Origin of the sequence: Lactobacillus sp. wkB8, from assembly GCF_000761135.1 — a bacterium.
In the GTDB taxonomy this organism is placed as follows: Bacteria; Bacillota; Bacilli; order Lactobacillales; family Lactobacillaceae; genus Lactobacillus; species Lactobacillus helsingborgensis.
On the sequence record NZ_CP009531.1, the window covers coordinates 346,028 to 403,698 of the forward strand.

The 57,671-nt window shown below is 38.2% G+C and carries 44 protein-coding genes, 3 tRNA genes, 3 rRNA genes and 1 CRISPR repeat array (2 of these 51 running past the window's edge); of the genes, 42 read left to right on the top strand and 8 right to left on the bottom strand.

Translation table 11 applies throughout. The features are described from left to right. From LACWKB8_RS01660 to LACWKB8_RS01670, 3 genes are all read right to left on the bottom strand, one after another. On the bottom strand, positions 1–361 hold the 5' end (the start) of the coding sequence (locus tag LACWKB8_RS01660; RefSeq protein WP_038521238.1) for an ABC transporter permease. Its footprint begins 557 nt before the window's first position; the window shows 361 of its 918 coding nt (coding positions 1–361); the start codon lies at positions 359–361; the stop codon falls past the left edge of the window. A gap of 27 nt (positions 362–388) precedes the next feature. Continuing rightward, on the bottom strand, positions 389–1,357 hold the full coding sequence (locus tag LACWKB8_RS01665) for an ABC transporter substrate-binding protein (RefSeq protein ID WP_370448306.1): 969 nt from the start codon (positions 1,355–1,357) through the stop codon (positions 389–391). A 426-nt stretch (positions 1,358–1,783) separates the two neighbouring features. Further along, on the bottom strand, positions 1,784–2,710 hold the full coding sequence (locus LACWKB8_RS01670) for an ABC transporter substrate binding protein (protein WP_370567552.1): 927 nt from the start codon (positions 2,708–2,710) through the stop codon (positions 1,784–1,786). 602 nt (positions 2,711–3,312) lie between these two features. Between LACWKB8_RS01670 and LACWKB8_RS01675 the strand changes: the two genes are divergently transcribed. From LACWKB8_RS01675 to rpoN, 7 genes are all read left to right on the top strand, one after another. Next, on the top strand, positions 3,313–5,874 hold the full coding sequence (locus LACWKB8_RS01675; RefSeq protein ID WP_038521247.1) for a sigma 54-interacting transcriptional regulator: 2,562 nt from the start codon (positions 3,313–3,315) through the stop codon (positions 5,872–5,874). A gap of 138 nt (positions 5,875–6,012) precedes the next feature. Next, a complete protein-coding gene (locus tag LACWKB8_RS01680; RefSeq protein WP_038521250.1) occupies positions 6,013–6,426 on the top strand; it encodes a PTS sugar transporter subunit IIA in 414 nt (137 codons plus the stop codon). An 11-nt stretch (positions 6,427–6,437) separates the two neighbouring features. Beyond that, positions 6,438–6,929: a PTS sugar transporter subunit IIB gene (locus LACWKB8_RS01685; RefSeq protein WP_038521252.1), complete on the top strand. Its 492-nt coding sequence runs from the start codon at positions 6,438–6,440 to the stop codon at positions 6,927–6,929. Positions 6,930–6,955: 26 nt separating this feature from the next. Next, positions 6,956–7,795, top strand: a complete 840-nt coding sequence (locus tag LACWKB8_RS01690; protein ID WP_038521255.1) for a PTS sugar transporter subunit IIC — start codon at positions 6,956–6,958, stop codon at positions 7,793–7,795. Continuing rightward, positions 7,792–8,619 (top strand): PTS system mannose/fructose/sorbose family transporter subunit IID, encoded by an 828-nt coding sequence (locus LACWKB8_RS01695; protein WP_038521258.1) that lies wholly within the window; start codon positions 7,792–7,794, stop codon positions 8,617–8,619. Before LACWKB8_RS01690 ends, LACWKB8_RS01695 begins: the two co-directional genes overlap by 4 nt. Continuing rightward, positions 8,620–9,324: an MgtC/SapB family protein gene (locus LACWKB8_RS01700; protein ID WP_038521261.1), complete on the top strand. Its 705-nt coding sequence runs from the start codon at positions 8,620–8,622 to the stop codon at positions 9,322–9,324. It begins immediately after the preceding gene. A gap of 21 nt (positions 9,325–9,345) precedes the next feature. After that, a complete protein-coding gene (rpoN, locus tag LACWKB8_RS01705) occupies positions 9,346–10,611 on the top strand; it encodes an RNA polymerase factor sigma-54 (RefSeq protein ID WP_038521264.1) in 1,266 nt (421 codons plus the stop codon). 52 nt (positions 10,612–10,663) lie between these two features. On the opposite strand, the gene LACWKB8_RS01710 is transcribed toward rpoN, so the two are convergent. Beyond that, entirely contained in the window at positions 10,664–11,605 is a 942-nt protein-coding gene (locus tag LACWKB8_RS01710) for an aldo/keto reductase family oxidoreductase (RefSeq protein ID WP_038521267.1), read from the bottom strand. 261 nt (positions 11,606–11,866) lie between these two features. Here LACWKB8_RS01710 and cas9 point away from each other — a divergent pair, with 261 nt between their 5' ends. The 5 genes from cas9 to LACWKB8_RS01735 all read left to right on the top strand — a co-directional run bounded on the left by cas9 (position 11,867) and on the right by LACWKB8_RS01735 (position 20,132). Next, positions 11,867–16,069 (top strand): type II CRISPR RNA-guided endonuclease Cas9, encoded by a 4,203-nt coding sequence (gene cas9 / locus LACWKB8_RS01715; RefSeq protein ID WP_038521270.1) that lies wholly within the window; start codon positions 11,867–11,869, stop codon positions 16,067–16,069. Between the two features lie 252 nt (positions 16,070–16,321). Further along, positions 16,322–17,233 carry a type II CRISPR-associated endonuclease Cas1 gene (cas1, locus tag LACWKB8_RS01720; protein ID WP_038521273.1) on the top strand — a complete coding sequence of 304 codons (912 nt, stop codon included), beginning with the start codon at positions 16,322–16,324 and terminating at the stop codon, positions 17,231–17,233. Then, on the top strand, positions 17,211–17,516 hold the full coding sequence (cas2, locus tag LACWKB8_RS01725; RefSeq protein ID WP_038521275.1) for a CRISPR-associated endonuclease Cas2: 306 nt from the start codon (positions 17,211–17,213) through the stop codon (positions 17,514–17,516). Before cas1 ends, cas2 begins: the two co-directional genes overlap by 23 nt. Continuing rightward, the gene (gene csn2, locus LACWKB8_RS01730) at positions 17,513–18,181 is read left to right on the top strand and encodes a type II-A CRISPR-associated protein Csn2 (protein WP_038521278.1); all 669 of its coding nucleotides are present in this window, start codon (positions 17,513–17,515) and stop codon (positions 18,179–18,181) included. Before cas2 ends, csn2 begins: the two co-directional genes overlap by 4 nt. A 32-nt stretch (positions 18,182–18,213) precedes the next feature. Next, a CRISPR array of direct repeats spans positions 18,214–18,843; the repeat unit is 36 nt; unit sequence GTTTTAGATGGTTGTTAAATTGATGATGATTAGAAC. A 47-nt stretch (positions 18,844–18,890) separates the two neighbouring features. Next, positions 18,891–20,132 carry an MFS transporter gene (locus LACWKB8_RS01735; RefSeq protein ID WP_166484936.1) on the top strand — a complete coding sequence of 414 codons (1,242 nt, stop codon included), beginning with the start codon at positions 18,891–18,893 and terminating at the stop codon, positions 20,130–20,132. 318 nt (positions 20,133–20,450) lie between these two features. On the opposite strand, the gene LACWKB8_RS01740 is transcribed toward LACWKB8_RS01735, so the two are convergent. Next, on the bottom strand, positions 20,451–21,698 hold the full coding sequence (locus LACWKB8_RS01740) for a glycosyltransferase family 2 protein (RefSeq protein WP_038521280.1): 1,248 nt from the start codon (positions 21,696–21,698) through the stop codon (positions 20,451–20,453). A 444-nt stretch (positions 21,699–22,142) separates the two neighbouring features. Beyond that, complete coding sequence (locus tag LACWKB8_RS01745; protein WP_038521283.1) at positions 22,143–23,057, bottom strand: proline-specific peptidase family protein; 915 nt, start codon at positions 23,055–23,057, stop codon at positions 22,143–22,145. Between the two features lie 161 nt (positions 23,058–23,218). Here LACWKB8_RS01745 and LACWKB8_RS01750 point away from each other — a divergent pair, with 161 nt between their 5' ends. The 18 genes from LACWKB8_RS01750 (at position 23,219) to LACWKB8_RS01835 (ending at position 44,153) form a co-directional block, all read left to right on the top strand. Then, positions 23,219–23,965: a PAS domain-containing protein gene (locus LACWKB8_RS01750; RefSeq protein WP_038521286.1), complete on the top strand. Its 747-nt coding sequence runs from the start codon at positions 23,219–23,221 to the stop codon at positions 23,963–23,965. Between the two features lie 218 nt (positions 23,966–24,183). Further along, a complete protein-coding gene (locus tag LACWKB8_RS01755) occupies positions 24,184–24,633 on the top strand; it encodes a DUF3290 domain-containing protein (protein WP_038521289.1) in 450 nt (149 codons plus the stop codon). A gap of 12 nt (positions 24,634–24,645) precedes the next feature. Continuing rightward, entirely contained in the window at positions 24,646–25,281 is a 636-nt protein-coding gene (locus LACWKB8_RS01760) for a DUF421 domain-containing protein (protein ID WP_038521292.1), read from the top strand. Positions 25,282–25,294: 13 nt separating this feature from the next. Beyond that, a complete protein-coding gene (locus tag LACWKB8_RS01765) occupies positions 25,295–26,116 on the top strand; it encodes a hypothetical protein (protein WP_038521294.1) in 822 nt (273 codons plus the stop codon). Positions 26,117–26,126: 10 nt separating this feature from the next. Further along, positions 26,127–27,080 (top strand): exonuclease domain-containing protein, encoded by a 954-nt coding sequence (locus LACWKB8_RS01770; protein WP_038521297.1) that lies wholly within the window; start codon positions 26,127–26,129, stop codon positions 27,078–27,080. Between the two features lie 140 nt (positions 27,081–27,220). Beyond that, positions 27,221–28,096 carry a DNA/RNA non-specific endonuclease gene (locus LACWKB8_RS01775; RefSeq protein ID WP_038521299.1) on the top strand — a complete coding sequence of 292 codons (876 nt, stop codon included), beginning with the start codon at positions 27,221–27,223 and terminating at the stop codon, positions 28,094–28,096. Positions 28,097–28,417: 321 nt separating this feature from the next. Beyond that, on the top strand, positions 28,418–29,503 hold the full coding sequence (locus LACWKB8_RS01780; RefSeq protein ID WP_038521302.1) for an ABC transporter ATP-binding protein: 1,086 nt from the start codon (positions 28,418–28,420) through the stop codon (positions 29,501–29,503). Beyond that, positions 29,503–30,369, top strand: a complete 867-nt coding sequence (locus tag LACWKB8_RS01785; protein WP_038521305.1) for a carbohydrate ABC transporter permease — start codon at positions 29,503–29,505, stop codon at positions 30,367–30,369. The genes LACWKB8_RS01780 and LACWKB8_RS01785 overlap by 1 nt, the downstream gene beginning before the upstream one ends. Further along, a complete protein-coding gene (locus LACWKB8_RS01790; RefSeq protein ID WP_038521308.1) occupies positions 30,370–31,194 on the top strand; it encodes a carbohydrate ABC transporter permease in 825 nt (274 codons plus the stop codon). Next, entirely contained in the window at positions 31,178–32,473 is a 1,296-nt protein-coding gene (locus tag LACWKB8_RS01795; protein WP_038521311.1) for an MBL fold metallo-hydrolase, read from the top strand. The genes LACWKB8_RS01790 and LACWKB8_RS01795 overlap by 17 nt, the downstream gene beginning before the upstream one ends. 47 nt (positions 32,474–32,520) lie before the next feature. Further along, positions 32,521–33,825: an extracellular solute-binding protein gene (locus LACWKB8_RS01800; protein ID WP_038521314.1), complete on the top strand. Its 1,305-nt coding sequence runs from the start codon at positions 32,521–32,523 to the stop codon at positions 33,823–33,825. A gap of 276 nt (positions 33,826–34,101) precedes the next feature. Continuing rightward, positions 34,102–35,406, top strand: coding sequence for an extracellular solute-binding protein (locus LACWKB8_RS01805; protein WP_038521317.1), 1,305 nt, complete (start codon positions 34,102–34,104; stop codon positions 35,404–35,406). Between the two features lie 135 nt (positions 35,407–35,541). Further along, the gene (locus tag LACWKB8_RS01810; RefSeq protein ID WP_038521320.1) at positions 35,542–36,459 is read left to right on the top strand and encodes a magnesium transporter CorA family protein; all 918 of its coding nucleotides are present in this window, start codon (positions 35,542–35,544) and stop codon (positions 36,457–36,459) included. A 14-nt stretch (positions 36,460–36,473) separates the two neighbouring features. Then, positions 36,474–37,397 (top strand): serine hydrolase, encoded by a 924-nt coding sequence (locus LACWKB8_RS01815; protein ID WP_038521322.1) that lies wholly within the window; start codon positions 36,474–36,476, stop codon positions 37,395–37,397. 161 nt (positions 37,398–37,558) lie between these two features. Beyond that, positions 37,559–38,146, top strand: coding sequence for a TetR/AcrR family transcriptional regulator (locus LACWKB8_RS01820; RefSeq protein WP_038521325.1), 588 nt, complete (start codon positions 37,559–37,561; stop codon positions 38,144–38,146). Further along, positions 38,139–41,171 (top strand): MMPL family transporter, encoded by a 3,033-nt coding sequence (locus LACWKB8_RS01825; protein ID WP_038521328.1) that lies wholly within the window; start codon positions 38,139–38,141, stop codon positions 41,169–41,171. Before LACWKB8_RS01820 ends, LACWKB8_RS01825 begins: the two co-directional genes overlap by 8 nt. A gap of 316 nt (positions 41,172–41,487) precedes the next feature. Next, complete coding sequence (locus LACWKB8_RS01830; RefSeq protein ID WP_038521331.1) at positions 41,488–43,047, top strand: ATP-binding cassette domain-containing protein; 1,560 nt, start codon at positions 41,488–41,490, stop codon at positions 43,045–43,047. Positions 43,048–43,142: 95 nt separating this feature from the next. After that, positions 43,143–44,153 (top strand): zinc ribbon domain-containing protein, encoded by a 1,011-nt coding sequence (locus LACWKB8_RS01835; protein WP_038521334.1) that lies wholly within the window; start codon positions 43,143–43,145, stop codon positions 44,151–44,153. A gap of 72 nt (positions 44,154–44,225) precedes the next feature. Here the strand turns inward: LACWKB8_RS01835 and LACWKB8_RS01840 are convergent, their stop codons facing one another. Next, positions 44,226–45,602 carry an NAD-dependent succinate-semialdehyde dehydrogenase gene (locus LACWKB8_RS01840; protein ID WP_038521337.1) on the bottom strand — a complete coding sequence of 459 codons (1,377 nt, stop codon included), beginning with the start codon at positions 45,600–45,602 and terminating at the stop codon, positions 44,226–44,228. Between the two features lie 116 nt (positions 45,603–45,718). After that, the gene (locus tag LACWKB8_RS01845) at positions 45,719–46,501 is read right to left on the bottom strand and encodes an alpha/beta hydrolase (protein ID WP_038521340.1); all 783 of its coding nucleotides are present in this window, start codon (positions 46,499–46,501) and stop codon (positions 45,719–45,721) included. A 199-nt stretch (positions 46,502–46,700) separates the two neighbouring features. Between LACWKB8_RS01845 and LACWKB8_RS01850 the strand changes: the two genes are divergently transcribed. From LACWKB8_RS01850 to LACWKB8_RS01905, 12 genes are all read left to right on the top strand, one after another. Then, complete coding sequence (locus LACWKB8_RS01850; protein ID WP_038521343.1) at positions 46,701–47,306, top strand: TVP38/TMEM64 family protein; 606 nt, start codon at positions 46,701–46,703, stop codon at positions 47,304–47,306. Further along, positions 47,306–47,836 carry a GNAT family N-acetyltransferase gene (locus tag LACWKB8_RS01855; RefSeq protein WP_038521346.1) on the top strand — a complete coding sequence of 177 codons (531 nt, stop codon included), beginning with the start codon at positions 47,306–47,308 and terminating at the stop codon, positions 47,834–47,836. The genes LACWKB8_RS01850 and LACWKB8_RS01855 overlap by 1 nt, the downstream gene beginning before the upstream one ends. A 378-nt stretch (positions 47,837–48,214) precedes the next feature. Then, positions 48,215–49,522 carry a serine--tRNA ligase gene (gene serS, locus LACWKB8_RS01860; RefSeq protein WP_038521349.1) on the top strand — a complete coding sequence of 436 codons (1,308 nt, stop codon included), beginning with the start codon at positions 48,215–48,217 and terminating at the stop codon, positions 49,520–49,522. 574 nt (positions 49,523–50,096) lie between these two features. Continuing rightward, positions 50,097–51,662 (top strand): 16S ribosomal RNA (locus LACWKB8_RS01865). A 141-nt stretch (positions 51,663–51,803) separates the two neighbouring features. Next, positions 51,804–51,877, top strand: a tRNA-Ile gene (locus LACWKB8_RS01870). A 42-nt stretch (positions 51,878–51,919) separates the two neighbouring features. Beyond that, a tRNA-Ala gene (locus LACWKB8_RS01875) sits at positions 51,920–51,992 on the top strand. A gap of 126 nt (positions 51,993–52,118) precedes the next feature. Then, positions 52,119–55,027 (top strand): 23S ribosomal RNA (locus LACWKB8_RS01880). A gap of 72 nt (positions 55,028–55,099) precedes the next feature. After that, a 5S ribosomal RNA gene (gene rrf / locus LACWKB8_RS01885) occupies positions 55,100–55,216 on the top strand. Together the 16S, 23S and 5S rRNA genes with 3 tRNA genes alongside form the textbook arrangement of a ribosomal RNA operon. Positions 55,217–55,226: 10 nt before the next feature. Then, positions 55,227–55,299: transfer RNA gene (locus tag LACWKB8_RS01890), tRNA-Asn, on the top strand. A 168-nt stretch (positions 55,300–55,467) separates the two neighbouring features. After that, positions 55,468–56,472 carry a mannose/fructose/sorbose PTS transporter subunit IIA gene (locus LACWKB8_RS01895; protein WP_038521351.1) on the top strand — a complete coding sequence of 335 codons (1,005 nt, stop codon included), beginning with the start codon at positions 55,468–55,470 and terminating at the stop codon, positions 56,470–56,472. 17 nt (positions 56,473–56,489) lie between these two features. Beyond that, complete coding sequence (locus LACWKB8_RS01900; RefSeq protein WP_038521354.1) at positions 56,490–57,299, top strand: PTS mannose/fructose/sorbose transporter subunit IIC; 810 nt, start codon at positions 56,490–56,492, stop codon at positions 57,297–57,299. Positions 57,300–57,326: 27 nt separating this feature from the next. Further along, on the top strand, positions 57,327–57,671 hold the 5' portion of the coding sequence (locus LACWKB8_RS01905; protein ID WP_038521355.1) for a PTS system mannose/fructose/sorbose family transporter subunit IID. Its footprint extends 570 nt past the window's final position; only the first 345 of its 915 coding nucleotides appear in the window; the start codon lies at positions 57,327–57,329; its stop codon lies off the right edge, out of view.

Here is a 57,671-nt window from a genome sequence, read left to right on the forward strand (position 1 = left end):
CTTTGCCAAGTAGTGAAACATTAGCAGCATTCTGCATTACTCTGGAAGTAATTGAATATAATCCAGTCATAGTGATGATTCCTGCTAATAAAGAAGGTATACGCAATTTTGTGTTCAAAATGCCCGTAACTAAACCGGCAATTAAGCCGCCAATAAATGCAGCGCCAGTTGCTAATATTGGATTAATTCCCTTAATTATGCACATGGTGGCAATGGCTCCTCCTAAGGGAAAACTGCCTTCTGCTGTCATATCGGCTAGGTCTAAAATACGAAACGTTAAGTAGACCCCGATAGCCATCAACGACCAGAGTAGTCCCTGTGAAGTAGACGATAGTAATAACTCCCAAAATGTATTCAACATATTCTTTATTCACGCTGCCTTTCCTAATTATTTAGGTGCTTTAATCGAATTAGGGTTAATGCCAAGAGCTTTAGCCATCTTTTTATTAACAACTAATTTTAGATCTGTAGCTTTTTCAACCGGCATATCTTTAGGTTTTGCCTTACCAGATAAAATTTTGGCAGCCATTTTTCCAGTTTGTTTACCCAGTGCTTCATAATCAATTCCGATAGAAGCCAGACCACCAGTTTTTACTTGATCAGTTGAACCGGCAACTAAAGGAATTTTCTTTTCTTTGACTACTTTACCAATAATTGAAGAAGCTGATGCAAAAGTATTATCTGTAGGAACATAAATGCCTTGGACTTTACCAGCTAATGTTTCTGTTACTTGTTGAACATCGTTAGTGGTATTAGCAGTCTTAACTACCACTTTAACTCCAGCTTTTTTAAGTGACTTAATGGCTAAATCTGCTTGAATTTTTGAATTAGCTTCACCAGCATTGTACATAATCCCGATTGTTTTGGCTTTAGGCACAATTGATAAAAGCAACCTGATTTGTTTATCAATTGAAACCATGTCGGTTGTACCCGTAACATTACGCCCCGGCTTAGCATCTGAATTAACCAGTTTAGCTGCCTTTAGGTCGGTTACAGCAGTAACCACGATGGGGATATCCTGCGTAGCGTTGGCCACACTTTGTGCAGCTGGTGTCGCAATACCCAATATTAAATCTGATTTTTCATTAACCAGTTTTTCACTCATACTCTTTAAATTGTCTTGACTGTTTTGGGCATTTTGGTAATCAATTTTCAAATTTTTACCTTCAACGTAGCCTTCTTCTTTTAAACCTTCCTTAAAACCTTTATTGGCTTCATCTAAAGAGGGGTGCTGCACTACTTGCAAAATTCCCACGTGTTTAACAGTGGAAGTGCTGCCGGTTTTTTTACTGCTGCAACCTCCTAGCAGCAATAACCCGGCTAAAGTTATTCCCATGACTAATTTTTTGATTCGCATTTTCTTTTCCTCCATTTAAACTAGCAGTAACATAAAAACGCCCACTCATTTCTAAGTGGACGTACAAGTTATTATTTTGATTAATAATCAATTGTGATTAACCACTTAGAAAGCTATGTGGCTAACCGCAACTAAAGGACTCTAGCCATCATAGATAAATTCAAAACTTGAATCTGGTTTGAATTCATCTTGATGAACCCAAACCCTATCTAAAATAGCTAAAGTAATAACGATTATTCAGTTGTGAGACGTGTTTAATATAATATTTCATTAAGATCAACCTCCAACCTTAATGAGAAGATTATAAAAAATAAAGAAGAAAAAGTCAAGAAATAATAAATTATTATTTTAAAAATTGTGTTTAATTATATTTTTCCTTAAATTAAAAGACCGCTTCTGTGCGGTCTTTTAAGTATCTTACAAAAATTATTTAGGGGCTTTAATTGACTTGGGATCAATTCCCAGTGCCTTGGCCATGCTCTTGTTTACCACTAATTTCATATCATGTGCTTTTTCGACCGGCATATTCGCTGGTTTAGCCTTGCCAGATAAAATTTTGGCAGCCATTTTGCCAGTTTGTTCTCCTAGTAATTCGTAATCAATTCCGATTGAGGCCAAACCACCAGTTCTAACTTGGTCAACTGAACTTGCTACTAGAGGAACTTTCTTTTCTTTAACTACTTTGCCAACTACTGAAGCTGCTGAATCAAAGGTGTTATCAGTAGGAACGAAAATGCCGTCAACTTTTGAAGCCAGAGTTTCTGTTACTTGTTGGACATCGTTAGTCGTATTTGCCGTTTTAATTAAAACTTTCACTCCTGCCTTCTTCAGTGCAGCTGTTGCTAAGTCAGCCTGAATTTTGGAGTTTGATTCACCAGCGTTGTACATGATACCGATAGTTTTAGCCTTCGGAACAATTGACAGGAGCAATTTAATCTGGCGTTTAATTGATACCATATCTGTTGTTCCCGTAATATTCCTGCCCGGTTTCTCATCTGAATTAACGAGTTTGGCTGCTTTTAAGTCTGTAACTGCGGTGACAACAGTGGGAATTTTTTGAGTAGCATTAGCCACACTCTGAGCAGCTGGTGTGGCAATACCTAAAATCAAATCGGACTTTTCGTTGACTAGTTTTTCACTCATACTCTTTAAATTATCTTGATTATTTTGCGCATTCTGGTAATCAATCTTGAGATTTTTGCCTTCAACGAAACCTTCTTCTTTTAATCCTTTTTTAAAACCTTTGTATGCCTTGTCTAAAGAAGGGTGCTGCACTACTTGCAACACACCGACATGTTTAACTTCGGTGGCAGATTTGTCCGCTTTTTTACTGCTGCAACCGCCTAACGTCATTAATCCTACAATTGTAATTCCTGCAACTAATTTTCTCAAATGCATCTTGTGCCTCCATAAAAAATACCCACTTACTTCTAAGCGGGTACACAGGAATTAAATTGCCAAAATGATTGGGTGTGGTTAGCCACTTAGAAAGCTATGTGGCTAACCATACTAAAAGAGCCTAGCCATCATAGATAAATTCAAACTTGAGTTTCGTTTGAATTCACCTAGATGAACCCAAACACTTATCTATAGTAGCTAAGGTAATAACGATTATTTAGCTGTTTACTAAAAGTAATCATTAAAACTTACCTCCAACTTCGATAATCGCATTATAAAAAAATAAAAATTTAAAGTCAAGGTCTAATTTAGCTTTTATCTAGTTTGAAAATAAAATCTTGCTAGATATTGGAGCAAAAAAGTTCTAGTGATATAAGTAGTAAAATTTTGCCGCCGATTTACGAAACCTGCTATAGAAGCATTTTTTAACACTTTTCAAGTAGCAGGTTCAGCAATAGCTAAAACAATTCTACTTTATGAACTTCTGCCAAAATTGATTAGTAAGCGCTCTTTTTAATCGTTATAATACAGATAATGAAAACATGGGGGAAATAAAAATGAAGGCAGCTAAAGAAAGAGTACTAAAGCAAATAGATGAGTTACCGGATAATGTGACAATTGCGACCAGCGAGCTAGCTGAGAAACTAAATTTGTCCAGATCAGTAGTTAGTCACTATTTAAATCAATTGCTTGAAGACAAGAAAGTACAAAAAATTACTCAAAGACCAGTTAGGTGGGCTAAAATTTCTGCTGCCAATTTTTCTGAGCAAGCAGCTTTTAAGAACGTGATAGGAAATAGTGGCTCGCTTAAAAAGGCAATCGCACAAATTAGTGCGGCAGCAGCTTATCCACCTGCTGGGTTGAACGTCTTAATTACCGGTAGGTCAGGCGTAGGAAAAAGCTTTTTGGCCAGTAAATTATACACGTATTCTAAGGAAATAGGTGTGATTGGCAAAAAGGCTCCGTATATCGTTTTAAATTGTGCCAATTATGCCAATAATCCTGAACTTGTGTCCAGTATGCTCTTTGGCTATGTTCAAGGAGCTTTTACCGGGGCAGACACGGATAAAGAGGGATTATTAAAAGAGGCGGATGGCGGCTATTTGTTTTTAGATGAAGTACACAGGCTGAGTAGTGAAAATCAAGAAAAACTCTTTAGCTTTATTGATTCTGGCGAATTTTACAAAATGGGTGATAATGCTCACGCTTGTAAAGCAAGTGTCAGGTTGATTATGGCAACAACCGAAAAGCCGGAAGCTGTTTTGTTGCCCACATTTTTGAGACGTATTCCTGTTCGCATAAAATTACCGGATTATATTGAGCGTCCAATTGATGAACGGCTGCAACTAATTAATTCGCTGTTTTTGCATGAAGCGCATAAGATAAATAAAAAAATTGTAATTGACCAAAAGGTAGTTTCAGCACTTTTACAGCTAAAGCATACTGGTAATATCGGCTATTTGAAAAATATTGTGAAAGTTTCTTGTGCCACCGCCTATCATGACAGCAGTAGTTCGAAAACAATCGCTCTAAAACTAAGAGACTTGGATTTGGCTTCTTTGCCACATTTTAAAGATTATGGTGCCTTGACAGTTGATCCCAATGAAAAAGCCCAGTATGTACCACGTATCAGTTTGACAGCGAAACTATTAGAAATAACTTCTTCTTTACAAAAACTCAGCACGGATTTTACCAATGCCAATTTAAATGCCTGTCGCTTACAGATTCAGGCGCTTAATAAGTTTATTACGCAAGGGATGCTGGCATCAGGATTGCATGTGCAACACAATTATCTTTTTAAAAAAATCATCACCAACCAGTACGGCTTGAACAAAACGGACTATTTGGAACCAGTCATGTATGTTCTGTATGAGCGTCATTTTAAACCCAACTGCGACAAAGAAAAACTCACAGAAGTTATAACTGCTCATTTACCAAGATCGCTGCATGTTGCCAGTAAATTTTATGAAAAATTATCCGTTCTTGATGAGGAAAGTCAAACCAGTTTAGCGTTAATTTTGGCACTACTTTTAAGTGATCACGTGGATGAAAATATTCAGCTGCGCGGATTAATGGTGGCACATGGAGAAAGCACGGCAACCAGCATTCAGGCTGTGGTAAATTCCCTATGTGGCAATTATGTTTTTGATGCGATTGATATGCCTATTGATGCTGACATTGCGACAATTATTAATGAAGCTAATAAGTTGATCAGCAGTTTTAATACCACTAATGGTTTCATATTAATGGTTGATATGGGATCACTGAGCCAGCTTTATGGTCAAATCAGTGCGCAATTAGATGGTGATTTATTAGTCGTCAATAATTTGACGACTTTAACTGCTTTAGATTTAGCACTCAAAATGAAGCAGAATTTACCTTTTAAACAAATTGCAGAAAAGGCCGATAAAGACTATGACATTGGGGTGAAATATTACGAAGGTTTTTCTCAGTCAATGAACATCTTAGTCTCGTGCATTTCGGGCTTGGGTATAGCTGAGAAAATTAGTGATATCATTCGGGACTATTTACCTGCCAGCATAAAGGTGATCCCCTTAGGCTATAATTCACTAAAAGAAAAAATTGCCGGCAAAAAATGGTCCTACTTTGACCGAACTTTATTCGTGTTGACTACTATTGATTTAACGGAAAAAGTTAAATTTAACCACATGAATCTGTATGACATACTGGATTCCAGTGGTGAAAACAAGTTGAAAAAATGGCTCTCTCCTTATCTGACCCCAAAGCAAATGGAGAACTTCAACAACCAATTACTGCGGTTCTTTTCTAAAGAGGGTATTTCTGAACGTCTAAGCTTTTTAAACCCCGATGTAGTTTTAAGTGAAGTGGAAACCATTAATAAAAAATACGAGGACTTTTATAATTTAAGATTAGATGGCAAGGTAAAATTAAACTTATACATGCACATTGCCCTTATGATTGAACGTTCAATGATGCACAATACGACTGAAGTCGAAGTTGAACCCAAGTCAGACAAAGAAAAAGGCTTTTTTAAAATAACCAAGAGTATTTTTCAACCAATTGAAATCAAATACAACATTAAGGTTTCTAGTTATGAAATGTCATTGTTGTACGAATTGTTTAAACAGTTCATTTAAAAGTGTTTAATACTGCAAAAAGAAGTATTTAGATTTTAAACACTTCTTTTTTATTGCCTTCATTTCGGGCTTCACATTACTTGGCACGTCTTTTGCTAAAGAGTTAGTGATGATTGATTTAGGAAAAGGAGTGACAAGATGACAGACATATTAATTGCCAGTCACGGACATTTTGCCAGCGGCTTAAAAAGTTCCATTGATATTTTAACGGGAATGGCAAAAAAGATTCAGGTGATTGATGCGTATGTTGATAAATCTGATTATACGAAGCAAATAACGGATTTTATTCAAAACGCTAAACGTCCAGCCGTCATTTTTACTGATTTAAAGGGAGGTAGTGTAAATCAGAAGGTTGTTTTAAAGGCGGCCCAAGAAAAAGACATTTTTATTGTTACTCAAACCAACCTTGCAGTTGTATTGGCAGTCTTTTTAGACAACGAAAAGCTTACGAAAGAACATTTGCAGGATTTAATTAATCAAAGCCAAGTTGAACTGTTTCAACTTAATGATGGTGATGAGTCGAGCACTCAAGAAGATGAATTTTTTGGATAAGGAGAAATAAAATGATTGCACAACTTAGAGTAGATGACCGTTTAATTCACGGTCAAGTTGCATTAGTTTGGACCAAAGAACTGAATACACCAGGAATTATTGTAGCTAACGATAATGCAGCTAATAATCAAATGGTCCAGATGACGCTAAAAATGGCAACGCCAACGGGTAAAAAACTGCTAATTAGAACAGTTGATGATGCTATTAAAGTTTTTAACAATCCTAAGGGCGCCAATATGAGAATTTTTGCTCTGACCAATAGCGTTAAAGATGCACTGAAAATTGCCCAGAACGTTAAGGATATTGAAGGAATAAACGTTGCTAACGTTGGCCGCTTTGCCAAAGACGCCAATGATGCGGTTCAGCTTTCTTCAACCTTAATGCTGTCGCAAGATGAATTGGAGTCTTTAAAAGAACTGGCTAGTTTAGATATTCCTGTCTTTAACCAAGTGGTGCCAAGTAATGCCAAGACACCAATTAAAACCTTATTGAAAAACAAATAATGACTTGACTTTGAAGGAGGTAAATTATGTTACAAACAGCCTTTCTGGCAGCCCTCTGTGTTTTTATCTGCTTAGGCGGAAACTGGCTCTGGGGTCAAACAATGATTGAGCGACCATTAGTGGTTGGTACAATTATGGGCTTAATTATGGGAGATATGAGAACCGGTATCTTAATCGGAGCATCTCTTGAAGCTATTTTCATGGGCGCCGTTGATATTGGTGGTGCGCTCTCGGCTGAGCCTGTTACTGCTACAGTATTGGCAACTACTTTTGCAATTACTTTAGGGGTTAACACGAAAGCAGCCTTGGCTTTAGCAGTGCCCATCGGAGTTTTTGCGGCATTTATCTTAATGTTTATGAAGAACGTAGTGATGAATATTTTTGCGCCGCTGGTTGATAAAGTAGCTAGTGATGATAATTCTAAGGGCTTAACCAGACTTCATTTTGGGATGTGGTTTTTGAATTATTTTATCTTTTCATTAGTTACATTCTTCGCAGTTTTAGCCGGTGCTCGTCCAGTGCAACAATTAGTTGCGAAAATTCCTGCCAACCTAATGGCTGGTTTGGCAGCAACCGGTGGATTGCTCCCTGCTGTTGGTTTTGCTATCTTGATGAGAATGTTATGGAGTAAGCAACTTTCACCATACTACTTTTTAGGTTTTATCTTAGCTGCATATATGAATTTGCCATCAGTCGCTGTGGCTGCGGTCGGCATCATTATTGTTGTTATTCAATGGATCCGTGATAAGCAAATCATGGACATTGAAAATAAGCAAAAAGAAATGGTGGCTATGCCCCATAATGAAAATCAGACCAAGAGTACTGAAACAGCTGCTGAACAAGAAGAGGAGGACTTTTTCTCATGAAATTAACTAAAGATGTATCACCGACAGACAAGAAAATAATTAATCGAATTTTTTGGCGTTCATTCACAGTTTTTGCCAGCCGGGTAGGAGCAACTAAAGCCCATGCCCCTGGTTTCATGTATTCAATCATGCCCGCTCTTGATGAATACTATAAAAATGACAAAGAGGGTCACCGTAAAGCAATGATGCGCCATACAACTTGGTACAATATTACGCAAAATGTGGGTACTTTTGTAATGGGACTAGTTGCTTCAATGGAAAAAAAGACTGCCCAAGACCCTAATTTTGACCCTGAAACCACGGTTGCGATCAAAACTTCCTTAATGGGGCCATTATCTGGTATCGGCGATTCAATTTTCTGGGGAGTATTGAGAGTTATCGCTGCCGGTGTTGGTATTAGTCTGGCCAGTCAGGGCTCTATCTTGGGACCACTTCTTTTCTTAATAATTTATAATGTACCGTCAATTTTAACTAGGTATTACTTAACTTACATGGGCTTCACTTTGGGTGACACCTTTATTCAAAATATGTATGAAAGTGGCAGTATGAAGTTACTGAATAAGGCTGCTTCAACTTTAGGATTAATGATGATCGGCTGTATGACGGCAACAATGGTGCAATTTAAGTCTAAGTTAAGTATTCCGATTACTGGCGGCAAGCCAATTTTAATTCAGACATACCTTGACCAATTGTGGAAAGGGTTAGTACCTTTGCTGGTTACTCTTGGCTGCTACTGGCTTTTGTCTAAAAAGGTTAATGTTAACTGGATTTTATTAGGAGTACTTGTTTTAGCAATTATTTTAGGATTAATTGGAGTGGTTTAATTGGATATAGCCGTGACACTGCCGGAAATTATTGCTAGATTAGCTTTATCTATCGTAATTGCAAGTGTTATTGGTTTTGATCGAGAACATAAAAATAGACCAGCAGGAATAAAAACCCATGTTTTAGTTTGTGTTGGTGCTTGTATAATCGCTTTAATTCAAAAAAAGATTGGTTTTGATGCTCTGCAGATAGCAAACGCACAGCCCAAAATGGCAGGTGTTGTCAGGGCAGATGAAGCCCGTTTAATTGCACAGGTTGTTTCGGGAATAGGATTTTTGGGAGCAGGAACTATTTTGGTTCAGCACCGGACTATCTTAGGACTGACTACCGCTGCCAGTTTATGGGCAGTTGCTGGAATAGGATTGGCTTTAGGTATGGGTGATTATGCAATTGGAGTAGTAGGAGCAATAGCAGTAATTATAGTTTTGGTTTTTTCAAAAAGATTGATCCACATTCATCCAATGAAAAAGCTAGAGATAAAATATAAGCACAAAGTAGAGACAAAAGAATTTATCAACGATTATTTTAAGAAACATAATATTACTGTTGTCAACGTAAATTTTAAAGTCACGCAAAACTTAAATGATATAACCTATGTTAATATATATGATATAGAAATCCCACGTTCTATTGATTATGCAAATATAATTGAAGATCTGTCTATGAATAAGAATGTCATGGAAATTCAATTAGTAAGTATTTAGGTTCATTAAGGAGAAAAGCCGATGACACGATTGCAAAAGATGGTATTGAAACCAAAAGAGCAGTTAGTGTCACGGCTTTTTTTGTCGCCCAAGTTAAGGCAGAATCTGACGGTTCTTTCATATAGTACCCATGATTTAATTAAGGCAATGAAAGAATTAAGTGCCAGCGATCCCTTTGTTTTTTTACGTGAACCGCAAAGTGACGCGATGCAAAATCTGGAATGGTTACGTGCACCTGAGGGAGAAAATCTCGTGGACCATTTGCTGATGCAGGTTGATTTGAGTGATTGGCATGATTGGGAAAAACGTGCGGTCAAAATGTTGATCTATCATTTGGATGAAGATGGTTATTTAAGGGTGAGCTTGACTAAAATTATTGAGCGTAGTGAGTTTTCGCTTGAAAACTTAACTAGAGCGAAGAAATTGCTTCAAAGTCTTGACCCATGCGGCATTGGCGCTGCCGACCTAAATGAATGTCTCTTGCTTCAAGCGCGGCACAAACCTCACTTTAATCCTGTTGCCCTTGAAATTTTGCTCAATAAACAGTTAGAAATATTAGCTGATCCAGATCAATGGCATAATTCTGTATTTTCGGAGACGGAATTAACTGCGGCATTAGCTAGTATTCAGACTTTAGATCCTACACCGGCAAGTGATTATGTGACCGGAAAAAACACGCAATATTTACTTCCTGACCTTATTTATAAAGTAAATGACGGGCACTTAATGATTGAAAATTTACAAAGTCAGATACCGGAAATGGTTTTTGATGAGCAATCTTTTAATGAATTAAAAGAGCAGGCAGATGAAAATAAATATTTTTCCCAGCAAAAACAGCGTTATGAGGAAATGAAGAATGCAATTGCGGAACGGCAGAAGACTATTATGCGGCTGGGTGAATTTGTTGGTCAGTTTCAGTATGAATTTTTGACAACAATGCACAAAAAAGAATTAAAACCGCTGGGCTTAAAAGAAACCGCACAGGCGTTGAACCTAGCACCAAGTACGATTAGCAGGGCTATCAAGGATAAATACATCCAGTGTCAAAATAAAATTTTTAGTTTTAAAATGCTATTTCCGCGGGAAGTCACTACCGATTTATCACAAGCACGCGTAGAATATGACTTGTGCAAAATTATTAGAAAAGAGAATACCCGTGCGCCACTTAGTGACCAGCAGTTAGTGGAAATTTTTGCTAAACATGATGTCTTTTTAAGTAGGCGCGTCATAGCGAAGTACCGTAACAAGCTCAAGATACCCAACAGTTATGCCAGAAGAGCAAAATAAATAAAAAATCCTAACGTAGAAACGTTAGGATTTTTGTTTTAGATAACAGAGCTTATGGCAAATCATTACCGGCAGCTAAATAAATGTCATACCATTCTTGAGCTGTAAGGGAAATATCTGCCCCCTTGGCGCTGTCAATAATATGGGCTGGCGTCATCGTTCCGATAATAACTTGGGTATTTGCGGGGTGGCGTAATATCCAGGCAGCGGCTACCGCATTTTTCGAAACTCCTTTTTGATCAGCTACTTTTTGCAAGGCTTCGTTGACTTCCGGAAACTTCGGGTTGCCAATAAAGTTGCCTTCGATTTGACCATATTGGAAAGGTGACCATGCCTGCACAGTCATGTTGTGTAAGCGTGAATAATCTAGCACGCCGCGGTCATGATCAATGCTGCGCTCATCTGTCATATTGGTGTGAATGTTGAAATCAATTGGACCGGTGTGCATGACGCTAAGTTGCAATTGGTTAATTAACAGTCTTTGGCTGACTCCACTTTGCAATAAGTCTACTTGCATCGGGTTAAAGTTTGATACACCAAAGTGTCTTACTTTGCCGTCTCTTTGTAATTCATCAAAAGCAGCAGCAATTTCTGCAGGATCCATTAAGGCATCAGGTCTGTGGAGTAGCAGACTGTCCAAATAATCAATTTTCATACGGGAAAGAATGCCGTCGACTGCTTTAATCAAGTACTTTTTAGAAAAATCGTACCTCGTCGTCTTGTAATCTAATTTAGGATTTTCATAAATGCCAGTTTTAGACTGAATATAAAAATCTTCTCTGCTTAATGATGACTTTTGGAATGCTGCACCAAAAACTTCTTCGGATTTGCCATGACCATAAATGTCTGCCGAATCAATATAGTTAATTCCTGCTTGATGGGCAGTTTCTAATGTGACTGCTGCATCATCAACGCTCAATTTATTCATGCGCATAATTCCTAGAGCTATCGCTGAAGCAGTAAAGTTTGTATTGCCAATTTTTATTTGTCTCATAATGTACCTCCTTTTCTTAGTATACGCTTTCTTAGCGTGAAAAATTTAAAATAACTGAGTTTTAATTCATATTTAAGTTGGCAACTGGACTTTTCTTTTCCTATATTTTATTTGCGATTTACGTCAAAAATTTGTTTAAAATAAAAAATAATTTTGCTGAAAAATATAAAAATATTAATTATAGTATTTGAAAATTTTAGTGAATTAAACTTTTGTTTGGGGTATTCTTATAGTAATAAATGATGTAAAAAGGAAAAAACTATGAAAACTATTACTGAAGATTATATTTTAGGACTTGATATTGGGACCAACTCTTGTGGTTGGGCTGTAATGGATAAGAAAAATAGGTTGTTAAGATTAAGAGGCAAGCGTGCCATTGGTTCACATTTATTCGAAGAAGGGCATTCTGCTGCAGACCGGCGTAGTTTTAGGACTACTAGAAGGCGCCTCAAGCGCAGAAAGTGGCGTTTAAGATTGCTGGAAGAAATATTTGCGGAACCAATGGCCAAAGTAGATCCAGCCTTTTTTGTGCGATTACATCAATCTTGGGTGTCGCCATTAGATAAGGATAGGAAAAAATACCACGCTATTGTCTTTCCGACAGCTAAGGAGGATCATGAATTTTATCACGATTATCCGACGATTTATCATTTGCGTGACGCACTAATGAGGGAAGACCGTCAATTTGATTTGCGTGAAATATTTTTAGCTATCCATCACATTGTTAAATATCGCGGAAATTTCTTACAAGACACACCTGTAAATAGTTTTGTCGCCTCAAAAATTGATGTGGCTTCCTTTTTGACTAATGTTAACCAAGCCTATGCGGACAAATATGGCGAGGAGCAAAATTTTATTGAATTAAACGAGAATAATGCTGCTGCAATAGAAGCTGTAATTCGTGGCAAAGATAAAGACAAAACGACTAAACAGTTAGATAAAGCCAAAAAAATTACCAAGTTATTGCAAAGCTCCACAAATAAATACGAGAAAAATGTTACTAGGCAGATAGCTAATGCCATTATTGGTTATAAGACACAGTTTGAAACTATTTTAGGTAAAGACATTGATAAAAATGACAAAGCTGATTGGGAATTTAAACTTTCTGACGGGGATGCCGATGACAAGCTTGAAAACTTGCTGCCAGAATTTGACGACAATGATCAATACATTGTGGCTGAGATCAAAAAATTATTTGGTTCGATTGCTTTAAGCCAGATAGTCTATGAGAATATGACTCTGTCACAGTCCATGAAATGTAAATATAAAGATCATGGTGATGACTATCATTTATTAAAGCAGTATATTGCAACTCTATCTGATCACGGCCAGGTAAGGAAGCTGCTTTTAGCTTATGACTTGTATGTCAATAATCGTCATGGTCGCTTGCTGGAAGCAAAGAAAGAGTTTAAACAGGATAAAGCATTAACGCAAGACGAGTTTTATAAAATAGTTAGGGAAAATTTGGATAATTCCCAACTAGCTCAGAAGATTTTGCAGAAAATTGAAGAAGAGAAGTTCATGCCCAAGCAGCGGGTTAATAAAAACGGCTTTATTCCCTATCAATTGCACCAAATAGAATTAGATCAAATTATTGCCAACCAGAGTAAGTATTATCCATTTTTGGCAGAGGAAAATCCGGTAAAAGAACACCGCAAGCAAGCACCCTACAAGTTAGATGAACTGGTTAGATTTCGCGTTCCTTATTATGTAGGACCTTTGATTAGTCCAGATGATAAAAGAAAAGATAAGCAACAAAATAAAAACCATGAAATGTTCAAGTTTGCGTGGATGAAGCGTAAAGATAATAACGGTGCAATTACCCCTTGGAATTTTGCCCAAAAAGTAGATCGCGAAACCTCAGCAAATAGATTTATTAAGCGCATGACCGTTAAAGATACCTATCTAATTGGAGAAGACGTATTGCCTGCACGCAGTCTGCTTTACCAAAAATTCGAAGTCTTAAATGAGCTGAACAATATTAGAGTTAACGGTAAACGGCTTGAACCAAAGTTTAAACAAAAAGTATTTAATGAACTGTTCAAACAGAAAAATAAGGTAACAAAGAAGGCGTTTAAGGAATTTATTTTACAAAATACCGGTATGAAAACGGCTGAGATAGATGGCTTGGCTGATCCCACTAAATTTAACTCTAGTTTGTCAAGCTACTATCACCTTAAGAGTACGAAAGTGTTTGATAAGCAGTTAGATGATCCAGAATATCAAGCAGATTTTGAAAAAATAATTGAATATTCATCTATTTTTGAAGATGCAGAGATTTATCAAGAAAAATTACATAAAGAAATTAAGTGGTTAATACCCGCACAATTTAAAGCAATTGCAAACTGGCGTTTACAAGGTTGGGGCAGGTTGTCTCGCAAATTGCTGGTAGAGCTGAAAGGTAAAGGTGGGGAAAATATTATATATCAGCTCTGGACTACGCAAAAGAATTTTATGCAAATTGTGAATGAACCGGAATTGAAAAAAGCAATCGTTAAAGAAAACCATCAAGCAACAGAAGAAAAAGGCATTGAAAAAATTCTTGATGATTCCTTTACTTCCCCTGCTAACAAAAAGGCCATTAGACAGGTTATTAAAGTGGTTGATGATGTAGTTAAAGCAGCTGGTGGTAAAAAACCTGCCCAATTTGCCATTGAATTTACAAGAGAGCCAAAGTGGAATCCCCAATTATCGCATATTCGGGGTACTAAACTTTTGCAAGTTTACGAAGATACTGCCAAAAAATTGGTAGATCAAAGTCTGACAGACAGTCTTAAAGAAAATATGACCAACCGTAATTTACTTAAAGATGAGTATTTCTTGTACTTTATTCAGTGTGGTAGGGATGCTTATACAGGTAAAAAAATTGATATTGCCGACATCCATAAAAAATATCAAATTGATCACATCTTACCCCAGTCGTTTATTACAGATGATTCACTAGATAACAGAGTACTGACTGAAATCGAAATAAATCAGAAAAAGCATAAAAAGTATGCTTCCCATCTTTTTGCTACAAAACCTGCTTTTGGGTTAAATCAATCAATCAGTGAAATGTGGAAGACATGGCAAAAAGCTGGATTAATTAGCCAGCGTAAATTGAATAATTTGTTATTTGATCCAGATTTAGTGAAAGATAAGCAGAAAAAAGGTTTTATAAACAGGCAATTGGTTGAAACCAGTCAAATTATTAAATTGGTTTCAATTATTCTACAAGATAAATTTCCAGATACAGAAATTATCACAGTCAAGGCAGGTTATAACACCGCTTTGCGTAAGGAACTAAAACTATACAAGAGTAGAGAAGCTAATGATTATCACCACGCAATTGATGCTTATTTAACAGCAATTAATGACAATTTTCTTTATCAGGTATACCCTAATTTTCGACCGTTCTTCGTTTACGGACAATTTAAAAAATTTAGTCAAGATACGGATAAGCAAAAAGAAGCTATTAAATATTATGGTCTTAAAAATTTCTTGGAGCCATTGCTAGATGACAGTACTGGTGATGAAGTTATGGTAAATCATACTAAGCATGTGGTCTTTCATAAACAGCGTGACATTTTTAACAGATTGATTCAAGCCTATAATTATAAGTATATGTTGGTGTCTCGCGAAACTACAACTGAAAACAGCAACATGTTTAATATGACAATTTACCCGCGTGGAGAACGGGATCGCAAAAAGACTAGAAAATTGATACCCAAAGGCAAAGATCTAGATCCAGCTATTTACGGTGGCTATAGCGGCAATACGGATGCGTACATGGTAATTGTCAAAATTGAAAAAACAAAAGAAACGCTTTATAAGGTAGTTGGGGTTCCAATGCGGGCTTTAGCTAGTCTAAAGAAGGCTCAAAAGGAAGGTAATTACGACCAAGAGCTGAATAAAGTGCTTGAACCGCTAATAATGTTCAATAAAAATGGTAAAAGTAAAGCTGGCATAAAAGGTTTTACAGTAGTTAAAGATCATGTTCATTTTAAGCAGGTTGTTATAGACGGCGACAGCAAGTTTATGTTGTATTCAGCACAATATAGAGCTAACGCTAAACAACTAACTTTGTCTCAGGAAACGATGAAAGTTGTAACTGATAATACTGATGATATGGATCAAAAAAATGCTGATAAAGATCAGCTTCTCCTGAATGCCTATGATGAAATTCTTGAAAAAGTTGATCAATACTTACCGCTCTTTGATATTAATGGTTTTAGACAAGGGCTACATGACGGCAGAGCAAAGTTTGCTGCACTAAAAACCAGTGAAAAGAAATATACATTAAAAAATATTTTAAATGGTTTGCATGATAATTTAGTTACCCCTAATTTGAAAAACATAGGAATTAAGACCCCATTTGGGTTGATGCAGTCATCAAGCGGGATAACTTTGTCTCCTAATGCTAAATTGGTTTTCCAGTCACCTACCGGATTATTTGAAAAACGCGTTAAGCTAACTAATTTATAAAGTGCATACAAAAAAGAGAGCTAGATTAATCGCTCTCTATTTTTGTGTATAAAAAAAGCCTCTGCTATGGAACCTAATATATAGAAATAATTAGAGCCTGAGGCGTGACGATAATAAATATCGCGTTGAAACTTGTACAAAAGTACATCGTTTGATTTTAAAATCTGGTTGTTAAATCAATAATGATTAGAAGTTGGTAGCTAACCAACACTTATAGCTTAACATTTTTTCAAAAAAAAACAAGGAGGAATTATGGGATGGAGATCAGTAATCATCACGCAGCATGCAAAATTAACATATTCAATGCAAATGATGATTGTTCAAACTCGTGATGGGATAAATCAAATTCCAATTGAGGATATTAATTTATTGCTTGTTTCAACTACACAGGCAGTGATAACTAGTGCACTTATTAGTAAGTTGGCGCAGAATCAAACCAAAATTATATTTGTTGATGAAAAAGACAATCCAGTTGTTGAAACAGCTGTTTATTATCCGGGAGCAAGAAATATAGCTAAGTTAAAGGAGCAGTTTAATTGGGATGAGCATTTAAAAGAATTATTATGGACAAAGATTGTTAGTCAAAAGATCAAAAATCAGATTGCAGTTTTAGAAAATTATCATTTGGCTAAAGATGATGTTCAAAATGAACTAGATCAGCTGGAAATTAATGATGAAAGTAATCGCGAGGCAATTGTAGCGCGTAAATACTTTATGCTTTTATTCGATAAAAATTTTGTTAGACGTGATACTAGTGCGGTCAATGCAGCATTAGATTATGGTTATGCTATTTTGCTTTCTAGTTTTAACCGTGAAATCGTAATGAATGGCTATCTGACATATTTTGGTATTCACCACTGTTCGCAAGAAAACCAGTTTAATTTAGCTTCGGATCTAATGGAACCATTTAGACCATTTGTTGATTATTGGGTTAAAGCTCATGAAGGAATTAAAGAACTAACTCCAGATATTAAGTATGGTTTAGTTGAACTTTTAAGTTTAGAAATAAAGTTTAATGGTAAAAGTACTCTTTTAACAAATGCCATTACGGTTTATACGAGAGAATGTTTAAAGTTTCTGAATGGGGATAGGAAAGAATTGCCAGAAATGGAGATGAGTTTGACTAATGAGGTACCGAATAATGCGCTTAATGATAATGTTTGATTTACCAACAGAAACGGCTGAAGAACGAAAAGAATATCGCCAATTTCATAAAAAGTTGATTAATGAAGGTTTTCTGATGGTTCAATTTTCAGTATACGTGAGGGTGTGTGTTAGTAGACAAACAGCTAAATTTTTAGAAAATCGTATTAGAAAATTTTTGCCTCGCGGAGGACTAGTGCAATCGCTGATGGTAACAGAAAAGCAATATAATGACATGCATTTTTTAGTTGGAAAGCCAATTAATGATGTGCGTAATACTTCAGATAGGACGATAATTTTATGAATTTGTCTTATTTAACTCATAAAAAATGGGTTCTAAAAAAATTTGGCGTAAAAATCATTGCTACAGGAAGTCCAATCGCATACCGTGACTTGATTCAAGGCTTTCAGGGGCAAAATCAACTCTTACTTTGCTCAGATGATAACTATGATGCACTAAATATTTCTGAAACCTTTGATTTTATAGGCGATCCGCTACTTAGTGGCAACATTACTGAAAAGTATATGACTCATATTGTAAGTAGTTATATTACAAACTTGGATGAGGAGAATCGCAATAAGGTTATTAAATCTTTTTATAATTTAGAAACTACTTTGCATGATACGTTATTACTTGAAGACTTACCTTTAGAAATTACTTTTGATGAAGACCTGAAAAAGTTACTTAAACTAACTGATGTTCATTTGGACAAAACTATTTTAAATAGTCCGTATGGTATAATAGAAACAGTTTTAAGAATTCACCAAGTTTGTAATTTGAGGACGATCCCCGTTATTTGTAATGTAGCACATTACATAGAAGAACGGGAGTGGCAAGAATTAGCTAGTCTTGTTACGCAAATGAAATTGATTGTGATTTTAATCGAATTTACTGATGCTAAAAATTTGCAGATACCTGAAGACATACCTTTTTATTATATTGATAAGGATCTAGTTGATTGGTATTAACTGTATTATTAAAATCAGATTATAAAACATCGGTTTTAGATGATTGTTAAATTGATGATGATTAGAACCTTTTTCTGGCCGCCTGAGTGGACTCTTTTGTTTTAGATGATTGTTAAATTGATGATGATTAGAACTGTACTATTCATAACAACGCATCCCCTTTTGTTTTAGATGGTTGCTAAATTGATGATGATTAGAACTAGTAAGGTAAAAGGAACTCTATCTGAATTGTTTTAGATGGTTGTTAAATTGATGATGATTAGAACATAATTAATCATAATATAACTAGCCTTGATGTTTTAGATGGTTGTTAAATTGATGATGATTAGAACTTATAATCAGCATGCAGAAGTTCACCCATCGTTTTAGATGGTTGTTAAATTGATGATGATTAGAACATTCACGCAGGTGAGAACAGTTGGTTAAAGGTTTTAGATGGTTGTTAAATTGATGATGATTAGAACGTTGCAGTCCTTCATAAAGATGATGAATTGGTTTTAGATGGTTGTTAAATTGATGATGATTAGAACTGAAACACGTTTAGCATCTTTAACTAGTCAGTTTTAGATGGTTGTTAAATTGATGATGATTAGAACTAGCCAGAGCAGACTCCGGAACACTGACAAGTTTTAGATGGTTGTTAGATCAATACTCGTTTAATATCTTAAGAAAAGTACCCTAAAATAAAGAAAGGTTTTTGTTTGTTTACATGAAAAATATACTAAAAAGTAAAAACAACAAACTATACCTTTTGTCAGTGATCACAGATAACTTGGGCAGCTCTTTAATGTCATTTGCGTTGCCGTTGATGGTACTTGATATCACTAAAAATGGTATTCACTTATCAATAATTTCTATTATTGAAACATTGCCTATTTTGGTTTTAGGTCTTCCGGCAGGTGCTTTAACGGATAAATTCGATGTTAAAAGAATCCTTATTTTCAGTGATTTAATTAGATTAATCAGCTATTTGATTCTTTCCGTATCCTTTCTATTCCATTTAACAGTCAATTGCATGATTTTCATTATTTATGCGGTATCACTTGTTGTCAGTGTAACCAACACGCTTAATACGGTGTCGGAAATTACTTTTGTTTCTTTTTTAGTAGAAAAGAAGGATTTTTCTGAATTAAACAGTCTGGTTTATGGCATACAATATGCAGCTAATTTTGCATTGCCTATTTTAGGTGGGATATTATATCAGTATATTTCACATAGCCTTTTAATTGGTATCTGTGCAGTTTTCTATTTAATTAGCCTTTTACTAGAAAAAAAGATAAGCTTGCAAACTAGGGCTGCTGCTTTTAGCGGCTATGCGCTTCTCAAATCTGCACTTAAAACGGTAAAAACAGATATAAAAGAAGGACTGCAATATACGCTTAATCTTCATTCTGTTTTATATCCGTTAATATTAGCTGCACTAGTTAATATTGCTTCAGCAAATTTCGATAATGATAGTCTCATAATATTACGCACACAAATAGGACTTTCTTCTCAAAATATTGGAATAATTTCAGCCATTTCAGCTATCAGTGCCTTAATTGGTACTTTGGTGGTCAATTGGTTGAATAGGTACATTCAGTTTAATCTATTGTTTGTGTTGTTAATTTTTGCAGGTGCTCTTTTTCGCGTAGTTTTTGTGCTGAGCCAAAATGTACCAACAATGGTTCTAGCAATTGCATTTGTTTCTATAATTGAATCAATTATTAATATTAGTATCATCACGAATAGGCAACAGCAAGTTGAGCAAAGATATCTTGGACGGGTAACGAGTATTTATAAAACAGTGTTAATTGGGGTAAACTCTTTGGGCTTTCTTTTAGGTGGTCTTGTTGCCAAAAAAATAGGTTCAAGATCAGGCATTGGAGTATCAGCAATTGTACTTTTGCTAGTTACCGTAATTAGCATTTTTTTGCTGGCACCTAAAATAAAGCAGGATAATAAGTCTTAATAGAAAAAAGAATTTAGAGGTAAGTGGGAAACTGTGAAATTTTTATTTATGCAGGTGGTTTGTTTAAGATGACAGATGTATAAAAGACTATGATTCATAATAGCTGTGAGGTTAAACCTAATTGCTGTTAAGGCGGCTGACTGTAATTTAAAAAAATATTGCAAATAGAGAATAGTAGCACACTTAATTTGGATTAATGCGATAATTTCATATCCAGCAGAAAAAAAGACTAATAAATTGCTTGTCACTGTACAAATTTATTAGTCTTTTTGAATGTAAAAATTTTTAAAAAAGTAAATAATTACAATTTCTGCGAATTTAGTTATGAGATGTTTTTGACCAAGACGTATTGCCAACTATTATTCGTCCCAATGCCTTGTAGGGCACGATAGCTAGAGACCATCTGTATATATCAAGCAGAAAAATAATTTTTATTAAGATAGAAAATGATATTGGTGCATCAAATTTGGCTTCCCGCCATTGCTTGATGATTAATAAACTGTTTGACAAATACTGTACTAATAGCAAACCCACAATAATTGATATACTAAGCCACGGATTAGTTCTGGCGTATATTAACAATACTATTAAAGAAATGGCTGCTGCTGGTGTGATAATGATTGAAAATACAGGGATTAATAGGAAAAACATTACAAAAGTCTTGACCATAGTCGGAACAGAATTTGAACGTACGATGCGAATACCATAATTATTGAGACACTGAAAACCACCTTGGCACCAACGTGTTCTTTGGCGTATCAATTTTTTATAATGGATAACACCTTGCTGGGCGATGCTGACAGTGTTGAGAAAGGTGCCGTGATAGCCTTTTAGTAATCCCTTCAAGGAAAATTCACAATCTTCTAGCAAGGATGATGACCAACCCACGTCTTTAGCCATTTTTAAGGTCATAAACTGTCCGTTGCCAGAAGCTAAGGATGAGCCCCAGCTTGTCCTGGCCATTTGTAAAAGGGAATTATAAATGGAAAATTCAAAATTCTGCATTACCGCAATATTATGATTGAGATTGTATATGTTCACTCTCGTTTGCACTAAATCATAATTTGAATAATCAAAAGCATGTACTACTTGCTGCAAGTATTCTTTACTAGGGTGACTATCAGCATCTACTACCCCGATAAGTGTTTCGTCTATTGAATAATTCATTTTAAAAATGTGATTAGCAGCATCCTGTAGCGCTGGACCTTTTCCCAATTGCGCGTTAGGTTTAATGCGATGAATGACTATGATATCAGGATGATAAGCATATTTTTTTAATAAAGAAGATGTGCCGTCACTTGAATCATCATCAATAAAGACGAGTTTAAGTCTGATAAAATCCTCGCACTGCTTTTGTAAATCAATCAATTTGGGAATATTTTTGCGTAAAGCTTGATATTCATTCATTGCCGGTATCAATAAGAACAGGGTTTTAAAATTGCGACTGCGTTTGCCGTATGGGTCCTGCTTGACATTACCACTAAATGTCAGGTAGAGCATCCAAAACAAGTCAAAAACGAATGAACAGCCACCCAAAATTAATACAATATCTATAAATGATTTCAATTTAGGGTCTCCGATAATTTTTCCATAATTCTAAATATATTTCAGGTTTATAATAACATTAATTGGTATAGACGGTAAATATATAATATCTCAATTATTACTTAAATATTTATATCACAATACACATACACTTATAAATATCGCTTTAATAGCAGGAAATTTAAAATTTTAAAGGATAAAAATACTTGTCATCTTATTAATATTGTTATTCATTTATTTTGATTAATGATAAAAACATAAAAATTATTTTAGTGTTATTTTAATAAGGGAAATATTTTAGGGAATACTGTTATTTTTTACGCTTACTATTTATAAGTAGTTAGGATGAGGGGGTGTCTGTTCAAACTACAATTTTTGCACTTGCTGTAATTTTAACGAGTGAAAAAAATAAAAAAAACAAGCAGCTATCTGCTTGTCTGAAATTTTTTTGCCTGAAAAATATTATTATTCGCCTTTAAAAGTGCCGTTTTCTACCTGACTAATGAAATCAGCTAAATGTTTGTAATAAACGTCCGGATTATCAACCATGTGGTGGTGACCACCATTAGGAGTCGTAACTAAACGGGAATTAGGAATTTCCTTTTGCATAATCTGTGCCGTAGCGATTGGCATTGTTTCATTTTCACCAAAGGTTAATAGTGTAGGCACTTTAATATTTTTGAGCTGATTTCTAAAGTGCCAGTCTTTTAATTTACCAGTGATAACAAATTCGTTGTCACCTTGGAAGGCTTGGTAAACAGCGGAACCACCAATATCTTTTAGGTGATACAACTTAGACGGTTGTTTCCGGTCAACAAAGTTGATGTTTAGAATGTTAACATCTTCTTGGTAACGGGCATTGCCATAGTCGTTATTCTGCTCGCATTCGTGCATAAAATCAATTTCGGTTTGGGGTAAAACCTCTTGGCGTCGGCGATTAACGGCTTTGACATAGTCGTCAATATCATCAACCATTGAAGAAATAATTGCACCTTTTAAGTGTTGCCCATATTTGACGGCATATTCTTGTACCAAAAGTCCGCCCCAGCTTTGTCCAATCAGGTAAAAATTGTCTAACCCCAATTTTTCTCTGACTTCATCAACTTCATCTAAGAAATAGTCGTAGGTTAAATACTTGCTGGCAATGGCTGGATCTGAGTAATCTGGCTGGTCGGAATAAAGAGAACCCAGTTGATCATACATTGTTACTTGAACGTTCAAGCCTTGTTTTTGCAGTTGTGCCGCGGTGTCTTCCCAGTATTCATGGTTGCCTCCGGGTCCACCGTGCAGAGCTAGTAAATGAATGTCTCCTTTACCCTGGGTATTTGTCCATAGATGATAGCCGTTATCAAGCGTAATAATTTTTGTACCTGTTTTCATATTTTTCTCCTTTTTATTATCAGTTAGACTCTATTTTAGCTCATTATAATTGAAAGAAAAACAAATCAAAAATGAAAAATGTTTTAAAGAAACAGCTTTTATTAAGCGCTTACGTGTTACAATGAGATTATTACTTTAGATAAAAATTAAGGAGAATGAAAATGGCTGAACCCAAATGGTTAAAAGATATGGACAAAGACCAATATTTAAAGGAAGATTTTGATGCGCAAGGCAAAAGCCGGTATACTGTAGCAGGCCTGACGAAGAACGATCCAGATTGGCTTGATAAGGCGGCAGAAAAAACACATGCTGCTACGGGCGACGATTATGTCAAGCTTGATAGTGGGCTGTTAACGGTTAACCAAATCAACTGGATGCTGCGCAATACCATCGGTGAACTAACTTTTGTTGACGATAATAACCAATTCTTGTGGTACAACCGACCGGTTGATCCTAATGTCAAAATGAAGGCTAAAAGGGTACCGGCACAAGTAGGCAATACGATGGGTGAGGTTCACCCCGATGTACGTGATGTCATTCCGGAAGCTAAAAAAGTTGTCCATGCTTTGCGGACCAAAGAAGGAGGACACGACACGGTTTACATGCCAGTACCAACTGGCAACCTTAAGCAATTGGTTTTGCATTATTATAAGCGTGTTGAAGATGATGAAGGCAATTATGCCGGTATTTATGAATGGGTGCAGGACCTTTATCCGTTAGTAAAATACTTCTGTGAAACAACGGGACAAAAGCTGGTAGTTGATCCAGACGCTACAACAGGAGCTACATATAGGAGAAATTCCGATCCTGATGCTCAGACCGGAGCTTCAACTAAGGCTGCAGCAGCTGCAGAAGAAGAGGCCAAGGTAGTTGAGCCGGACACTGCAACAGGAGCTTCTCATAACTAAAAATAAATTAAATATTTGCAAGTGGTAGTTAGACTGGTTCTAACTACTTTTTTGTTATACTGATAATATGTAGGCTTATAAACACAGTTAGAGCCTAGAAGGAGGAAAATAGCTATTCTTAACTATATTTGGTAGATATAAAACGATTAATAGCAGCTTTTATAAGCGTATTAATTATAAAAAATAGGTTGAATTATTTTCATAGAGGTAATTATGTTATGACTTTTTACACACTTAAATATATTGAGCAAAATCAAAATACCAGTAAAACTATTCTATATGTTTTGATTGCAGTCGCAGCTTTGACTATGATTGCTTTCACCGTTCTTTATCTCAGGCACAGATTTGATACCCGTTACCGTGATTTAGGGATTATTGCGCTATTATTTTTATTATTATTTATGGGAACGCAATATGAGAAATACGTACAAACCAATGTAGTAAAATCGCAGTCGGAACAAATTGGCCCCTTTATCAAATCAGTGGCTAAAGATCATAAGGTCCCAGTCTCTGATGTGATGGTCAATTCTACCACGCTACAAGATGGCTTAATTGTCAGAGTTGATTCAAAAGACATTGATTACCAGTTGGAATTAAATGATGACAATAATTCATATACATTAAAGCAGGCACACGTAATCAATCACAAAGTCGATGTCAAGAATTAGGAGGAAGCAATAATGAATTATACGCAGCTTTTTATTAAATTTGTTTTAGGTGTGTTAACTTTAATTTTTCAAATCAATGTTTTTGGCAAGAGTAACATTGCTCCCACAACCGCTTTGGACCAACTGCAAAACTATGTTCTTGGTGGCATAATTGGTGGTGTTATCTATAATGCCAATATTTCCGTTTTACAGTTTCTGCTGGTTTTGATAGTTTGGACATTAGTGGTCTTTATTTTGAAGTTTGCCCGGGAACACAGTAACTTTATTCGCAGTTTAATTGATGGTAAGCCAATTCAAATAGTTAAAAACGGTCAGGTTTTACCACGTAATTGCTTATCTGCTGGACTTTCGGCTAATGAACTAATGTTTAAATTACGCAGTCAGGGCATCTATTCTGTTGATCAAGTGAAAAATTGTATCTTTGAAAAGAATGGTCAATTAACCGTAATCAAAAAAGATGAAAATAATGTCCGTTTTCCTTTAATTAATGATGGTCAAATCAACCAAGATGTGCTTGAATCTATTAATAAGGATGAAGATTGGCTGAATGAACAGGTCAAAAAAGCTGGATATAATGATCCCAGTGATATCTTTTTGGGTGAATTTGAAAATGGTCAAGTTTCTTTGACGGGTTATAATCAAAAATAGAAAAGAGCAGTAAATGGAAAATTTGGATAAGGCGCAATACTTAGTGCAAAACGCAGACACTGTGGTGGTAGTTGCTGGTAATGGCTTAGCTAAAGCTGAGGGGCTTGACCTTTTAGGTGAAGAAAATTTTGAGCGGGCATTTCCGGACATTGTGCAAAAATATGATGTCCACTCTGTAGGCTATGCACTTGACCAGCACCTTTCTTCCTGGTCTGAAAAGTGGCAGTTATGGTCCAGCCTTATTCAAAAATATTCTCTGGCGTATCGTCCCAGTGAGACATTAAAACAATTAAAGCAGTTAATTGGTAACCGACAATATTTTATTGCTACCTCAACTTTTGGTCATTTTTTCGAAACTGCAGGTTTTAACGAAAATCGTATCTTTAACGCTTTTGGGGATTGGACTAAGATGCAGTGTTCCAGTGGTATCAATCATGGTCTGCAAGACTCTCACAATGTGGTGCAAAAATTTGTTGCAGCTGAGTCAAGAGCAGCTTTAGAACATCTGGTTCCCAAGTGTGAAGTTTGCGGACAGCCATTGGAAATTCACATGCCTTTAAACGATCATTTTTACCCAGATACCGACGCCAATAGCCGTTTCCGTTGGTTTTTGACTGGCAATGAGGACAAAAATACGGTCTTTTTAGAACTGGGTGTTGATGAAACCAGTCCGCAATTGCGTGAGCCAATTGAGCATTTGGTTGCCGAATACCCGCAGTGGTCGTACGTTGCTGCAGATTTCCCGCAAGAAACGTTACTGCCCGAAATTCAGGAGCGTAGTGCCGGCGTGAATGGAGATACAGCGAGTTTAATTAATTATTTAGTGACGGAGTAACTGATTTTCAATGAGTATTTACGTAAAAAATGGCGTGCTGCATGTTTCTGGCGTTCAAGATAAAATAAGGGGCAAAGGGCAGGAATGGCCTGATTTTATTGCAGACTATACCATGCTTGATATTGAAACCACAGGCTTAAACCCATATCGCGATCATGTGACCGAAATGGGCGCAGTTAAAGTACGTAACAATAAGGTCGTGGATGAATTTAGCCAGTTAGTAGTTTATCCGCGTTCAAACCACGTTCCCAGTTTTATCACCAAGCTAAACGGTATTACTGAAGAACTGCTGCTTAAAGAAGGAAAGCCCGTAAAAGAAGTAATGACGGCTTTTCGCAGTTTTATTGGTGATGATATTATCATTGGTTACAATGTCAATTTTGACTTAAATTTCCTATATGATTTGGCACAAAAGTTTCATTTGCCTGAACTAAATAATGACTATGTTGATGTTTTGCGTCTAGCTCGCGTTTATTATCCCAAGCAGCATAACCGCTTGCTTGACTGTATTCAACGCGCGGGTATTGCCCAAGTAGAGCAGCATCATGGTCTGGATGATTCTCTTGATACTAAAAAAGTTTATGATGATTTTCGCCAGCATTTTACACCCGAACTTTTAGAAAAAGCACAAGGCAAACTAAAAAACTTTGATTTATTACAAGATGAACTTGATACTTGGGAATTGGGCTTTCGTAACCCGGTTAACAATAAGAAGATTGCTTTTGCTCCCGAAGTAGAAATAGATGCTGTTGAAGCTGCGCAAATGGTTAATAACATGAATGGGATTGCGCAAACTGGGGTTAAAGCGGATACTGATTATTTAATTATGAGCGATGATGGCTTTTTTAGTAAAAGCAATGCGGAAGCTCTCAAAGCGAAAGAATTTAATCGCGCTGGTAGTAAAATTAAGCGTCTGTCTGAAAGCTATTTCTTAAATATGCTTGATGAATGGGCTAGGAGTTAAAAAGAGCTAAGTTAAGAGTCCTGAAAGTTTGCCTACTTTTAGGACTTATTTTGTTAATAGATTTGTCTTTTTATTGTTCCGGTTGCAAACAGCAGTTCGTTTAGCTATACTTAATTATTATTAAATAAGGAGCAATTTGAATGGCACGCAGGCGAGGCAGACGGAGCAATAAAGCCAATATCAGCGACTTCTGGGCAATAGTTATTCTGGTTTTATTTTTAATCTGGGTTATTTCAACTAAAGGCGGCTCCGATCCGAATGGGCACCAAACGATTGACAGAATTACCCGCAGTGACCATCAGAAAAATAATAAGATTACGCAGGCAAAACCGGCAGCTAAAGTTTATGGTGGTTTATCAAGTCAAGATTATCAAAAATTAGCTAATTTAGATTTTAAGAGTGGCAGTTCTGCATATATTACGGTTAATAATGATCACTCAACTTTGATTAAAAATGCTTGGCGGGTTAACCGCGTCATTTATGCGAATTTAGACAGCCTAAACCGCACTTCACATTCCAACACGGCTTTTTTACAAAAAAGGAATGTGGCAAATGATAGCCTTAGAGTGCGACAATTCGTTGAGCCTACCGGTTGGCACTACAATCGGCGTAACGGTACCCAAATTTATAATCGTGGGCATTTGATAGCCTATTCGGTTTCTGCCGGTATTGATCAAGAGGGTAATTTTAATCCTGACAATCTTTCCGGTGATCAAAATAATCCTAAAAATTTGTTCACCCAGTCTGCTTTTTCGAACCAGCGAATCCAGACCATGTTTGAGAGTCGTATTCGTGTAGCCTTGAGACAGAATAAAAAAGTGATTTATCAAGCCACCCCTATTTTTCGCGGTGAAGAACTAATGGCACGGGGAATTAACTTGCAGGCTGTTTCTACTGACGGTGAACTTGATTTTAACGTTTACTTATTTAACGTTCAGCCGGGCTACTCTTTTAACTATAATAATGGGCGGGCTAAGGTTGATCATGAGATGCTGGTTGAAGAAAATTATAATTGATGTGTTCTAGAAAAATGAAAACAAATAGGCAAATGTTCGGATAAAATAGTAATTAATATATACAGGAATTAAAAGGGGCAACGGTAAGATTTACAGCTGCCTTTTTTGTTAATGGTAATATGAGAAAAAGAGAACATTAAATACCATTTTGATAAAATAATTAGCGATTTACACAAGTAATACGAATATTTAGGTCAAAAAGGTGCTTATCACAACTGAACTCCGAATTTTCATTAAGCAAATAAGGTTGTGTTCTAAGGATTTTTATCATAAAATTAAAGAAGTAAAAAGTAAAATACAAATTATAGTGGTGCGAGTTAAATGGATAACAATAAGTTTGTTGAAGTAAAAAATTTGCGGAAAGTTTATGACAATGGGCATGAGGCGATCAAAAATGTCAGCTTTTCCGTTAAAAAGGGAGATCTGGTCTGTTTGCTGGGACCGTCTGGGTGCGGTAAAACAACCATTTTAAATATGCTGGCAGGCCTTTTGAACCCTACAGAGGGAGATATTTTATTTAACGGTAAGTCAGTTATAAAAGTTGCGCCTAAAGATCGCCATATTGGCTACGTTTTTCAAAATTACGCATTGTATCCTCATATGACTGTTTTGCAAAACGTAATGTTTCCGTTAATTGTGGGAGCTAATAAAAAGTCTAAAGCTGAAGCTAAAGAAATTGCTACTAAATATATGGAGTTGACTCAAATTACTGAGCTGGCTGACCAAAAGCCGGGTAATTTATCCGGTGGTCAGCAACAAAGAGTGGCAATTGCCCGCGCCTTAGTACAAGAACCCCAAATTCTGCTGATGGATGAGCCATTAAGCAATTTGGATGCCAGATTGCGTCTGAAAATTCGTGAAGAAATACGGTCACTGGTGAAAACCGTAGGGATCACGACCCTCTTTGTCACTCACGACCAAGAAGAAGCGTTGTCTATTGGTGATAAGATTATTTTGTTCAATGATGGCATTATTCAACAAGATGATTTGGGTCAAAATTTCTATTTGGAACCTAATAATTATTTTGTGGCCAATTTTGTAGGCAATCCGGTAATTGATAATTTTAAAGTAACGAAAACAGCAAATGAAATAAAGTCAAGCCAATTTACGATAAATCTTGCCGATATGGAGCAGTCACGTTTTAAGCGGGAACTCCCAGACGGTGAGTATGTCTTATCTGTGCGACCAGAAAATATCGTTCCCGACCCTGATGGTCTTTTTGAAACAAAAGTGGACGATATTGAATTAATTGGACGTGAACGAATTTTAAAATTTACATTTGATAATCAACAAGTGCGTTCACTAATCAACTTAGAAGCTCCAATTAAACATGGTGATGTAGTAAAACTGAAAATGCGGCTAAATAGGGTATTCCTGTTTACACCTGAAGGAGAGCGAGTTTACTAATGAAGACAAATCAGAAAAAGGCTTGGCTTTTTTTAGCACCAACAATTATTTTCGTCACTTTGTTTAGTATTTACCCTATTTTACGTGCATTTGGCATGAGCTTTCAGGGTGGTTCCTTAATTGACTTACACTGGAATGGTTTTAGCAACTACCAGTATATTTTTAATGATCCCGAGTTTTGGCTGGCTATCAAGAATACCGTTCTGTATGCCGTTATTTCTGTGCCGGTTGGACTGGCAATCTCAATCATGCTGGCGTGGATTATTTTTGATAAGGTAAAACACAAGTCATTTTTTGAAACCACATTCTTCATGCCTTATGTTACTTCGACGATTGCGATTGGTATTGTTTTTCGTTATATCTTCAATGGTGATTACGGGATGCTGAACTTTTTGCTCAGGTCACTGCACCTGCCAGCTCCTGACTGGATTGATGATCCGGCAATGTCTTTGACGACTATTATTATCTTTGGTATTTGGTCGTCATTGGCTTTCAACATAGTTATTTTGATGGGGGCACTGCGTAATATTGATCCCAATTTTTACACTATTGCCGATATGTATGGTGCAAGCGGCCGCGATAAGTTTTGGCGTATTACCATGCCCGAACTAGTTCCTACCATTGCATTTCTACTTACCATGAATGTGATAGGGGCATTTAAAATTTATACATCTGTTTATGCTCTCTTTAACGGGCAAGCCGGAGTCGGAAATTCGGGTACAACCGCCGTCTTCTATATTTACAATAAATTCCAAATTGTCGGCACTCCTGGAGTTGCAATGGCGGCGACAGTGATCTTGTTCCTGATAATTCTGTTTGCCACATTTTTGCAGCGAAAAATGATGAAGAAGGTAGGAGAAAATTAAATGAAACGAATTCGCTTAGGGGTTTTATTCAGTTACATTATTTTATTTATCTTTGCTATCATTACCGTTTTTCCCTTCATTTATATGATTTTGGGCGGTTTGATGAGTTTTCAGGAAACTACTTCAATTCCTCCTACATTAATTCCGCATCACTTTGAATGGTCCAACTACGCTACAGTTTTTGCGCGGGCACCATTTGGTCGTTACTTCTTCAATACGGTTTTAACTGCCAGCGTCACTACGATCGTTAGTTTGTTTAACTCTTTATTAGGTGCGTTTGCGATGGTTAACTTGCGCTTTAAGGGCAAAGGGTTAATTCAATTGGTGCTTTTGTCACTATTGATGGTTCCAGGAGAAGCAATCATCTTTACTAACTATAATACGATTGCGCACATGGGTTTATTGAACACTTATGTGGGTTTGGTTTTACCATTCTTGACTTCTATTTTCTACATGTATTACTTGCAAAGTTACTTTGGTTCAATCTCAGATACGATTTATAAAGCCGCTATGATTGATGGAGCAAGCGATTGGGATTACATCTGGAAAATTTTAGTCCCGATGTCAAAAGGCGGTTTATTTACTGTCGGTCTTTTAAGTTTCATCTCTGGTTGGAATTCTTTCCTTTGGCCTTTGCTTGTAACGAATGAAGATACTATGAGGCTACTTAATAACGGCTTGTCAGCCTTTGCTTCTGATGCCGGTAGTGAAACGCAGCTGCAATTAGCCGCTGCAACCCTCACGGTCTTGCCTATTTTAATCTTGTACTTAATCTTTAGAAAACAGATTATTAAGGGGGTAGTGCGTAATGACCTCAAAGGCTAAGACTACCATTACCTTCTATAACGGCTTGAATACCATTGGTGGACCGATGATCGAAGTCGCTTACCGCAATTCGCATATTTTATTTGATTTGGGTGAAGTCTACAGACCGGAACTAAATCTGCCCGATGAAAAGTATCAGACTTTAGTTAACAACCAGTTAATTGGAGATGTGCCCAACTTTTATGATCCCGAATTAACTGGGCAACCACTTGATTATAAGAGGTGGGTACATGCGGCAGCTTACATGTCGCACCTTCACCTTGATCACAGCAAGGCTATGAATTTTTTGGCACCTGAAATACCTTTGTATGCTGGACCGCTTACCGCTAAAATGCTGCCGGCTTTGAACGAAAAAGGGGACTTTCTGCTTCCAGCTGCTGGTCATGAGCCGAGCTATACTCGTCCCATTATTGCGGCGCAGTACCAAAAGCCGATTGAAGTGGGCGATATTACAATGACGGTTTGGCCTAGTGACCACGATGCCTATGGTGCGACTGGACTTATTGTCAAGACACCTGATTTAGTAATTGCATATACTGGTGACATTCGCTTACACGGTTATCACCCTGATTGGGTCAAAAAATTTTTGACAGCTGCAAAAGAATGCGATGTTCTGATTACTGAGGCAACTGGCTTTTCTTGGCCCGAAGAAAAGCATGAAGAAAGTAGCGAAGAATTTACCGGTCCTAAAGATGAGACAGAGCTAACTGCTCAATTTATCCAATTGCAAAATGACAATCCTAACCGGCAAATCACCTTCAATACTTACCCTACCAATGTTGAACGGTTGCTGCGCATCATTTCTGACTCGCCACGCCGCGTTGTTTTACATGCTGCCAGGGCCCATTTGCTCAAGGAGAGTTTAAATAAGGACTTTTCGTATTATTACTTGCCAGGGGAGCAAAAATTCGCTGATCTGAAACCAGAATTAGCCGTTCATTATGAAGAACTGCTAAATGATGATCACGAATTCCTCTGGCAAGCCGTTGCAGATTTTGATCAGTTGCAAAAAGGAGGACTTTATATTCATTCTAATGCAGAGCCCTTAGGTGATTTTGATCCAGCCTATCAACCTTTTATGCAAAAATTGGCTGATCAGGAGATTGAGGTTCAGACGTTGCGTTGTTCTGGTCACGCCGACGAAAAGGAACTAGCACAAATTATTGATATGGTTCAACCACCAACACTTATTCCAGTGCACACATTGCATCCGGAGTTGGTGGAGAACCCTTATGGTAAAAGGATTTTACCAAAGCGCAACCAAACAATTACGCTTTGATTAATCAAAAAAATGTTGTTTAGTTTATATTTGGGAGGTTTAACCAAATGAAGTTTCGTAAAAAGTTAGCCGCTGCGTTTGCAATTGGCTTAGCTCTGGTTGGTACTGCAGCTTGTTCTAATGGTGGAAACAATTCTTCATCATCTTCAAGTTCAGATAAGATTGCTAAAGTTAAAAAGACAACTAACATTGTCTTTTGGCATGGTATGACTGGTGTGCAACAATCAACTTTAAAGAAATTGACACAGGAATTTGAAAGTAAAAATCCTAAAATTAAAGTTAAGTTGGAAAATCAGGGTGCATATAATGACTTGCAAGCCAAAATTAATTCGACCCTGCAGTCACCTAATAACCTGCCTACTATTACCCAAGCATATCCTGACTGGCTCTTTAATGCAGCTAAGAAAAATATGCTCGTTGACCTAACACCTTATATTAATAATAAAGAAGTTGGTTGGGGCAGCAGCAAGGCGTCTGATATCAAGTCTGCACTTCTGGATGGTGCGAAGATTGAGGGCAAACAATACGGTATTCCTTTTAATAAATCAATTGAAGTTTTAACTTACAATGCAGATTTGCTTAAGAAATACGGCATTAAGAAGGCTCCGGCAACTATGGATGAACTGAAAAAAGATTCACAAATCATCTATAAAAAGAGTAACCATAAGGTAGTCGGTGCCGGTTTTGACTCTTTGTCAAATTACTATACTTTAGGTATGAAGAATGAAGGCGTCGACTTCTCAAGTAAAATTGATTTTACCGGCGACACTTCTAAGAAAGTTATTAATTTCTACGCAGATGGTATCAAGGCTGGTTATTTCAGAGTAGCTGGTTCAGAACATTACCTCTCTGGTCCATTTGCTAACCAAAAGGTTGCAATGTATATCGGTACTTCTGCCGGTGAAGGCTTTGTTAAGCAAGGTGTCGGCAACAAGTTTACTTATGATGTTGCACCTCGCCCGGGCAAATACACTATGTCTCAAGGTACAGACATTTATATGTTTAAACATGCCTCAGCAGATCAAAAGTCAGCTGCATTTACTTACATCAAGTTCCTAACTTCAAAGGCAAGTCAACTTGAATGGGCTAATGCTACTGGTTACATTCCAGTTAATCAAGCTGCTGCTGATTCAGCTGAATACAAGGACAGCAAGAAGCTGAAATTGCCGGCTAAACTTGAAGACGCAATGGCAAATCTTTACAGCGTACCAATTATTAAAAACGCTGGTGCTGCTTATGGTAACTTAAACCCAGTTATGCAAAATATTTTCGCTGCAGCACAAAAAGGGCAAAATGTTGATAACGCTATTAAAAGTGGTAAAGCAAAATTCGATGCCGCTTGGAAACAATAAAAACTAAATAGCAATTTTTATTACCGAACCTGTCATTAAATGACAGGTTCTTTTTTTGTCTGATCGGTTAAAGAAGAACAAAATAGCAGTTAATGATTAATCGTTCGCAACGTATCGAACTTTAAATCGAAATAAGTTTAAATAGCCAAAAAAAAGCGAATTTTTTCAATTGGATTTATTGTATTCTGGTATTGTTTGCTATACAATAAGTGAGAGTTAAATGCTCAAGTAATCACTACTGGGCAATTGAAAATATTCTGGAGGAAAAAATATATCATGAATTTTAGTAAAAAGCTGGCGGCATTTGCAGTCGCGAGCTTGGCGTTAATTGGAACTGCTGCTTGTTCTAACAATAACAATAGTTCATCATCCTCAAGCTCTAAAATACCAAAAGTTACTCAAAAAACTACTGTTGTCTTTTGGCATGGAATGCAGGGCTCTCAGGAAAAGACGCTAAAAAGTTTGGCTCAAGATTTTGAAAATAAAAATCCTAAGATTAAGATTAAACTTGAGCAACAAGGTGATTATGATAACCTGCAATCTAAAATTACATCAACTTTGCAATCACCTAAAAATTTACCGACAATCACCCAAGCATATCCTGGCTGGCTTGAAAGTGCAGCTAAAAATAAGATGCTGGTCGACCTTAAACCATACATCAATAACAAAGATGTTGGTTGGGGCAGTGTAGAAGCATCAGGCATTAAAACCGATATGTTGAACGGAGCCCAAATTAAAGGCACGCAATACGGTATTCCTTTCAATAAGTCAATTGAGGTTTTGATTTATAACCCGAAGATGCTTAAGCGCTATGGCGTTACAAAAGTACCTACAACTATGAGTGAGGTCAAGGCTGCAGCCCAAACTATTTACGAAAAGAGTAATCACAAGGTAGTGGGTGCCGGCTTCGATGACTTAGACAACTACTATGTTTTGGGTATGAAAAACCAAGGTGAAGACTTCTCCAGCAAAATCAATTTTACGGGAACCAAGTCAAGAAAGTTACTCAATTACTTTATAGCTGGCGAAAAAGCGGGCTACTTTAGAATGCCAGGCTCTGATAAATACTTGTATATTCCATTTACAAATGAGAAGCTGGCTATGTTTGTGACTTCTTCATCAACAGAAACATGGATCAAGCAAGCAGCTAAAAAGGGTTTCAATTATGAAGTTGCTGCCCGCCCAAGTAAATACACTATGTCACAGGGTACCGATATTTACATGTTTAGTCATGCGAGTGCGATGCAAAAGGCAGCTGCCTTCAAATTTATGAAATACCTTTCTAGTAAAGAAAGCCAAATTAAGTGGGCTAAAGAAACGGGATATATTCCAGTTAATGAAGAAGCAACTAAGTCAGATACTTATAAGTCAAACAAAGACTTTAAGCTGCCTGCTAAGTTGGAAGATATTCTTAATGCCAATTCACTTTACAGTGTTCCTGTGATTAAGGATTCTAGTGCTACATTTAGTCAATTGACACCGATAATGCAATCTATTTTATCGGCTGCACAAAAGAACCGGAATGTTGAAAAAGCAATCACAACTGGTAAAAATAAATTTAATGCGGCATGGCAACAATAGTAAAGTGCTATAAGATTAAAAAAACAGGTTGATGCCTGTTTTTTTATTTGTCGTTTTTCACTTGAATGGTAAGATAATATTGGCATAAAAAAGCTGGCACAACACCGGCTAAATATAACGGCCAGGGGTGAAAAAGTGATTAGAGAGCAAAAGTTTCCGGTGGAAACCAATTATAAATGGTATGACATCAGTAATTTGAGTGAAGAAGACAGCAACCGACTGCAAATAGATTTCCATTTTACTCCAGATATGATTTCTTATATTTCTGATAGACATGAAAGGCCGCACTATGATTACGATACGCACACTCATATTCACTTACTAGTTTATGATGTGCCGATCTGGCCTACTAACACGATTAAGCACTTTACGGCACATCCAGTTACTTTTTTAGTATCTGGTCAAAATATTTTTACGTTTCACACAGAATCAACCAGTTATGTATTTGATGAGTTCAATGATAATACTTCAAGACGGGATTTATCCTTGGCTCAGGACGTGACTGAACTGCTAATGAAATTTTTGTTGTACTTATCACAGTATTTTCAACGTGCGGTTACGCAGCTTGACGCTGAGCGCAACAGTTTAGATCAAAAATTATCAGGCGATATTAATAATAAAGATTTGGTTGAATTGTCAAATATTGAAAAAAGCTTGGTGTATCTTTCCAGCTCAATTCAAACTAATTTAATGATGCTGCATAGCTTAAAAATGTCTGAATTGGATTTTACTAAGCCTGGGCGTGAACGACTAGATGATGTATTGATTGAATCAAATCAGGCGGCAGAAATGGTGAAAATTTCGCAACAGGTTACGCAAACCCTGTCTGCAACTTCTAACAACATGATGAACAATAATCTGAATGATACTATGAAGTTCCTAACCGTTTGGTCTTTAGTTTTAACAATACCAACGATCTTGACCGGCTTTTATGGTATGAATGTGAGCTTGCCGGTTGGTCATAGTTCTTCTGACTGGATTGCGATCATAGTGGTGACAGTCTTTCTAATGGTTTGGTTGATTGTTTTAATGAAACGACATCATTTCTTTTAAGCTGAGGCGAATACATGAAAAATAAAGTTTTGCTAGGTTCATTAATTACAGCGCTTCTTGCTTTTATGCTCTATTCCGTTAATCTTAAGCGGGTTGAAAATACCAAATTAAAGATTGCAGGACCAAAGCAGGAACAAGTAGTAAAGAATAAAAAAGGTAAAAAAGGTCCCAGTGAGCCAAAAGTTGCCACTGTTGAGTACCCTAATCACATTAAAGTAGCAGCGGGCAGTGAGAAAAAATGGGCACAGAAAATTGAGCAGGTGATGGGAAAAGATCATAGCTATCAGGTATGTGTTCAGGATCTGAATAATAATAAATTTGCGCGCGTTGCTAATACCAGTCAACGTCATAGTGTAAATTCTATCAGTCGTTTATTTTTATTGATTGCACTCACATACCAAGAGCAGCATGGCAAATCAATTAACAACAAGACGATAAAAATTAAAAAGAGTGATCGCGCTAAAAAGGAAAAATTGCTGCAAAAGGGGATAGCATACAATGCGTCCTACTTAAAGCAACTAATGCTGCAAGGCAATCAAACAGCTGCTAATGCACTCTTGCGGACACTTAAACCAGCTAAAGTTAATACTATTATTAAGAAAATCGGTGTTAAAGATACTGTCATTAAAAATAAGTTTGCCGCTAAAGCAGCAGCTTTGACTACTGCTAACGATTTAAACAAAATTATGGTCAGTCTTTATCATGATCAAATTTTAAGCAGACAGTATTCCAATCAAGTATTGGGCGCTCTGAATTCAAGCAGAACCAAGCCTAAGATTATTCGTAATACTAGAGGCTTAATTTATGCTATTGGCGATAGTAAGGCCAATGTAGCTCTGGTACAATCTAATGGTAATGCATACTGTATCAGCGTTTGGAGTAATAATGACCAAGATTTTGTTAAACTGGGAAAAGCAGTTAACAGCTTCTTTAAATAACGTTTTTAAATAGTGCTTTACCAAATCTTAAAAATTTTGCCCTAATCAGAATTGAGTTTTAGGGCTTTTTTAATAATATAAAATAATTTACAGCTTGTAGATTGTATTCTTCACATTGTAGTGATATATTATTCAGTATGCTGTCAAAAGGAGGGGTGAAATTGGTTAGAAAAAGAAACCTTGATTTGGATAAGGTGATTGCGAAGGCGACGGAGCTGATTGGACGAAAGGGACTTTCCGCGACCACTCTGCCGAACCTAGCTAAAGAGTTAGGCGTTCGTTCACAGTCGCTTTATCATTATGTTTCAGGTCGAAAGCAACTGTTGTCGCTTGTAGGTGCAAGCAGAATTAAAATTTTAGGTAAAAAATTAGTTGATAATCTGATCGGAATTTCAGGTGAAGAAGCTTTACTCAAGTTTGCAGATATTGTCCGTGACTTCATTCTGGACGATCCCGCATTAATTAGTATTCTCTATCATTTGAATGAATACAAAAAAGACGATGCTATTACCCAAGAAATTTTAAAGATAATAGCTTTGGCTGACAAACTAAATTTGAAAAGTGACAGCACGGTTTCGCTCCATTCCTTAATTGGAGCAGTATTGGGATACGTTTTTTTAGATGTGTCCGAATCTTTTACAGAAGAAACTAGTGAAGAAGCTGACCAGGGTTATCATGAATTAATTATTCAACTGGTTCAGCCTAACAAATTATTGCAAAAAAATAGAAAGGAAAATCGGAGTGCATAAACTAGTAAAAAATCATATTTTCTCGTTAATTGCATGGATTTTAATTTTAATCATTTCTGTTGTGGCTTTGCCAGACGTTACAGGGTTAACCCGTGAGCACTCAAATATTTCCTTACCGTCTGACGTTCAAAGTGAAGTTGCAAAGTCAATTCAAAATGATTGGGGTCCCAAACAAAAAAATACTTATCAGGTTGCGGTAGTTTTTAATAAAGAAAAAGGCAAGCTGACATCTGATGATAAGGATGCCATTAATGAAACTATTGCCAAACTGAAAGATAATCAAGATCATTACGGTATTAAAATGGTCTTAGGTCCTGATGATAATATTGCGACTAAGAAAAAACTGCAATCAAAGGATAATACCACATGGATAATGCAGTTAAATGTTGCTAAAAAGCACGGACCTATTAATGATGTTGAAGCGCAGTTGAATAAAGCAGTTAAAACAGCTGGTATCAGAACGTATGTTACTGGTGCGGATGTTTTGCAAAATGCCTTTTCAAATGCAATTCAAGAAGGAATTAAGAAAACTGAAGTAATTACAGTAGTCTTTATTTTCATTGTGTTAGTAATCGTCTTTAAGTCGCCGATCGTGCCGTTAATTTCATTACTAACTGTTGGTGTTTCCTTTATTACATCATTTGCGATTGTTACTAACTTAGTTAAATACCAGAACTTCCCGTTTTCTAACTTTACACAAGTCTTTATGATTATTGTGTTGTTCGGAATTGGTACAGACTATAACATCCTGTTATATGACAAATTTAAAGAGGATCTGGGTAAAGGGATGAATCGCTACGAAGCGATGAATAGTGCCTTAAAGGTTGCTGGAAAAACTATCCTTTATTCTGGTTCTTCCATCTTAATTGGTTTTTCAGCTCTCAGTTTAGCCAACTTCTCCATTTACCAATCAGCCGTTGGTGTTGCGGTAGGTGTCGCTGTTTTACTAATTGTATTACTGACACTTAACCCATTCTTCATGGCTGTTTTAGGTGAAAAAATGTTCTGGCCGGTAAAGAAATTTACTGGTGAACACGAAGATAAACTGTGGCACGGTATTTCAAAAGGTACTCTTGCTCACCCAATTATCTATTTAATTGTACTGGCTGTGGTCGTGATTCCTTTTGGCCTAATGTACACTGGTCATTTGAACTATGATGATACCGACGAAATAGATAATAATGAGACTGCTAAGGCTGGGATGCTGATTGTTGAAGACCATTTTTCAAAGGGAATGGCCGAACCGTCAACGCTCTACATTAAGAGTAATCATAAACTTGACAATGAAGCAGATTTACGTCTTATTGATCAATTGACTAGACAATTGCAAGCTTCTAAGGATGTGGCTTTCGTCACTTCTGTTACTCAGCCTTATGGTGAAAGCATTGATCAGCTTTACGTTAAGAACCAGCTTAATACTGTTAACCAAGGTGTTGATCAAGCACGTGCCGGTTTAGGTAAATTAAGCAAAGCAAGTAAACAATTGTCTGCTGGCGCAAATAAGTTGGCAGATGGTACAAGCCAACTGCAAAACGGCACTAGCCAACTCCAAGATGGCGCAAGTAAGTTGCAAAGCGGTACAAGCAAATTGCAAAACGGTGCCGGCCGTTTGCAAAACGGCACAGGTCAACTGCAAGGCGGCGCCAGTCGTCTGCAAAATGGCACGCAACAAATGACAAGTGGATTAAATCAATTAAATTCTCAACTTGCAAGTGGCAGTGCTGGTATTGCGAATGCGCAGAAGAATACCAAGGCTGCTTTAGAAAAGAACTATAAAGCTAACTTATCTAAGAGCATTAATAGTATCCCTGGCTTAACCCAGCAGCAAAAGATGGCTACAATGCAAGCTGCAGGTGCTGCTTTAGAAAAATCCTGGGCAGAAGCTTCCGCATCAATGCCTAACGTATCTGGACAAATGGGTCAGCTTCAATCTGGTGTCGGCAGATTAGCCACTGCTTCGGGCCAATTGAATAATGGTGCCTCGACTTTGAACAGCGGCATTGGTCAACTTAATTCTAGTGCTGGTCAATTAAGCTCTGGTATTGGTCAAGTTAACTCCAGTACTGGTCAATTAAGTTCAGGCATCGGTCAATTAAATTCCAGTGTTGGCCAACTTAATTCAGGTGCCGGTCAGTTAGCAGCTAATACGCCAAAACTGACTAATGGTGTGGATGAAGTTAATAGTGGCTTAGGACAAGGTGCTGCTTACCTTAATGGCTTAGCAAGTTCTTCTGCCGCAGATACTTTCTATATTCCACAAGAATTTATCAAAAACGATACTTTCCAAACTTCGATTAAGAATTATTTGAGCCCTGACAAAAAGTCGGCTATGCTGATGATTGTCTTTAAGTCAAATCCAAGTAGTCTTAAAGCCACCAAAAAGGCGCAAGATCTAAGCTTAATGGCTAAAAAATCTTTTGCAGGCACTCGTCTTAAGAATGCGACAGTAGCAATGGGCGGCGAAAGTTCTAACATTGCTGACATTAAGGATATTGCCAACAGGGACTTTATTAGAACTGCAGCTATAATGCTAATTGGAATAGGTATTGCCTTAATTTTTGTAACTCGTTCACTTTTACAACCTGTCTACATTTTAGGTACACTCCTGATTGCCTACTTCTGCTCATTATCAATTACAGAGTGGGTAGTTAAGGCTACCTTAGGTAAAAGCATGCTAACTTGGAACACGCCGTTCTTTGGCTTTATCATGTTAATTGCTTTAGGTGTTGATTACAGTATCTTCTTGATGACACGCTACCGTGAACTTGAAAACGGCAAGCCAAGTCAAAGAATGCTTAAAGCATGCGGTATTATTGGAACTGTGGTGGTTTCAGCAGCCATTATCTTAGGTGGTACATTTGCTGCATTAATTCCATCAGGGATTCCGACTTTGATTGAAGTTGCTTTGGCAGTGATTATTGGTTTGATAATATTAGTATTTATTATGCCGATTACCTTGTCAGCTGCAGTCAAGTTGACTTATGAAGGTATTCATTGGCGCAAGAATAAACGTGCTAAAAATTAAGCAAAATTAATTAAAAAGGTTGAAATTCTTATTTAGGATTTCAGCCTTTTTTATTCAAAACAATTTTTTAATCCGTTTACAAATGTTAATTAGTTATAGTATACTGTTTTTAATTAAATTTTAAGTAGAAGGTAAGGAATACTGGCATGTCAAGACAAGTAAATAATCAATAAGCTCTAGTTGTAGTTTTAAATCAATAACCACTTTTTAATTTTTAACTCAACGTAGAGCGATCTTATTTATCAGGTAGAGTAATTTCAGCAGCTTATAATTGCGGCTTACTTTACTAATTACGCGTATACATTGAGGTATTATAGTGGAATTAATTAAAATAGATTATTTACAAATTGACGTGGCAGCTTCTAAACTGCTGACTGTCTCAAATTTGAGCATCAATTCTAGACAAAAAATTGGTTTGATTGGTAATAATGGTGTAGGTAAAACCACTTTAATGAAGATTCTTGCTCAAGAAAAATTTACGGATTTGTTTACCATTAAAGGTGCAGTTATTAACAATTGTAATTTTGCTTATGTTCCGCAATTGCTTGATGCTGGTGATAAGAGTGGCGGGCAAAGAGAGAAATTAGCTCTCAGTAGGGCCATTGCCAAATTAAAAAATATGCCTAACGGTTTGCTGCTTTTGGACGAACCCACATCTAATTTGGATATTACGCAGCAACAATGGTTAATAAAGTTAATAAATAAAAGCAAAATTGCCTGTTTAATTGTCAGCCATGACCAGAACTTTTTGGATAGCGTCTGTAGTTCAATCTGGTATATTCAAGATCAAGAAGTGCACAATTTCTCTGGGACTTATGAAGAATTTCGCAGCTTTAGACAAGATGAACAAAAACGAGCAGAAACGATTTATGAGCAAAAGGAAAAGCACCTTGAGCAGTTAAAGAGAAGTTATAATCAGCATTTTAATAAGGCCAGAACTTTTTCTCGTAACAAAAAGGGACTTTCTTCATCTGACTGGCGGTCAAAGTCCATGGGAAAACAAAAAACAGCAAATAATGTTATCAGAGCCAGTAAAAGTCTTGCTAACCGCATCAATAAGGAAAAAGGAGAGCTAAAAAGGCCACCAGTTCATCATGCGATTACCTTGAAAAATGGCAACAATGGGATAACTGACCTGTCTATTTCTTCGAAAAGCAAGGCATTACGGCTGGAGAAACAACCGCTTAATGCTTATGGGCAGAAGTTGTTTAACATTACGCAGGAAGTAAATCTTGCTTATGGTTCAAAAATAGTTTTAACTGGGCAAAATGGTGTTGGCAAAACTGTTTTTCTGGAACAAGTTAAGGATAGGAAACTGCATGGTTTTTATAATCCGCAATTAAAAATAGGTTATTTTAACCAAAACATAGTTACAAACCAAACGGATAAAACGTTATTTGATTCTCTTTTTGCCACCAGCATATTCGATGATAGTTCGACTATGCAGGTCTTGGGCGATTTGCATTTGCGCCAATATGGAGACCATAAAATAAGTGATCTTAGTGGTGGCCAGCTTGTGTGTTTCAATTTAGCAAAAATAATTACCGGTCAATATAATTTATTGCTGCTTGATGAACCCACAAACTTTTTAGATATTGCCTCTATTAATGCACTGGCGGAATTTGTGAGAGATTATCCGTTTGCTATGATACTTGTATCACACGATCAGGCATTTATCAAACAGCTTAAAGTTGAAAGATGGCAAATTAAGAATGGTCTGCTGCTCACTTCGCAGGCGCAAAAAGTGAAGCAGCAGAAAAGGAATAATAATGAGTTAGAACTACTCAAGTTTAAGCTCGATCAATTAATGCTTGATTCGAAAGCTTCAATTTCTGAAATAAAGCAAGTTAAAGCAAAAATTCAAGAATTACAGTAAAAGACTGTATTAAAATAGTGATAAAGAATTTTCCTTATCGCTATTTTTGTTTTATGATTAACCTATTAACAATTATTGATTAAAGGAAGCTTCTTATGACTACTTGTCCAAACTGTGGTCGTCCCATCACTGATGAGGATGTTAAATGCCCAAATTGTCATTTTGACTTACAAAAATATCGTGAGACTTTTTTCACAGATCAACACCAAAAGGCTGTTTTTGAAGATGAAAAGACCGGCAAAAAAATTGCTAGTCGCAAATTATACCGGCAAGAATTTTATCCAGCAAAGCAAAACTCTGTTATTGCACGAATGCTAAAGTGGATTCATGTTAACAGTATGATCGTATTTCTGCTAGGAATTGCATTGTTAATCCTGATGAGTTTTTCTCGCAGTTTTGGTTGGATTTGCTTTTTTGCTTTATTAGTTTGGCTCTATTTTGTGTGCAGCCGTCAAGAAAAGATTGACCGCTACACCGTAGATGAACGCTTAACACAAAAAATAAATCAGCTCGGATCCAATATGTTTAATGACGTAGCTGAATCGAAAGAAAAGGTGAGATCAAAGAGCAGGCTAGCCCAGAAAAGTATTAAAAATAAGGAAAATGCCCCAGTAAAAAAGCACTTTTCTTATGTACAGCTGTTAGTAGTTTTGCTCGCAATAATAAACTTAATAGTTTTATTTACTGGATCAGGTGCGTCTGTTTTAGACGTGACTTACAGTCAAAAAATGTCAATTACGCGGGTAACTTTCAGATTAGCCGGCAGACTCTTTTCTTCAAATGCCACTTTACTGTCCGGAGTAGTGCTTTGTGTAATCTGGCTAGTCATCGTTTTGATTCCGCTGTTTATTATTTACCATACAATGAAAGATACTAAAAAGAGCAGAATAATCGCTTTTTCACTGTCTTTAATTGAAAGTATTTTTCTAATTTACCTTATTTTTAGAATGTCAAACAGTTCATTGTCTAATCGGGGCATTTTGCATAGCATTACTAGCCAATTGCTTTTGTATGCTGTTTCAATAGGAGCATCAACGTATTTCTTGATTTTAGCCAGCGTGATGACGACTGGACTAACCGGTTATAACCTCATGCGCCACCGTTAAAATAAATTTAATTAAATAAAAAGCTGATAAACTAGCGTCTATCAGCTTTTTTAATTTATCTTCTTATAAATATTACTTGGTTGGCATGGAAATTACTAAGTGCTCGTTAACAAAAGCCATCAAGCCAAGATCGCTGAGTTCACGACCATAGCCGGATTTCTTAATGCCACCGAATGGTAATTCACCTGAACTAATCCAAGTACCGTTAATTACTGTCATACCAGTTTCAATTTGAGCGGCGACGTTTTGTGCACGTTCAAGATTGGAGCTGATAACTGAAGAACCTAAGCCGTAGCTGGAATCATTAGCTAAAGCAATAGCAGCATCTTCATCTTCTACTTCGTAGACAATAGCTACTGGGCCGAAGAATTCTTGGTCAAATGCAGGATTATCACGATCAATATCAGTCAGGATAGTTGGACGGAAGAAGGCACCATCAGAATCAATTTCAGGATATTGATAGAATACTTTGGCTCCGGCACCAATAGCTTGGTCAACTTGCTTGGTTAATTTATCCTTGGCACCTTGTGAATTCATTGGTGGCAAAGTTGTATTTGGATCAAGCGGATCGCCAGCTTTTAAGCTAGAAAAGACGCTCTTTAATTCTTGGAGAGTTTCTTCATAACGTGATTTAACAACAATAATACGCTTAGAAGATGTACATACTTGTCCGTCATTATAGGTTCTGGCAGAACTAAGTGCTTGTTTTAAGACTTGCGGATCAGCATCATCAAGAATAATGAAAGCATCGTTGCCGCCAAGTTCCATTGTCGACTTTTTCAGGTTTTTACCGGCATTTTCAGCAACAGAAGAACCACCACGCTCTGAACCAGTTAAAGCTACTCCTTGAATTCTAGGATCAGCAATAATTTGATCAAGTTGGTCATAACTTGGGTAAAGGTTGATTAAACTTCCTTCCGGAGCTCCTGCTTGTTTAATAATTTTAGCAATTAATGCTGCTGAACCAGGAACATTGTGCGCATGTTTGAGAATAATAGGATTACCCACAATAAAGTTTGGTGCAAATACTCTGATTACTTGATAAAGTGGGAAATTCCATGGCTCACAAGCCATTACTACACCAGTTGCTTGCTTTAAGTAATATGCGTCGCCCAGTTTGGAGTCAATTGGCTCTGGCTTTAACAATTCAGGCCCTTTATCGGCAAAATAGTCACAAATAGAAACGCAAAGATCAACTTCACCTTCTGCTTCACCAATCATTTTACCCATTTCGCGGGTCATGATTTCAGCCATTTCTTTTTTATGCTCACGCAAACCATCTGCCACTTGATGCAGGGTCTTAGACCGTGTTTCAGGCTTTTCATGACGCCACTTGTGATACAATGCATCGGTTAAATTAAGGGCATCCTCTATTTGATCAGAAGTAGGATTGTCATAATTGGCAAAGTTTTCGTTAGTGTATGGATTAATTGATTGATATTTAGCCATAATATTATCTCCTTAAAAATTTGTAGGATAAGCTTATCAAGAATATAAAACGTTTTCATTAATTATTATAGCACATACAGAATATTTTACTAATCAATAGTAAGTAAAAATAAAAATTATTTTATTGCATTTAAAAGATAGTTTAGTGATTGCTCCAGATATTGAGTGGAATAAGACATTGCGTGCTTGTTACCAGCTATTATTTTCAAGTCAACCGCATGATTTTTTTGAGCGAGAACAGCAATAAAGTCAAGCAAATACTTAATAGGCGATAATTCATCTGCAGAATTGATCATCAATAGCTGCTGTAAGTTACTATAGTCATAAGATGTAGCATCTATTTTCTTTAAGACTAATGCGTCTTCTGAACCGGCGTATGCTAAAGTAAAATATTTATAAAAAGCATCATTAATATCATGTAAATTAGTTAAGCCTAGTTCCTTGCGACCATCAACTGAAGCTGTCACTTTCTGGTGGTCTTTCATCCAGTTTGAGTAGTTAACTGGTGCTGACCAAGTAACAGTGGGGAAACCATATTTGCCAGCAATATTAAGAGCCATTGTTCCACCACTGCTGGCTCCTATTTGAGTGATGTCAACCTTTTTATTAGCAACATATTTACTTTTTAGCAACCACCTTACAAAATTAATGCTGTCTTCGTGTGCAGCTGGAAACGGGTGTTGCGGTGCAAGGGAGTAGTTGGGAGCAAAGACGGTAAAACCATGAGCGGCTATTTTACTACACAGTTCTTTAAAGCTGCTTTTGTCGCCGCGAAACCAACCACCGCCATGCCAAAATAAGAGAATTTTATTATTGGAATTATCATTATCTGGTTCATAAATATCTACTTGTAAATCTTTTTGTTTATCAAAAGTGACATCAGTAATAAATTTGGTCATCCGAATTTCCTCCAAAAATTAATTAAGTATTATTAACTATTATACTGTAATTAGGACAGTTGACCGTTTTAAAACAAGCTTCCTTTTATTTCATAAATGTAAATATTTAAGTTATTTTAATTATTAGTATTTAATGAATTAAAAAGTAATCACTTTGCTTATTTTTTGGTAAAATGAGGCTTAACATTGGAGGTAAGTTATGCATCTGTCTGCTAAAGCTAGTCGAAGATTAATTAACATCTTGACCGTTGTCAGCGGGATTATCATTATTCTATTGTGTATTTATTGGTACAAATTAGGAATATTTACTAGTCAAGCTAAAATGAAAGCATATTTGGCTGATAAGAGAATAATTGGGCCAATAATTTTTGTTGTGATTCAGATTATACAGGTGGTTATACCTATTATTCCAGGTGGAGTCTCACTTTTAGGCGGAGTAATCTTCTTTGGACCGGTAGCCGGTTTTGTTTATAACTATGTGGGAATCTGTATTGGCTCAATCATCAACTTCTTTTTGGCACGCTTTTATGGCAGACCCTTTATCCTTCATATTGTTTCCGAAAAAACGCTTGATAAATATATGAAGTGGACAAAAAACCAAAGCAAATTTAACTGGTTTTTTGCGATCTGCATTGTAGCGCCAATGGCACCAGATGACGTTTTATGTCTACTAGCAGGCTTAACAGACATGAAGTTCTGGACTTATTTTTGGATTATTATCTTAGGTAAGCCTTGGACTATTGCAGCTTATAGTTTTGCACTCCAGTTTGGCATGGATTGGTTGCTCAAATTGGTGGGTCATTAATGGCTAATCGCATTTATTTGCGCTCTTTTAACTTGTCGGATGCATCAACTTTACTTAAATGGGGGCAGGATGAATATTATCAGCGCTTAGCGGGCTTTGGTCATTATCAAAATCTGGCAGATGCCGAAAAAGCGGCTGGGCAATATGCGGCAAGAAAATATAGCTATGCTCTCTGCTTGTGCCAATCTCAAAAAATGATTGGTTTAGTTGAGCTATATGAGCGCGGTGTCAGCACCAAAGAATTGCAGGCAACTAAAGAAATTGGCTTTTTGTTAGACAAGGACTTCTCGGGACACGGTTATATGACTGAGGCACTAAAAATAGTGCTGGATTATGCATTCCAAAAACTCAATCAAACTGAAATTTGGGCTGGGGTTTTTGAAAATAATCTACGCTCAAAAAAATTACTGGTGCGCCTGGGTTTTAAATTTATCTATGCTGTTGATATGAGTAAAGTCAGTGAATTTTCTCAGTATCAAGAAGACTATTTCTTACTGCAAAAGGCAGAGTGGTTAGAAAGAAAAAAGTAATTAGAAAATACCGCAATCTTTATTTCATTATTTAAAGTATGTCCGTATTTTTTTAAATACTTAATTTGCGGATAAATAATTGCAAATACTAATAAATACTATTTGCTAAAAAAAGCATAATAGCTTAAAATAATATCCAAACACGGAATCCTAAGACTGTTTTAGAGAGTTCGCGCTCTGGTGCAAGCGAATAGAAGTCGTTTCCAGATTCCATTAATGTGGGTAATTAATAGTTACACGGCACGCGGCATCGTTATCGCCGACTTAATGAAGCGCAGCTAACTTATTAGCTGAAAATGGGTGGTACCGCGAAGCCATGTGAAAGCCAATTCGTCCCAATTTTAGGGATGAATTGGCTTTTTTGTGTGGAGGTTAAAAATGCTGGATATAAAATTGATTCGTGAGAATCTTGATTGGGCTAAAGATAAGCTGGGTAGACGCGGCGTTAAGCCAGAAGAACTGGATGAATTAGTAAAAATTGACGCTGATAGACGTGAAGAATTAAATCGCAGTGAGCAACTGAAAGCAGAAAGAAACAAAGTTTCTAAAGAAATTGCTGAAATTAAGAGAAATAAGGAAGATGCTTCCGCCGCTGTGCAAAAAATGCGTGAAGTTGGACAGGAAATCAAAGAACTGGATGAAAAGGTTGCTGAATTAACTGAAAAGCAAAACTATATCTTATTAAGACTGCCTAATTTCCCTGATGATTCTGATCCAATCGGACCTGATGAAAGTTATAATGAAGAAGTTCGTAAGTGGCACGAACCAACAAAACTCGACTTTAAGCCCAAAGCTCACTGGGAACTTGGTACCGATTTAGATATTTTAGACTGGGACAGAGGCGCTAAGGTTTCAGGTGCGCGTTTTGTCTATTATAAAGGTGCTGGTGCCTTGCTTGAACGGGCAGTGTTTAACTTTTTCTTAGATGAAAATACTAAAGAAGGTTATACCGAAGTTATTCCGCCATATTTAGTCAACGACGAGTCAATGCAGGGTACAGGTCAATTTCCTAAATTCCGCGAAGATGTTTATACAATTGTGGATAATGATGATCCTGATAAGCCACTCGATCTGACTTTGATACCAACTGCTGAAGTGCCGCTGGTTAACTATTTCCGTGATGAAATTATTCACGCAGACAAATTACCAATTAACGTTACTGCGCTTTCTCCAGCCTTCAGAAGTGAAGCTGGTTCTGCTGGACGTGATACCCGGGGCTTAATTAGAATGCACGAGTTTAGAAAAGTGGAAATGGTTAAGATTTGTAAGCCGGAAGAGTCATGGAATGAATTGGACAAGCTCACAAACAATGCTGAACACTTGTTACAAAAACTAGATTTACCATATCATGTTGTAGCATTATCAACTGGGGATGCTAGTTTTACTAGTGCCAAAACCTATGATTTGGAAGTGTGGATGCCGGCACAAGATAAGTATCGTGAAATCTCCAGCTGTTCTAACTGTACTGACTTTCAAGCTCGGCGTGCACAAATTCGTTACCGCGATGAAGATGGTAAACTTCATTTGGCACATACGCTTAATGGCTCAGGCTTAGCTGTCGGCAGAACAGTTGCTGCAATTTTAGAAAATTACCAAAATGAAGATGGCACTGTCACAGTACCCGAAGTTTTAGTTCCTTATATGAATGGAATGAAAAAGATTACTAAAGAAGAAAGTTTAATCTAGTTAATAGACTTATTAATTTCGTAAGCTGATCAGCTTACGAAATTTTTTTGTAAAAAATCAATCTGAATTTAGCTCCAAAGAGCCTAAATTACGAATATTTAACAAATTGGTCTAGTCAAAAAAAGTAAAAATAGCGTGTATCAGGTATTAGTAAAAACTAATTTGAAAGCAAAATAACTTAAATAACGAACAAAAACTTTAATTTGACGAACTAACACAAAAAGAGTAAGGTATTACTTGTGCTTGAGCGAGTTACAACAAATAACAAGTTCAACATAAATCGAGCAAAACCAGTTGACAAAAAGCAACAGGTTTAGTAAGATAATAAACGCTGTCAGGTAAGACGGCGAAAGCAAGTCAGAAAAAAGTGCTTGACAAAAGCAATTGAATCTGGCAAAATGAAAAAGCTGTTTTAAAGAAGACAGCAGGTAGTACCTTGAAAACTGAACAATGTTTTCGCAAAAATGTGCGGGTTTAAAGAACCCAAAACAAAAGAGCGAAGTCAATTTCGCAAGCAAATAAATCCGAGATGCGAATCTTGGAACGAATGAGCAAACATTCAAACAAACATTTAAAAAATGAGAGTTTGATCCTGGCTCAGGACGAACGCTGGCGGCGTGCCTAATACATGCAAGTCGAGCGAGCAATTTTGAYRGAATACTTCGGTAGGAAGTCAGAAGCGCGAGCGGCGGATGGGTGAGTAACACGTGGGCAACCTGCCCTTTAGCTTGGGATACCACTTGGAAACAGGTGCTAATACCAAATAAGCAGCACGAGCGCATGCTCRAGCTGAGAAAGGCGGCTTTCGAGCTGTCACTAAAGGATGGGCCCGCGGTGCATTAGCTAGTTGGTAAGGTAACGGCTTACCAAGGCGATGATGCATAGCCGAGTTGAGAGACTGACCGGCCACATTGGGACTGAGACACGGCCCAAACTCCTACGGGAGGCAGCAGTAGGGAATCTTCCACAATGGACGCAAGTCTGATGGAGCAACGCCGCGTGAGTGAAGAAGGTTTTCGGATCGTAAAGCTCTGTTGTTGGTGAAGAAGGACAAGGGTAGTAACTGATTCTTGTTTGACGGTAATCAACCAGAAAGTCACGGCTAACTACGTGCCAGCAGCCGCGGTAATACGTAGGTGGCAAGCGTTGTCCGGATTTATTGGGCGTAAAGCGAACGCAGGCGGGAGAATAAGTCAGCTGTGAAAGCCCCCAGCTTAACTGGGGAACTGCAACTGAAACTATTTTTCTTGAGTGCAGAAGAGGAGAGTGGAACTCCATGTGTAGCGGTGGAATGCGTAGATATATGGAAGAACACCAGTGGCGAAGGCGGCTCTCTGGTCTGTAACTGACGCTGAGGTTCGAAAGCATGGGTAGCGAACAGGATTAGATACCCTGGTAGTCCATGCCGTAAACGATGAGTGCTAAGTGTTGGGAGGYTTCCGCCTCTCAGTGCTGCAGCTAACGCATTAAGCACTCCGCCTGGGGAGTACGACCGCAAGGTTAAAACTCAAAGGAATTGACGGGGGCCCGCACAAGCGGTGGAGCATGTGGTTTAATTCGAAGCAACGCGAAGAACCTTACCAGGTCTTGACATCTAGTGCCAGTCCTAGAGATAGGATGTTTCCTTCGGGAACACTAAGACAGGTGGTGCATGGCTGTCGTCAGCTCGTGTCGTGAGATGTTGGGTTAAGTCCCGCAACGAGCGCAACCCTTATTATTAGTTGCCAGCATTAAGTTGGGCACTCTAATGAGACTGCCGGTGACAAACCGGAGGAAGGTGGGGACGACGTCAAGTCATCATGCCCCTTATGACCTGGGCTACACACGTGCTACAATGGTTAGTACAACGAGCAGCGAACCTGCAAAGGCAAGCGAATCTCTGAAAGCTAATCTCAGTTCGGATTGCACTCTGCAACTCGAGTGCATGAAGCTGGAATCGCTAGTAATCGCGGATCAGCACGCCGCGGTGAATACGTTCCCGGGCCTTGTACACACCGCCCGTCACACCATGAGAGTCTGTAATGCCCAAAGCCGGTAGGATAACCTGCAAAGGAGTCAGCCGTCTAAGGCAGGACAGATGATTAGGGTGAAGTCGTAACAAGGTAGCCGTAGGAGAACCTGCGGCTGGATCACCTCCTTTCTAAGGAAAAGCRAAGGCCGAGGCGGAGAGTAGGAATACTAAGAGAAGCCAAGGCAAGAGCAAGGAAAGCACATRAGTAGCGAAGACATTGTTTAGTTTTGAGGGTAATACCTCAAAGAAAAGAGCAGATACGCTAGAAACGGGCCTATAGCTCAGCTGGTTAGAGCGCACGCCTGATAAGCGTGAGGTCGATGGTTCAAGTCCATTTAGGCCCATAGGCAAGTAGAAACAAGCGTGTCTAACAGAGAAGAAACATTGGGGGCTTAGCTCAGTTGGGAGAGCACCTGCTTTGCAAGCAGGAGGTCATCGGTTCGAACCCGTTAGCCTCCATTGGGTCTGGTAAAAACAGATCCAAYGAGTTAGTACATTGAAAACTGAATATAATCCAAGAAAAACCGAGAAACAATCAAAAGAGAACAGATTGCTAAAGAGCGACCGAGAGAGTATCTTGAGTAAGGTCAAGTAAAGAAGGGCGCACGGTGAATGCCTGGGCACAATGAGGCGAAGAAGGACGTGACGAACCACGAAAGGCTTCGGGGAGCGGTAAGTACGCAGAGATCCGGAGATATCCGAATGGGGGAACCCAATGCATGCAGATGCATTACCAAGCGGTGAATAGATAGCCGGTTGGGGCAAGACGCAGTGAACTGAAACATCTAAGTAGCTGCAGGAAGAGAAAGAAAGATCGATTTCCCTAGTAGCGGCGAGCGAAGCGGAAAGAGCCCAAACCAGATGATTTATCATCTGGGGTTGTAGGACTGCAGGAAGGCAGCGCAAAGGATAGCAGAATTATCTGGGAAGGTAAGCCAGAGAGGGTGAGAGCCCCGTAAGCGAAATCCGGAGCGCGCTGAGCAGGATCCTGAGTAGGTCGGGACACGAGGAATCCCGATTGAAGCAGCGAGGACCATCTCGCAAGGCTAAATACTACATTGTGACCGATAGTGAACCAGTACCGTGAGGGAAAGGTGAAAAGAACCCCGGGAGGGGAGTGAAAGAGAACCTGAAACCGTGTGCCTACAAATAGTCAAAGCCCATTAAGGGGTGATGGCGTGCCTTTTGTAGAATGAACCGGCGAGTTACGTTAATTAGCGAGGTTAAGTCAGAAAAGACGGAGCCGGAGCGAAAGCGAGTCTGAAGAGGGCGCGAGAGTTAGTTGATGTAGACCCGAAACCAAGTGACCTACCCATGACCAGGTTGAAGGTGCGGTAAAGCGCACTGGAGGACCGAACCCACGTAAGTTAAAAATTGCGGGGATGAGTTGTGGGTAGCGGTGAAATTCCAAACGAACTTGGAGATAGCTGGTTCTCTCCGAAATAGCTTTAGGGCTAGCCTGGTGCGAGGATGATAATGGAGGTAGAGCTCTGTTTGGACGAAGGGCCCGTCAGGGGTTACTGAATTCAGATAAACTGCGAATTCCAGATATCAAAGCACTGGAGTCAGACTGCGAGTGATAAGATCCGTAGTCGAAAGGGAAACAGCCCAGATCACCAGTTAAGGTCCCCAAATCTATGCTAAGTGGAAAAGGATGTGGAGTTGCGTAGACAACTAGGATGTTGGCTTAGAAGCAGCCACCATTAAAAGAGTGCGTAATAGCTCACTAGTCGAGTGACGCTGCGCCGAAAATTTACCGGGGCTAAGCATAGTACCGAAACTGTGGATGTGCAGTAATGCACGTGGTAGGAGAGCGTTCTAAATGCGGCGAAGCTTAACTGAGAAGATAAGTGGAGCGTTTAGAAGTGAGAATGCCGGTATGAGTAGCGCAAGATAGGTGAGAATCCTATCCGCCGAAAGACTAAGGTTTCCTGGGGCAGGCTCGTCCGCCCAGGGTAAGTCGGGACCTAAGGCAAGGCCGAAAGGCGTAGTCGATGGAGAACAGGTAGAGATTCCTGTACTGCGCAGCTTCGTTAATAGCGAAGGAGGGACGCAGGAGGCGAAGGACGCATGGCGCTGGAAGCCATGTTTAAGCGYCAAGTGTGGATATGAGTCAAATGCTTGTATCCMAAAAGCACAAGGCGTGATGAGGAGCGAAATTAAAGTAGCGAAGGTCCAAGAGTCACACTGCCAAGAAAAGCTTCTAGTGAGAAGCTGCGTACCCGTACCGCAAACCGACACAGGTAGTCGAGTGGAGAACACTCAGGTGAGCGAGAGAACTCTCGTTAAGGAACTCGGCAAAATCGCCCCGTAACTTCGGGAGAAGGGGTGCTGGTGTAAGAGCCAGCCGCAGTGAATAGGCCCAAACAACTGTTTATCAAAAACACAGGTCTCTGCAAAGTCGTAAGACGACGTATAGGGGCTGACACCTGCCCGGTGCTGGAAGGTTAAGGAGAGCTGTTAGCGCAAGCGAAGCAGCGAACTGAAGCCCCAGTAAACGGCGGCCGTAACTATAACGGTCCTAAGGTAGCGAAATTCCTTGTCGGGTAAGTTCCGACCTGCACGAAAGGTGTAATGATTTGGGCACTGTCTCAACGAGAGACTCGGTGAAATTATAATACCCGTGAAGATGCGGGTTACCCGCGACAGGACGGAAAGACCCCATGGAGCTTCACTGCAATTTGATATTGGGCAGCTGTTAAACATGTACAGGATAGGTAGGAGCCGGAGAAGATAGCACGCCAGTGTTATCAGAGGCAATGTTGGGATACTACCCTTGTTTGATGGCTGCTCTAACCAGGGCCTCTAAGCGAGGCATGGGACAGTGTCAGACGGGCAGTTTGACTGGGGCGGTCGCCTCCTAAAGYGTAACGGAGGCGCCCAAAGGTTCCCTCAGAATGGTTGGAAATCATTCACAGAGTGCAAAGGKATAAGGGAGCTTGACTGCGAGAGCGACAACTCGAGCAGGGACGAAAGTCGGGCTTAGTGATCTGGTGGTACCGYATGGAAGGGCCATCACTCAACGGATAAAAGCTACCCTGGGGATAACAGGCTTATCTCCCCCAAGAGTTCACATCGACGGGGAGGTTTGGCACCTCGATGTCGGCTCGTCGCATCCTGGGGCTGAAGTCGGTCCCAAGGGTTGGGCTGTTCGCCCATTAAAGCGGCACGCGAGCTGGGTTCAGAACGTCGTGAGACAGTTCGGTCCCTATCCGTCGTGGGCGTAGGAAATTTGCGAGGAGCTGTCCTTAGTACGAGAGGACCGGGATGGACATACCGCTGGTGTACCAGTTGTCTTGCCAAAGGCATCGCTGGGTAGCTAAGTATGGYCGGGATAAGCGCTGAAAGCATCTAAGTGCGAAGCCCCCCTCAAGATGAGATTTCCCATACGAAAGTAGTAAGACACCTCAAAGACTAAGAGGTAGATAGGCTGGGAGTRGAAGAGCCGTGAGGCTTGGAGCGGACCAGTACTAATCAGTCGAGGACTTGACCAGAGCTTAGCAGCAGTCAAGGTTTTTCAAAAGGATTATATTTAGTTTTGAGTGTAAAAACTCAAAGGAAAAAAGTACGGTGGCAAGAGCAAGAAGGAAACACCTGTAACCATGCCGAACACAGCAGTTAAGCTTCTTCACGCCGAGAGTAGTTGGTGGGAGACTGCCTGCGAGGGTAGGACGCTGCCGTGCTTTTTAGTATTCCGGCTTAGCTCAGTTGGTAGAGCGCTTGACTGTTAATCAAGATGTCGTCAGTTCGAGTCTGACAGCCGGAGCGAGCAGCAGAAAGAGGACCAGTTAGGTCCTCTTTTTTGTACCTGTTTTTCCTTAATATTAAAGGAATAGCATTTTATTTATATGAGAAAATAATGGGGTTACGTGACTTAAAAGCACTTTCACGGTACAATAGTAGCGGATACATTTTATCTAAAGGAGGAAATCTCATGGTAGGAATTGTTTTAGCCAGCCATGGTGGTTTTGCCGATGGAATTGCGCAGTCTGCGCAAATGCTGTTTGGCGAACAAGACAATTTTGCTCATGTCATTTTAAAGCCTGATGAAGGCCCAGATGATATTAGGGGCAAAATGGAAACAGCAATTGCTTCGTTTGAAAATCAGGGTGAAGTTTTGCTGATAGTCGATTTATGGGGTGGTACGCCGTTTAATCAAGCAAGCGGTTTACTCGAAAAGCATCCTAAATGGGCAGTAGTAGCAGGTATGAACCTGCCTTTGGTGGTAGAAGCTTTAACACAGCGGATGACTAAGCCAGATGCTACGGCTCACGAAATTGCAACTGCTGTGGTAGAGCCAGCACGTGATGGTATTAAAATAAAGCCGGCAGAATTAATGCCCAAGTCTTCAACAAAAGATCAAACTAAGGCACAAACTGCTGGTAAAAAGAAGACCATTCCCGCGGGTACTGTTGTTGGTGATGGTCATATTAAATTTGTTTTGGCACGAATTGATTCTCGTTTATTACATGGTCAGGTTGCTACAGGATGGATACCATCCATGCACCCGGACAGAGTAATTGTTGTTTCTGACAGTGTGGCAAAAGACGAAATGCGTAAGAGCATGATTCGTGAAGCAGCTCCTGCCGGTGTTAAGGCACATACTGTTCCGTTAAAAAAGATGGTTGAGATTGCAAAAGATCCCCGTTTTGGCAACACACATGCGTTATTATTATTTGAAAATCCTGAAGATGTTTTAAAGGTAATAAAAGCTGGGGTTGACATTAAGACTGTCAATGTTGGATCAATGTCTTATAAAGTTGGCGATGTCAATGCTAACAATGTATTGTCTATGAATCAAGAAGATGTTGATACTTTCCACGAACTTGAAAAAATGGGAGTCAAGTATGATGTGCGCAAAGTTCCAACTGATAAAGAAGGCAATATGGAAGCTATTTTAAATAAAGCTCAAAGTTTGCTTGACGAACAAAATAAATAAGAGAATAGGAGTAAAACATGAACGCTATTCAAATGATTTTAGTTGTCATAGTTGCCTTTCTTGCAGGTATGGAAGGCATCTTGGATCAATGGGAATTTCACCAACCACTGGTCGCTTGTACGTTAATCGGCCTAGTAACCGGTAATCTGGTTTTGGGCGTTACTTTAGGTGGATATTTACAAATGATTGCCTTAGGCTGGGCTAATATTGGTGCTGCTGTTGCGCCTGATGCTGCTTTGGCTTCCGTTGCTTCAGCTATCATTCTGGTTCAAAGTGGTCAAGGAACAAAGGGGATTGGTATGGCTACAGGTATTGCGATGCCTTTAGCTGTTGCCGGACTCTTTTTGACCATGATTGTGCGGACTATTTCTACTGGTATTGTGCACATTATGGACGCGGATGCCAAAAAGGGTAATTGGCGTAAAATTAATATGTGGCAATGGATTGATGTTTGTCTGCAAGGATTGAGAATCGCTATTCCGGCTGCCTTGCTACTAGCTATTCCAGCTTCTACTGTTAAATACTGGCTAGGGTTAATGCCGGCATGGCTTAGTGATGGTATGTCAATCGGTGGTGCCATGGTTGTAGCCGTTGGTTACGCTATGGTTATTAACATGATGGCTAGCCGTGAAGTTTGGCCATTCTTTGCTATCGGGTTTGCCTTGGCGGCTATTAAAGACTTAACTTTGATTGCTTTAGGTGCCATTGGTCTAGCAATGGCTCTTATGTACTTGGCTTTAGAGTCAAATCGTGGTAATAACGGCAGCTCAAGTTCTGATAATGAAGGTACCGGCGATCCACTCGGCGATATCATAGATGACTATTAAAGTGATATTTAAGAGGAGGATTTTACAATGGCTGATAAAAAAATAAAATTAACTAAAGCCGACCGCTTCAAAGTTATGTGGCATTCACAATTTTTGCAGGCTTCTTGGAACTATGAAAGAATGCAGAACGGTGGGTATGCATATTCACTTATTCCTGCTTTGAGAAAACTTTATCCTAAAAAGGAAGATATGGCAGCTGCTTTGCAGAGACACCTGGTCTTCTTTAACGTTCACCCTTACTTAGTATCACCAATTCTAGGTGTTACGCTAGCCCTAGAAGAAGATAAGGCTAACGGCGCTAAGGTGGAAGATGAAGCTATTCAAGGTGTCAAGGTCGGAATGATGGGGCCTTTAGCCGGTGTTGGTGACCCT

What these genes read in the sequence shown, in the direction of transcription:
- LACWKB8_RS01780 (WP_038521302.1), top strand. Translation starts at nt 28,418, where the DNA reads ATGGATAACAATAAGTTTGTTGAAGTAAAAAATTTGCGGAAAGTTTAT.
- LACWKB8_RS01695 (WP_038521258.1), top strand. Translation starts at nt 7,792, where the DNA reads ATGAAATTAACTAAAGATGTATCACCGACAGACAAGAAAATAATTAAT.
- LACWKB8_RS01755 (WP_038521289.1), top strand. Translation starts at nt 24,184, where the DNA reads ATGACTTTTTACACACTTAAATATATTGAGCAAAATCAAAATACCAGT.
- LACWKB8_RS01895 (WP_038521351.1), top strand. Translation starts at nt 55,468, where the DNA reads ATGGTAGGAATTGTTTTAGCCAGCCATGGTGGTTTTGCCGATGGAATT.
- cas9 (WP_038521270.1), top strand. Translation starts at nt 11,867, where the DNA reads ATGAAAACTATTACTGAAGATTATATTTTAGGACTTGATATTGGGACC.
- LACWKB8_RS01800 (WP_038521314.1), top strand. Translation starts at nt 32,521, where the DNA reads ATGAAGTTTCGTAAAAAGTTAGCCGCTGCGTTTGCAATTGGCTTAGCT.
- LACWKB8_RS01775 (WP_038521299.1), top strand. Translation starts at nt 27,221, where the DNA reads ATGGCACGCAGGCGAGGCAGACGGAGCAATAAAGCCAATATCAGCGAC.
- LACWKB8_RS01680 (WP_038521250.1), top strand. Translation starts at nt 6,013, where the DNA reads ATGACAGACATATTAATTGCCAGTCACGGACATTTTGCCAGCGGCTTA.
- cas1 (WP_038521273.1), top strand. Translation starts at nt 16,322, where the DNA reads ATGGGATGGAGATCAGTAATCATCACGCAGCATGCAAAATTAACATAT.
- LACWKB8_RS01845 (WP_038521340.1), bottom strand. Translation starts at nt 46,501, where the DNA reads ATGACCAAATTTATTACTGATGTCACTTTTGATAAACAAAAAGATTTA.
- LACWKB8_RS01835 (WP_038521334.1), top strand. Translation starts at nt 43,143, where the DNA reads ATGACTACTTGTCCAAACTGTGGTCGTCCCATCACTGATGAGGATGTT.
- LACWKB8_RS01690 (WP_038521255.1), top strand. Translation starts at nt 6,956, where the DNA reads ATGTTACAAACAGCCTTTCTGGCAGCCCTCTGTGTTTTTATCTGCTTA.
- LACWKB8_RS01670 (WP_370567552.1), bottom strand. Translation starts at nt 2,710, where the DNA reads ATGACGTTAGGCGGTTGCAGCAGTAAAAAAGCGGACAAATCTGCCACC.
- rpoN (WP_038521264.1), top strand. Translation starts at nt 9,346, where the DNA reads ATGACACGATTGCAAAAGATGGTATTGAAACCAAAAGAGCAGTTAGTG.
- LACWKB8_RS01750 (WP_038521286.1), top strand. Translation starts at nt 23,219, where the DNA reads ATGGCTGAACCCAAATGGTTAAAAGATATGGACAAAGACCAATATTTA.
- LACWKB8_RS01840 (WP_038521337.1), bottom strand. Translation starts at nt 45,602, where the DNA reads ATGGCTAAATATCAATCAATTAATCCATACACTAACGAAAACTTTGCC.
- LACWKB8_RS01805 (WP_038521317.1), top strand. Translation starts at nt 34,102, where the DNA reads ATGAATTTTAGTAAAAAGCTGGCGGCATTTGCAGTCGCGAGCTTGGCG.
- cas2 (WP_038521275.1), top strand. Translation starts at nt 17,211, where the DNA reads ATGCGCTTAATGATAATGTTTGATTTACCAACAGAAACGGCTGAAGAA.
- LACWKB8_RS01735 (WP_166484936.1), top strand. Translation starts at nt 18,891, where the DNA reads ATGAAAAATATACTAAAAAGTAAAAACAACAAACTATACCTTTTGTCA.
- LACWKB8_RS01760 (WP_038521292.1), top strand. Translation starts at nt 24,646, where the DNA reads ATGAATTATACGCAGCTTTTTATTAAATTTGTTTTAGGTGTGTTAACT.
- LACWKB8_RS01850 (WP_038521343.1), top strand. Translation starts at nt 46,701, where the DNA reads ATGCATCTGTCTGCTAAAGCTAGTCGAAGATTAATTAACATCTTGACC.
- LACWKB8_RS01900 (WP_038521354.1), top strand. Translation starts at nt 56,490, where the DNA reads ATGAACGCTATTCAAATGATTTTAGTTGTCATAGTTGCCTTTCTTGCA.
- LACWKB8_RS01675 (WP_038521247.1), top strand. Translation starts at nt 3,313, where the DNA reads ATGAAGGCAGCTAAAGAAAGAGTACTAAAGCAAATAGATGAGTTACCG.
- LACWKB8_RS01765 (WP_038521294.1), top strand. Translation starts at nt 25,295, where the DNA reads ATGGAAAATTTGGATAAGGCGCAATACTTAGTGCAAAACGCAGACACT.
- LACWKB8_RS01790 (WP_038521308.1), top strand. Translation starts at nt 30,370, where the DNA reads ATGAAACGAATTCGCTTAGGGGTTTTATTCAGTTACATTATTTTATTT.
- LACWKB8_RS01855 (WP_038521346.1), top strand. Translation starts at nt 47,306, where the DNA reads ATGGCTAATCGCATTTATTTGCGCTCTTTTAACTTGTCGGATGCATCA.
- LACWKB8_RS01745 (WP_038521283.1), bottom strand. Translation starts at nt 23,057, where the DNA reads ATGAAAACAGGTACAAAAATTATTACGCTTGATAACGGCTATCATCTA.
- LACWKB8_RS01815 (WP_038521322.1), top strand. Translation starts at nt 36,474, where the DNA reads ATGAAAAATAAAGTTTTGCTAGGTTCATTAATTACAGCGCTTCTTGCT.
- LACWKB8_RS01665 (WP_370448306.1), bottom strand. Translation starts at nt 1,357, where the DNA reads ATGCGAATCAAAAAATTAGTCATGGGAATAACTTTAGCCGGGTTATTG.
- LACWKB8_RS01710 (WP_038521267.1), bottom strand. Translation starts at nt 11,605, where the DNA reads ATGAGACAAATAAAAATTGGCAATACAAACTTTACTGCTTCAGCGATA.
- LACWKB8_RS01785 (WP_038521305.1), top strand. Translation starts at nt 29,503, where the DNA reads ATGAAGACAAATCAGAAAAAGGCTTGGCTTTTTTTAGCACCAACAATT.
- serS (WP_038521349.1), top strand. Translation starts at nt 48,215, where the DNA reads ATGCTGGATATAAAATTGATTCGTGAGAATCTTGATTGGGCTAAAGAT.
- LACWKB8_RS01795 (WP_038521311.1), top strand. Translation starts at nt 31,178, where the DNA reads ATGACCTCAAAGGCTAAGACTACCATTACCTTCTATAACGGCTTGAAT.
- csn2 (WP_038521278.1), top strand. Translation starts at nt 17,513, where the DNA reads ATGAATTTGTCTTATTTAACTCATAAAAAATGGGTTCTAAAAAAATTT.
- LACWKB8_RS01770 (WP_038521297.1), top strand. Translation starts at nt 26,127, where the DNA reads ATGAGTATTTACGTAAAAAATGGCGTGCTGCATGTTTCTGGCGTTCAA.
- LACWKB8_RS01685 (WP_038521252.1), top strand. Translation starts at nt 6,438, where the DNA reads ATGATTGCACAACTTAGAGTAGATGACCGTTTAATTCACGGTCAAGTT.